Source organism: Eudoraea adriatica DSM 19308, from assembly GCF_000382125.1.
Classification (GTDB): Bacteria; Bacteroidota; Bacteroidia; order Flavobacteriales; family Flavobacteriaceae; genus Eudoraea; species Eudoraea adriatica.
This window is the reverse complement of the sequence record NZ_KB907549.1, coordinates 288358-335718: the sequence shown is the minus strand read 5'-3', so window position 1 is coordinate 335718 and position 47361 is coordinate 288358. Positions and strand designations below refer to the sequence as shown.

45 protein-coding genes and 1 other RNA gene (1 of these 46 only partly in view) are annotated in these 47361 nt (G+C 38.1%); 10 read left to right on the top strand and 36 right to left on the bottom strand.

The genetic code is table 11. The features are described 5' to 3' along the window. Positions 1-426: 426 nt before the first annotated feature. A complete protein-coding gene (locus G504_RS0111010; RefSeq protein WP_026348520.1) occupies positions 427-684 on the top strand; it encodes a hypothetical protein in 258 nt (85 codons plus the stop codon). 174 nt (positions 685-858) lie between these two features. Here the strand turns inward: G504_RS0111010 and G504_RS0111005 are convergent, their stop codons facing one another. The 11 genes from G504_RS0111005 to G504_RS0110955 all read right to left on the bottom strand — a co-directional run bounded on the left by G504_RS0111005 (position 859) and on the right by G504_RS0110955 (position 16376). Next, positions 859-2427, bottom strand: coding sequence for an amidohydrolase family protein (locus G504_RS0111005; RefSeq protein WP_019670234.1), 1569 nt, complete (start codon positions 2425-2427; stop codon positions 859-861). A gap of 1 nt (position 2428) precedes the next feature. Further along, the gene (locus tag G504_RS0111000) at positions 2429-4954 is read right to left on the bottom strand and encodes a M14 family zinc carboxypeptidase (protein WP_019670233.1); all 2526 of its coding nucleotides are present in this window, start codon (positions 4952-4954) and stop codon (positions 2429-2431) included. Positions 4955-5076: 122 nt separating this feature from the next. Then, complete coding sequence (locus G504_RS0110995; protein WP_040444147.1) at positions 5077-6297, bottom strand: sensor histidine kinase; 1221 nt, start codon at positions 6295-6297, stop codon at positions 5077-5079. 161 nt (positions 6298-6458) lie between these two features. Then, a complete protein-coding gene (locus G504_RS0110990; protein ID WP_019670231.1) occupies positions 6459-7853 on the bottom strand; it encodes a Gfo/Idh/MocA family oxidoreductase in 1395 nt (464 codons plus the stop codon). A 99-nt stretch (positions 7854-7952) separates the two neighbouring features. Further along, positions 7953-11315, bottom strand: coding sequence for a preprotein translocase subunit SecA (secA, locus tag G504_RS0110985; protein WP_019670230.1), 3363 nt, complete (start codon positions 11313-11315; stop codon positions 7953-7955). A gap of 212 nt (positions 11316-11527) precedes the next feature. Then, entirely contained in the window at positions 11528-11752 is a 225-nt protein-coding gene (locus tag G504_RS0110980) for a DUF2795 domain-containing protein (RefSeq protein ID WP_013551418.1), read from the bottom strand. Between the two features lie 136 nt (positions 11753-11888). Continuing rightward, entirely contained in the window at positions 11889-12464 is a 576-nt protein-coding gene (locus G504_RS0110975; RefSeq protein ID WP_019670229.1) for a cob(I)yrinic acid a,c-diamide adenosyltransferase, read from the bottom strand. Positions 12465-12563: 99 nt separating this feature from the next. After that, positions 12564-12704 (bottom strand): hypothetical protein, encoded by a 141-nt coding sequence (locus tag G504_RS19790; protein ID WP_019670228.1) that lies wholly within the window; start codon positions 12702-12704, stop codon positions 12564-12566. 33 nt (positions 12705-12737) lie between these two features. Next, entirely contained in the window at positions 12738-13238 is a 501-nt protein-coding gene (locus tag G504_RS19240) for a hypothetical protein (RefSeq protein ID WP_019670227.1), read from the bottom strand. A 55-nt stretch (positions 13239-13293) separates the two neighbouring features. Next, the gene (locus G504_RS0110960; protein WP_019670226.1) at positions 13294-15174 is read right to left on the bottom strand and encodes an ABC-F family ATP-binding cassette domain-containing protein; all 1881 of its coding nucleotides are present in this window, start codon (positions 15172-15174) and stop codon (positions 13294-13296) included. Beyond that, complete coding sequence (locus tag G504_RS0110955; protein ID WP_240473039.1) at positions 15171-16376, bottom strand: Lnb N-terminal periplasmic domain-containing protein; 1206 nt, start codon at positions 16374-16376, stop codon at positions 15171-15173. Before G504_RS0110955 ends, G504_RS0110960 begins: the two co-directional genes overlap by 4 nt. Positions 16377-16470: 94 nt before the next feature. Between G504_RS0110955 and G504_RS0110950 the strand changes: the two genes are divergently transcribed. Further along, entirely contained in the window at positions 16471-17220 is a 750-nt protein-coding gene (locus tag G504_RS0110950) for a CDP-alcohol phosphatidyltransferase family protein (protein WP_019670224.1), read from the top strand. Positions 17221-17284: 64 nt separating this feature from the next. Here the strand turns inward: G504_RS0110950 and G504_RS0110945 are convergent, their stop codons facing one another. From G504_RS0110945 to G504_RS0110925, 5 genes are all read right to left on the bottom strand, one after another. Beyond that, complete coding sequence (locus G504_RS0110945) at positions 17285-17704, bottom strand: hypothetical protein (RefSeq protein ID WP_019670223.1); 420 nt, start codon at positions 17702-17704, stop codon at positions 17285-17287. Positions 17705-17804: 100 nt separating this feature from the next. Further along, on the bottom strand, positions 17805-18545 hold the full coding sequence (lptB, locus tag G504_RS0110940) for an LPS export ABC transporter ATP-binding protein (protein ID WP_019670222.1): 741 nt from the start codon (positions 18543-18545) through the stop codon (positions 17805-17807). 63 nt (positions 18546-18608) lie between these two features. Further along, positions 18609-18959 carry a carboxymuconolactone decarboxylase family protein gene (locus G504_RS0110935; RefSeq protein WP_019670221.1) on the bottom strand — a complete coding sequence of 117 codons (351 nt, stop codon included), beginning with the start codon at positions 18957-18959 and terminating at the stop codon, positions 18609-18611. Further along, positions 18943-19782, bottom strand: a complete 840-nt coding sequence (tatC, locus tag G504_RS0110930; RefSeq protein ID WP_019670220.1) for a twin-arginine translocase subunit TatC — start codon at positions 19780-19782, stop codon at positions 18943-18945. The genes G504_RS0110935 and tatC overlap by 17 nt, the downstream gene beginning before the upstream one ends. Next, entirely contained in the window at positions 19782-20747 is a 966-nt protein-coding gene (locus G504_RS0110925) for a KpsF/GutQ family sugar-phosphate isomerase (RefSeq protein WP_019670219.1), read from the bottom strand. The genes tatC and G504_RS0110925 overlap by 1 nt, the downstream gene beginning before the upstream one ends. A gap of 235 nt (positions 20748-20982) precedes the next feature. Here G504_RS0110925 and recQ point away from each other — a divergent pair, with 235 nt between their 5' ends. Continuing rightward, the gene (gene recQ / locus G504_RS0110920) at positions 20983-23184 is read left to right on the top strand and encodes a DNA helicase RecQ (protein WP_019670218.1); all 2202 of its coding nucleotides are present in this window, start codon (positions 20983-20985) and stop codon (positions 23182-23184) included. 87 nt (positions 23185-23271) lie between these two features. On the opposite strand, the gene G504_RS0110915 is transcribed toward recQ, so the two are convergent. From G504_RS0110915 to G504_RS0110905, 3 genes are read right to left on the bottom strand one after another with little or no spacing between them, the layout of a single operon-like run. Further along, positions 23272-23571 carry a CCC motif membrane protein gene (locus tag G504_RS0110915; protein WP_019670217.1) on the bottom strand — a complete coding sequence of 100 codons (300 nt, stop codon included), beginning with the start codon at positions 23569-23571 and terminating at the stop codon, positions 23272-23274. A 21-nt stretch (positions 23572-23592) separates the two neighbouring features. Further along, positions 23593-23919 (bottom strand): CCC motif membrane protein, encoded by a 327-nt coding sequence (locus G504_RS0110910; RefSeq protein ID WP_019670216.1) that lies wholly within the window; start codon positions 23917-23919, stop codon positions 23593-23595. A gap of 15 nt (positions 23920-23934) precedes the next feature. Continuing rightward, the gene (locus G504_RS0110905; RefSeq protein WP_019670215.1) at positions 23935-24240 is read right to left on the bottom strand and encodes a DUF2752 domain-containing protein; all 306 of its coding nucleotides are present in this window, start codon (positions 24238-24240) and stop codon (positions 23935-23937) included. Between the two features lie 43 nt (positions 24241-24283). On the opposite strand from G504_RS0110905, the gene G504_RS19670 reads away from it, so the two are divergent. Both G504_RS19670 and G504_RS0110895 read left to right on the top strand, forming a co-directional pair. Further along, complete coding sequence (locus tag G504_RS19670; RefSeq protein ID WP_019670214.1) at positions 24284-24451, top strand: hypothetical protein; 168 nt, start codon at positions 24284-24286, stop codon at positions 24449-24451. A 16-nt stretch (positions 24452-24467) separates the two neighbouring features. Then, entirely contained in the window at positions 24468-25016 is a 549-nt protein-coding gene (locus G504_RS0110895) for a Smr/MutS family protein (protein WP_019670213.1), read from the top strand. 4 nt (positions 25017-25020) lie between these two features. On the opposite strand, the gene G504_RS0110890 is transcribed toward G504_RS0110895, so the two are convergent. Continuing rightward, positions 25021-25527: a hypothetical protein gene (locus G504_RS0110890; RefSeq protein ID WP_019670212.1), complete on the bottom strand. Its 507-nt coding sequence runs from the start codon at positions 25525-25527 to the stop codon at positions 25021-25023. Between the two features lie 115 nt (positions 25528-25642). Here G504_RS0110890 and G504_RS0110885 point away from each other — a divergent pair, with 115 nt between their 5' ends. After that, positions 25643-26791: a cysteine desulfurase family protein gene (locus tag G504_RS0110885; protein WP_019670211.1), complete on the top strand. Its 1149-nt coding sequence runs from the start codon at positions 25643-25645 to the stop codon at positions 26789-26791. On the opposite strand, the gene G504_RS0110880 is transcribed toward G504_RS0110885, so the two are convergent. From G504_RS0110880 to G504_RS0110870, 3 genes are read right to left on the bottom strand one after another with little or no spacing between them, the layout of a single operon-like run. Next, positions 26778-27440, bottom strand: coding sequence for a DUF4136 domain-containing protein (locus G504_RS0110880; protein WP_019670210.1), 663 nt, complete (start codon positions 27438-27440; stop codon positions 26778-26780). The genes G504_RS0110885 and G504_RS0110880 overlap by 14 nt on opposite strands. A gap of 10 nt (positions 27441-27450) precedes the next feature. Continuing rightward, positions 27451-29919, bottom strand: coding sequence for a TonB-dependent receptor (locus tag G504_RS0110875; protein WP_019670209.1), 2469 nt, complete (start codon positions 29917-29919; stop codon positions 27451-27453). A 4-nt stretch (positions 29920-29923) separates the two neighbouring features. After that, positions 29924-31630, bottom strand: coding sequence for a M23 family metallopeptidase (locus tag G504_RS0110870; RefSeq protein WP_019670208.1), 1707 nt, complete (start codon positions 31628-31630; stop codon positions 29924-29926). A 195-nt stretch (positions 31631-31825) separates the two neighbouring features. Between G504_RS0110870 and G504_RS0110865 the strand changes: the two genes are divergently transcribed. The 4 genes from G504_RS0110865 (at position 31826) to rny (ending at position 34364) form a co-directional block, all read left to right on the top strand. Beyond that, positions 31826-32116, top strand: coding sequence for a hypothetical protein (locus G504_RS0110865; RefSeq protein WP_019670207.1), 291 nt, complete (start codon positions 31826-31828; stop codon positions 32114-32116). A gap of 14 nt (positions 32117-32130) precedes the next feature. After that, positions 32131-32427: a cell division protein ZapA gene (locus G504_RS0110860; protein ID WP_019670206.1), complete on the top strand. Its 297-nt coding sequence runs from the start codon at positions 32131-32133 to the stop codon at positions 32425-32427. 54 nt (positions 32428-32481) lie between these two features. After that, positions 32482-32589, top strand: a non-coding RNA gene (gene ssrS, locus G504_RS19500) — 6S RNA. A gap of 206 nt (positions 32590-32795) precedes the next feature. Then, entirely contained in the window at positions 32796-34364 is a 1569-nt protein-coding gene (rny, locus tag G504_RS0110850; RefSeq protein WP_019670204.1) for a ribonuclease Y, read from the top strand. A gap of 104 nt (positions 34365-34468) precedes the next feature. Here rny and G504_RS0110845 read toward each other — a convergent pair whose 3' ends face one another. From G504_RS0110845 to G504_RS0110785, 13 genes are all read right to left on the bottom strand, one after another. Further along, positions 34469-35752 carry a DUF3570 domain-containing protein gene (locus tag G504_RS0110845; RefSeq protein ID WP_019670203.1) on the bottom strand — a complete coding sequence of 428 codons (1284 nt, stop codon included), beginning with the start codon at positions 35750-35752 and terminating at the stop codon, positions 34469-34471. An 82-nt stretch (positions 35753-35834) separates the two neighbouring features. After that, on the bottom strand, positions 35835-36047 hold the full coding sequence (locus G504_RS0110840) for a DUF4266 domain-containing protein (RefSeq protein ID WP_019670202.1): 213 nt from the start codon (positions 36045-36047) through the stop codon (positions 35835-35837). After that, a complete protein-coding gene (locus G504_RS0110835; protein ID WP_019670201.1) occupies positions 36044-37027 on the bottom strand; it encodes an FAD:protein FMN transferase in 984 nt (327 codons plus the stop codon). The genes G504_RS0110840 and G504_RS0110835 overlap by 4 nt, the downstream gene beginning before the upstream one ends. Before the next feature lie 3 nt (positions 37028-37030). Further along, entirely contained in the window at positions 37031-37468 is a 438-nt protein-coding gene (locus G504_RS0110830; RefSeq protein ID WP_019670200.1) for a thioredoxin family protein, read from the bottom strand. Between the two features lie 135 nt (positions 37469-37603). Next, positions 37604-38185, bottom strand: a complete 582-nt coding sequence (locus G504_RS0110825; RefSeq protein WP_019670199.1) for a cysteine hydrolase family protein — start codon at positions 38183-38185, stop codon at positions 37604-37606. 26 nt (positions 38186-38211) lie between these two features. Continuing rightward, complete coding sequence (locus tag G504_RS0110820; protein WP_019670198.1) at positions 38212-39087, bottom strand: ABC transporter ATP-binding protein; 876 nt, start codon at positions 39085-39087, stop codon at positions 38212-38214. Then, on the bottom strand, positions 39084-39755 hold the full coding sequence (modB, locus tag G504_RS0110815; RefSeq protein WP_019670197.1) for a molybdate ABC transporter permease subunit: 672 nt from the start codon (positions 39753-39755) through the stop codon (positions 39084-39086). Before modB ends, G504_RS0110820 begins: the two co-directional genes overlap by 4 nt. Then, complete coding sequence (locus tag G504_RS19495) at positions 39755-40156, bottom strand: TOBE domain-containing protein (protein WP_019670196.1); 402 nt, start codon at positions 40154-40156, stop codon at positions 39755-39757. Before G504_RS19495 ends, modB begins: the two co-directional genes overlap by 1 nt. Next, positions 40149-40961: a molybdate ABC transporter substrate-binding protein gene (gene modA, locus G504_RS0110805; protein WP_019670195.1), complete on the bottom strand. Its 813-nt coding sequence runs from the start codon at positions 40959-40961 to the stop codon at positions 40149-40151. The genes G504_RS19495 and modA overlap by 8 nt, the downstream gene beginning before the upstream one ends. Before the next feature lie 29 nt (positions 40962-40990). Next, on the bottom strand, positions 40991-41755 hold the full coding sequence (locus tag G504_RS0110800) for an SOS response-associated peptidase (RefSeq protein ID WP_019670194.1): 765 nt from the start codon (positions 41753-41755) through the stop codon (positions 40991-40993). 97 nt (positions 41756-41852) lie between these two features. Further along, positions 41853-43250: a short-chain fatty acid transporter gene (locus G504_RS0110795; RefSeq protein ID WP_019670193.1), complete on the bottom strand. Its 1398-nt coding sequence runs from the start codon at positions 43248-43250 to the stop codon at positions 41853-41855. 142 nt (positions 43251-43392) lie between these two features. Then, positions 43393-46641 carry a S41 family peptidase gene (locus G504_RS0110790; RefSeq protein WP_240473038.1) on the bottom strand — a complete coding sequence of 1083 codons (3249 nt, stop codon included), beginning with the start codon at positions 46639-46641 and terminating at the stop codon, positions 43393-43395. A gap of 188 nt (positions 46642-46829) precedes the next feature. Then, positions 46830-47361: the 3' portion of an alpha/beta hydrolase family protein gene (locus G504_RS0110785; protein WP_019670191.1), read on the bottom strand. 770 nt of this gene lie beyond the right edge of the window; the window shows 532 of its 1302 coding nt (coding positions 771-1302); the start codon falls outside the window, past its right edge; its stop codon occupies positions 46830-46832.

The window sequence follows — 47361 nt, the reverse complement described above, 5'->3', positions numbered from 1 at the left end:
CATCTGTCATTTCGAACCGATCTGGGTGTATTTCTAATATTTCCAAAAGGTCAGCACCTGTCATTTCGAATCGAACCAAGTGAGTATGAGAAATCTGATTTTTTCAACTACCCAATTGAATTGATTATATATTAATATTATTTACTCTACTATCCCCTAAAAAGAAATAATTTCCTACATGTGGCCAATTCTAATTCTGATCTTATTATCATAATTTACCTAATATCACCCGAATAATCTATTTACAATACCGGTTAAAAACACAATATACCGATGAAGGGATTTTTGTTAGGATTCTTTATATCCGAAATTTCAAACACTTTATCGTTATTTTTTCCAGGTACCGAAAAATATAGTGCTTTCAGCGATTTATACCCTAGGGATATCACTTTCTGTAGTTATTTTATTATACCCAAATCTAATAACATGAAAGCCTTTTTAACCTTAGTACTTATACTTTTATTCGGAGCAGCAGCTCTGGCTCAAAAAACTACACACTATGGTAAAGTTGAAACATTACAAATGGATATTGTTTTGGATAGTAGCCTTCCTGTTTCTCACAATAGTGGGCAAATTAAGGCAACAAAAGAAGACGCTGTTGCGCGCTTATACAAATTCAAGAATACAAGAGTAAAAAGAGCTTTAGCTTTTTCTACGAAAAAAAACAACCCCAAATTAGCCTAATCCCAATCTTATGATACTATTTATTCTATTATTACCCGTTGCACTTTTAATGAGTTATCTTATTGTTTTTCCAAAAACAAAAGGTGTTTTAAGGCCTATTAAAGTGCATACAGGACGAAGATAAGTTCTCCCTTTATTTTTTTGCAATAATTCAGCTGTCAATTAAGACAACGATTATTCCTGAATTCCAGGTTGTTTAATCTGATAATTCAAACGCTTTTTCTCTGCATCGACCATTTGCTTAACTTCCTGAAGCAAGGCTTTTGCATCATAGATTATGCCGTCTTTAATGGTGTATTTTACCCCGCCAACCCGAACTACTTCATTATCTTCTGTAAGTTTAATAGCTCCGGTACCATATAGTACTTTTAAGTTCTGTAAGGGATTTTCGTCAATAACCACGAAGTCTGCAAGTTTACCAACACTAACTGAGCCTATTTGGTTATCCATTCCCAAGGCTTCTGCTCCATTCAGGGTGGCAGAACGAATAATTTCCAGGGGATGAAACCCAGCTTCCCGCAACAGCTCCATTTCCCGGATATATGCAAAACCATAAAGCTGAAAGATAAAGCCCGAATCTGAACCCGTGGTTACCCTACCGCCGCGATTTTTGTATTCATTTATGAAGGTCATCCAGAGTTTGTAATTCTCCTTCCAAGCCACTTCCTGTTCTGTTCCCCAATAATGCCAATAAGAGCCATGGCTGATTTTACTGGGCTGGTAGAAATCCCATAAAGACGGGAGGGTATAATCTTCATGCCATTCTGCGCGCCTTGCTCTTTGTAAGTCCCTGCTGGCCTCGTAAATATTAAAGGTTGGGTCAATTGTAAAGTCCAGGGCAATAAGTTCGTCCATAACTTTATTCCAGTGTTCTGAAAAAGGTTTTGCAGCCTGCTGCCATAGCTTACCTGCCTCTTCAAAGCGGTCCTGTTCGTTGTTATAGTTATAGTCTAAAGGATAATCCTGTACCGTGCGGTCTTCAAAAAGTGCTTCCGGCAAGCCATACCAGTGCTCCATACTTGTTAAACCTGCCCTTGCCGAATGCAGTACATTCCATCTGGCAACATTTAATTGAGCATGGTGACAAGCTGATCGCAAGCCTAATTTTTTGTTTTCATCCAAAGCTGCTGTCATAATTTCGGGTGGTGCCCCAAATAACTTAATGCCATCCGCCCCTTTTTTGGCATTATTTCGCACCCATTCACGTGCCATCTCCGGAGTGCTGATGGCGGTATCACTCCCCTGGCCGAATCCTGTATACGCCAAAATACGGGGTGCCACAATTTCATTTTTGGCACTTTTTCTTTTCAGGTCTAAAGTAAAGTCTACACCACGTCCGCTTGGTTCCCTTACGGTCGTAATTCCATGAGCCATCCAGAGTTTAAAAACATATTCGGGTTCTGCGCCTTGTGCTTTTCCTCCGATATGTCCATGCATATCCACAAAGCCGGGAAGTAAAAACATGCCTTCGCAGTTTAATTCTTTCCCCCCAGGTTTTAGTTGTGGTCTTTCCGAGGCCTTAATCACTACCCCCGGATAACCAACCACTTCAATCTTCTGTATGCGGTTGTTCTCTACTAAAATATCCACTGGCCCCAGTGGAGGGGCACCATTTCCGTTGATTAGGGTGACCCCTCTTATGATGAGCTGAGTAAATGGCCCGTCACCCTTGCTGCTTTGGCCAAGAATTGAAAGATTGGAACATAAGATGAGTATTAAAACGAAATTTATTTTTTTGTTCATATTAGTCTTCTGGTATTGGTATTTCAATTTTATCACCTAAAAACAAGGCATTCAGGAACAATCGGTTTGTACCGTACCACGATCCCCTGAAATTAGGATTATCAGCAAATAAAATTACTCGCCCATCGTCTAAAGGGCTAACAATAAGTGATGCTGAGGCTTTTAAGAATTCTTCGCTGTTCTTTCTGCTGATATAACCATCTATTAGAGCATCTCTGGAATACCTGGCTACCGTGGAATACTCATTTTTGCTTGGAGAGAGCCATACGTTATTATTTTTATAAACCGGGATATCTGTATCTCTGTAACCAAAAGCGAGAGGGTGTGTAATATCCAGATCAACCTTCAATATAATACCTCCAATATTCTCTTTACCGAGGTTTTCACTGGCATCCACATAAGGTGTTCTCAATACAGCTTTTGTAGAATCTATCTCGGATATTATAAGTTTTTCTTTTACTATTTTATTTTCAATGACCCATTCGGAGGCTGTTCCGATTGTTATAAGTGTATTTCCCTTTTTAACCCAGTCTGAAAGTCTTGCCTGCTGCTCTTCTGTAAAGTTATATTCACCCGAAATCATCACCAGTGTATTATACTCCTCGAGCTTTGCCTCATCATAATTCCTGATAGGTATTTTAGTAATTGGCATGTGCACCCTTGTATCCAACAGATGCCAGACTTCACCGGCTTCATAAGAGCGGGTTCCTTCTCCTATAAGCATTGCTGCTGTGGGTTTGGTTATGGGACGAACATTCCTGCTGCCCAGATCAATTCCCGCGCTGTTGTAGCCGGTGGCGATCCCATAAATGGGAACCTGATATTTTTCCTGTGCCTCAAGCACCCATTTATATACTTCATCCGTATTTTTCTTTTGAAGGCTTACCGGAAGAATTAAGGCTCCATAATTAAATGACCTACTGGAATTATCAAGCTTTGTTGTAAACGGTTGAAAAGCGGAAGAAAGCACCAATTCTTTCGATTGAAGAAAATTTAAAACTGCCGGCGCATTGTAATCATCCCAATCAATTATATAGGCATACTCAGATTTTTGAACAGGATCAATATTTATTAGATCAGCAGTTGAGTTTATTTTTTCTCCCAGGCTAACCCTTCTAAGTCCGCTGTAATTGATATTATAGAAATTTGCCACTGACCATGCCGAGGCATCATAAAAAACGCTGTCGCGGTATTTTTTATAAGTTTCAAACATCGTCTGAACCATCCTGTACTGGGGTTGGGACGTAGGCACTACATAAGATTCGTTTCCGTATTTGTAAACGTTTATTTTATGGATTAGCAGTTTGTCAATAAATGCCTTGATCCGATTTTTGTCGTAACGATCCCCAAAACTGTATCCCTGTATTCCTTTTATTGCAGAATTCATCATTGCCGTCTTAAAGAATTCTTTCTGATAGGCTCGCAATAATTCTTTGTTTTCTACGGCGGCTTTAACCGTTGTAATACTTGAGGTGTACTGATTGCGAATGGTAAAAGGGAAGGTAATTTCCCCAAAGGCGGTTTCCTGTTTATGCCCCCTGGAGCTCGCCTGTTCAAACAAGAGCCCTAGTCCACCCTGAATATCCGGATAGGAAGAACCATAGCCGGGATATGTACCGTCAAAAGCTTCCTTTGTAAAGTAAAATGATCCTATGCTATCGAGGGCCTTGGCAAAATAGTTACCAAAAATAGTATTGAGATCCTCATAATTTTTTTTAGGCATTATGGGGTTTAGTGATCCGTTAGGCTTCATTGGTTCGAAGAAATAGGTGCTTTGTGAGCCCATTTCATGAAAATCGGTTACCACATTAGGATACCATTCATGATACCATTTAAGCTTACCCCTACTTTCCGGGTTTATTGCCAGAAGCCAGTCTCTGTTAAGGTCAAACCAGTAATGATTAGTCCTTCCGCCGGGCCAGTATTCGTTGTGCTCGGCATCCTGAGTGTCCGCTACCAATGGATTCCCCTGGTAACTATTGACCCACTGAGTATGCCTGTCCCGACCATCGGGATTGATGGTTGGATCTATGAAAATAACTGCATTGTTAAGGTAATTAAGTATCTCAGGATTATTGGAAGCTACAAAAGTATAGGCACTTAATAGGGCTGCTTCGGAACTGGAAGGTTCATTCCCGTGAACGTTGTAACCCAAATTAATAAAAACAGGAAGTGAGCTATCCGAAGAAGTGGATTTACCTGGATCTGTATATGCAAGGTGCCTTTCCTTTATGGCTTCAAGATCAGTTAAATTATCCGGCGCAGTTATGGTTAAGATTACCAATTTGCGTCCTTCATGTGTTTTGCCATATTCATAAATAGAAGCCCTGTCTGAAAGTTCAGCAAGTTTATATAAATAGGCCACAATCAGATCATGTCTGGTATGGCGTTCTCCAATTCCATAACCTAAAAATTCTTGCGGAGAAGGAATATCGCTGTTGAAAGGATGAAATTTTTGTACAAAATAATCCTGACTATACAGGAGCGTACTAAACAGGAAAAGGCATACTATTAAGGAATTCCTCATGAGGGGCAATTTTTGAATTAGTCGCCTAAATATAGGTATAAATTGCTTTATGAAGAAGTGTTTTCAAATTGGGAATGCCTTGTTCCGGAAACAGGTAAAAGCTGCATTAAACGGGGTATTCCCTAGGCTACGGATTGATGAAAGTCGCTCTGGCCTATTTCTTTAAAATTTATTATATAATTGGTTCCTTTTTTGGAAAAATCCCTGATTATGTTTCCTTTCAGTTGCCGGGCAAGGTTATGAATTAATTTTAAGCCCAGTGAGGGGGTGTTTTTATAATCTACTTCTTCCGGAAAACCAACACCATTATCTCCAATATTGAGTACGTAATCTTTATCGTCGATTTTCTTTAGTTCAATATTTATTTCCCCCTGGTCATCACCTTTTATACCATATTTAAGGGCATTTGTCAGAGCCTCATTGATTAGGAGCCCTAGGGGAATAGCTGTATCTATACCCAGTTCAATTTGAGGTATGTTAATGTTAACCGAAACGTTACTATCAGCCCCCTTTACTGATTTAACGAGGTATTCGCTTAATTCCTCAACATAGGATTTATAATCTATTTTGGCCAAATCATCTCGCATGTAAAGCATTTCATGCACCATTGCCATTGCGATAACCCTATTCTGACTACTTTTTATGAGATTTTTTACTCTTTCATCCTTTATACCCCTTGATTGAAGGCTTAAAAGGCTGGATACGGTCTGAAGATTATTCTTAACTCTATGGTGTACCTCCTTTAGCAATGTGTCCTTTTCATGTATCCGCTCTTCAATTTCCATTTTGGTTTTATAAAGCTTATGATGCGCTTTTAAAAGGTTTTTACCAAGAACTCCTCCCAGAAGGTAAACGGAGAATATGACGCTTAAAAAGCTGAAAAGGTTTTGACTTTCGGCAGGAATGACATTTCGGGTTAAAGAAAAATCTGAAATTTCCTGGACAAAGATTAAAGTAATAATAAGAATGGTGAGATACAGATAAATTTTTCCATAATTGCGTGTTGTTGCATATCCCGCAAATACAACAATGGCAAGTACGAAAATAAACGAACTGTTTATGCCTCCTGTTAACATTGTTATGGCGGTAGCGGAAGCTAAACCAAGTATAGAAAGTATGTTATAGGTAAGGGTTAGATTTTGGTGTGAAGCATAGGCCAGGTTATTAATTATGCTCAATGCACCAAAGGCAATGAATACATGAGGAACTACTTCAAAAATATTCAGGAAAAAAAGACAAATCAATCCAAAGACCAATGAGAAAATAGAGGCGAAATAGCTTACTCTGAGGGTCAGACGTATTTTGTCCTGTATCCGGGGCTTATGTTTGACTGCTTTTTCCATGATTTGAATTATTTCATTAATGTAGATCTGCTGCATGTGGAAAATCGCAACCGTATCTGGGAAGCGAATTCCCTTATTGGTGTAAAGCTATATATGTTTTATTTAATATTCAACAGCTATACGAACAAATAATAATTTTGTTATTTACAGTATATAAAGAGCTAGTTCCGAATTTCCTGAGGCTGTAAATCTGTGAGATCCTTGATTTTGACAGCGCTACCTGATTCAATACTCTTTCTTGCTGCAATGCCTATTAGCACTGACATAGCGCCATCCCTGCTTCCTGCTGTCCTGCCAAAAGGATCAACGGAATCAGTGCTTCTGAACATTTTATCCTGCAAGCGCTTATCACCTCCGCCATGACCACTTTTTTCCATCTTTACCATTACAGTTTCGAAATCCTTCCATAACTTATGCACTATGATAGGTTCATTATGACCAGATTCCGTTTTATTTTGCTCCATTTCCTTGTCGTGCATTTCGGCCTGATCGATATTCATTTCTTTATAATAAGGAATATCCATCCATGCTTCCAGTCTGCCTTCTGTACCGTTAAATGCAACACGCCAACCTTCGAGCGGGGAGTAGGTGGTAAGCGAATAATTTAATTGCACCTTATTTTGATATTTGACTTGTGCTGACATCTTATCGTAAATATTTATTTCATTTCTAAAAAGGCAGTTGTCTCTTATATACCCATCGTATTTCTCATTATTTGTGTAAAGGTCAGTTAAAAACTTATTTTTTGTAATGTCCCAATGGAAATCACATTTGGAATGATGATCACAATTTCTGCAGTTATCCCCTTTAAAAGGTCCATTTTTGCCATAAAATTCAAGGTCTCCGAAAGCAAATACTTCTGATGGTTCTGAATTAATCCACCAATTAAGAAGGTCAAAATGATGTGTCGCTTTATGTACCCATAGAGATCCGCTACTTTCCATCTGTCCGTGCCATCGCCGGAAATAACTGGCACCATGGTAGGTGTTCAGATACCAATGAAAGTCAACAGATGTTAGTTTGCCTATGGTATTTTCAGCCAATAACTGTTTTATTTTAGTGTTGTAAGGGCTCCATCGGTAGTTAAAGCCTACAATCAGGTTTTTTCCTGACTTTTTTTCTATATCCAGAATGGCCTGACATTTAATTTCATCCGTAGTCAATGGTTTTTCCGTAAGAACATCGCAACCCATTTCCATTGCTCTAATAATAAATTCATGGTGAGTTGAATCTTTGGTGGTTACAATGACAAGATCCGGACCGGAGTTCCGGATCATTAAATCAAAATCTGCAAAGGTGGGGCAATTAGCTCCTATATATTCCTTTCCAAATGCCAGGCGTCCGGGATTAATATCGCACAGGCCCACAAATTCAAGAATATCCGAATACTCATCAAGGAGGCGTTTTCCCCAAAAAGTGATACCACGTATACCTGTGCCAACAAGGGCTATTTTTAGTTTTTTATTTATTCCAAAATCAAACTGTGTTATTGGCATTACAGAAGAGGCTGCTAGCATGCTAACGGAGGTCAGGAATTTACGTCTGGAAGATTTCATCTGAAAAATAATATAGGGTTAATACTTAAAGATATGGTATTTTAAATAAAAAAAGGTGTCCTTAAAAGGACACCTTTTTACTGCATGCTATTTAATTTGTTACTCTTCAATCAAAACCCATTCCCCACGGTTTATTAGTGGTTCAGCCTGTTTGTATTTAACGGTTTTGCTTTCACCTGACATTACATTTTTTATAGTGACTTTTTCATTCCTGCCAATTTTTGGTTTTTCACGTACAATGGTTTCTGTTATTGGTGCCCTGCCGCCCTGATTCTGACCTATTGCCCTGTTCCGTGCCGCTAATTCATCATTATTCGGGATTTCCTCTTTGGTAGTCTGAAGTTTTTCTTTCGGTCTGCGCACATTTCTGGCTTCCTGAATCTCACTGGTATCAGCTGATGGCAATTCCCCTTTGAATAAGAAGGAAACTACTTCTTTGTTAACGCTGTCAATCATACTTTTAAAAAGTTCAAAAGCTTCAAATTTATAGATCAATAAAGGGTCTTTCTGCTCGTGAACAGCCAACTGAACAGACTGTTTTAATTCGTCCATTTTCCTGAGATGCGTTTTCCAGGCGTCATCGACTATGGCAAGGGTTATGTTCTTTTCAAAATCTGTAACCAATTGTTTTCCATTCGAATCATACGCTTTTTTAAGATCGGTAACCACATTTAGAGACTTAATACCATCTGTAAAAGGAACTACAATACGCTCAAACTTATTACTGTTGTCCTCATATACCTTTTTAATTACCGGGAAGGCTGTGGCAGCACTTCGCTCCATTTTGCTCTGGTAATATTCATAAGCCGCATTGTAGGTTGTATTTGCGATTTCCTGAAAGCTCTGTTTAGCGAATTCCTCTTCTGTAACAGGGGAGGTTATGGAAAAATATTTGATGAGTTCAAATTCGAAATTTTTGAAATCATTAGCCGCCTTGTTGGTTTCAGCAATTACTTCACATGTATCATAAACCATGTTCGCAATATCTACCTTAAGTCGCTCACCCTGAAGTGCATGCCGTCTTCTTTTATAAACTACTTCACGCTGGGCATTCATTACATCATCATACTCCAGGAGGCGTTTACGAATACCAAAGTTATTCTCTTCTACTTTTTTCTGTGCCCGTTCAATAGATTTGGTCATCATGGAGTGCTGGATCACTTCTCCTTCTTCAAGGCCCATCCTATCCATCATTTTTGCTACCCGATCCGAACCAAAAAGCCGCATTAAGTTATCTTCCAAAGAGACATAAAATTGAGAACTTCCGGGATCTCCCTGTCGCCCTGCACGACCTCTCAATTGCCTGTCCACCCTTCTGGAATCATGTCTTTCTGTTCCTACGATGGCCAAACCTCCGGCTTTTTTAACTTCTTCAGATAATTTAATATCCGTCCCGCGTCCTGCCATGTTGGTTGCAATGGTTACGACTCCGGCATTTCCTGCTTCAGCAACAATATCTGCTTCTTTTTTATGCAGTTTCGCATTCAAAACATTGTGGGGAATTTTTCTTATTGTAAGCATTCGAGACAGAAGTTCAGAAATTTCCACGGAGGTGGTACCAATAAGTACCGGTCTTTTTTGTTCCGAAAGTTTGGTAACTTCGTCAATAATGGCGTTGTATTTTTCTCTTTTTGTTTTATAGATCAGATCATTTCTGTCATCCCTTGCTATAGGTCTGTTAGTTGGGATTTCCATAACGTCCAGTTTATAGATCTCCCAGAATTCACCGGCTTCCGTTACAGCTGTACCGGTCATACCAGCAAGCTTTTTATACATTCTGAAATAATTCTGTAAAGTAACCGTGGCAAAAGTCTGTGTCATTGCTTCGATTTTTACATTCTCTTTCGCCTCAATAGCCTGGTGCAAACCGTCTGAATACCTTCGGCCATCCATGATACGACCTGTCTGTTCATCAACAATCATAACCTTATTGTCAATAACCACATATTCCACATCTTTTTCAAAAAGGGTATAAGCTTTTAACAATTGACTCATGGTATGGATACGTTCGCTCTTAACCGCAAAATCTTTAAACAATTCTTCCTTAGCTGCTGCTTCCTTCTCAATTTCGAGGTTTTGATTTTCAATCTTTGCAATTTCACTACCGATATCGGGCATCACAAAAAAGTCTTTTTGCTGATCCCCGGATATGTATTCGATACCTTTATCTGTAAGCTCAATCTGATTGTTCTTTTCATCTATAACAAATAACAATTCTGCATCTACCTGAGGCATCTCCCTGTTATTGTCCTGCATATAGAAATTCTCTGTCTTCTGAAGCAATTGCTTTATGCCTTCTTCACTTAGAAATTTAATCAGGGCTTTATTTTTAGGCAGGCCCCTGTGAACCCTGAGTAACAGAAAACCACCTTCCTTGGTGTTGCCGGCGGAAATTTCTTTTTTAGCTTCGGCCAGTACTCCGGTAAGGTACTGACGTTGTTTTTGAACGATATCTGAAACCTTGGGCTTCAATTCATTAAATTCATGGCGATCTCCTTCCGGTACAGGTCCGGAGATGATCAAAGGTGTACGGGCATCATCGACAAGTACAGAATCTACCTCATCCACAATGGCATAGTGATGCGGGCGCTGGACCAGGTCACCGGGTGTATGTGCCATATTATCTCTGAGGTAATCGAATCCAAACTCGTTGTTTGTTCCATAGGTAATATCCGCGTTGTAGGCTGCTCTTCTCCCCTCAGAATTAGGCTGATGCTTATCTATGCAATCTACGGACAATCCATGAAATTCAAATATAGGTGCCATCCAGGCGCTATCCCTTTTGGCCAGATAATCATTTACTGTAACCAAATGTGCTCCTTTTCCTGCTAAGGCATTTAGATACATTGGAAGTGTGGCAACGAGGGTTTTACCTTCACCGGTCTGCATTTCTGCAATTTTCCCCTGGTGTAAAGCAATACCGCCGATTAACTGCACATCGTAATGTACCATATCCCATGTAACTTCTTTTCCTGCAGCATCCCATGAGTTTTGCCATACCGCATTATCACCTTCCAGACCCACGTATTCCTTGGATCCTGATAACAATCTGTCAAATTCTGTTGCCTCAACGGTTATGGTTTCATTATTTACAAATCGCTTTGCCGTTTCTTTCACTACAGCAAAGGCTTCAGGAAGAATTTCATTTAAAGTGTCCTCTGTAATCCTATAGGCTTCTTCTTCCAGCTTATCAATTTCTGCATAAATTTCCTCATTTCTGTCAATATCCGGAGAGGCTTTTACTTCTTCTTTAAGGAGGTCTATCTGTTTCTGAAGTTCTTCAGCAGATTTTTTTATAGTTAGTTTGAAGTCTTTAGTTTTTTGCCTAAGTTCATTATGGTTCAGGCTTTCCAATGCGGCCTCAAAGGATTTGATCTCCTTTAAAAGAGGCTGTAGTTCCTTGACATCTTTCTTAGCCTTGTCACCAACAAATGCCTTAATGACTGAATTTAAAATACTCATAAATTATATTTGTTTTGATAGCATGTTGTTCAGAACTTAAAGTGCAATAGAGTAAGCCTTAAAATGAACAAAATGCTATAGAATTGCAATATCCTTTATAAAGCAAAAGGTATTCCAGATTTTATATTTCTTCTTAAACTTCTTTAAGTCTGTCAAAATTACATAAAAAAAAAGCCTCAAATGAGACTTTTAGTAGGTTTTAGATAACTTCATTAATATTCATCCTCATTCCAGAGGTAATCTTCTTCTGTAGGGTAATCCGGCCATATTTCTTCTATTGATTCGTATATTTCGCCACCTTCTTCCTCCATAGATTGCAGATTCTCTACTACTTCTAAAGGAGCACCAGTTCTAATAGCATAATCAATTAATTCATCTTTAGTGGCCGGCCAGGGTGCATCGCTTAAATAAGATGCTAGTTCTAATGTCCAATACATGGCTTACGTATGATTTTAAAATTTTTGCAAAAATAAATTTTAAACCCAAAATGCCAACAAAAATCTGAGTAAAATCAAGTATTTTATTAACAATTTAGGGTTTTGATAAATTCATAACGAATAAATAGTGTAATTATTAGCCTTTATTCTCGGGAATCCACTTTATTTCATTCGCTTTTAAGTCGTTGGACAACTTCCGTGCCAAAACAAATAAATAGTCCGAAAGGCGATTGAGGTAGGTAAGCACCATGAGATCAACAGGCTCATTTTCATGTAGCAGTGATACCATGCGCTCCGCTCTTCTGCAAATAGTACGGGCAATATGACAGTATGACACAATTGTATGTCCTCCCGGTAAGATAAAGTGAGTCATTTGTGGCAAGGTTTCATTCATCATGTCTATTTCATTTTCCAATTGTTCAACATCCGCAATGTTTATTAATGGGATATTAAGTCGCTCCTTTCCACTTTTTAATTGTGCTTTTTCAGGATCAGTGGCTAAAATTGCACCTACTGTAAAGAGTTTGTCCTGGGTAGCAATAAGCTGTTCTCTGGAATGTAAATCCAGTTCCTGATCTCTAAGGAGTCCAAGCCATGAATTTAATTCATCCACAGTGCCATATGCGTTAATTCGGATATGATGTTTAGCAACTCTTGTACCACCAAAAAGTGAAGTAGAACCCTTATCCCCGGTTTTGGTATATATTTTCATAGGCTATTTATAGAACTTTTGAGTTGCAAGTTAGGAAATAGGCTTTATATGGATTTTTCCCTAAGTGATAAAAAATAAGATTCGCTAAAAGATTTGCAATTACTTCCTTTTATCTTTTCGTTCATAACCATCCATAAATTTCCTGGATTTTCTTCTCTTGGAACTCTTTTTGCTAAAAATAGAAATGATTACATAAACCACAGCCACACCGGCTAAAATATAATAAATACTGTTATCCATGGTATATAAATAGACTATCTTAAAGTTAAGGGTTTAAATTCGAATTTTAAAATGTTCTTTGGCCTGCGTTTTATGGAAAAAAAGAAGTCCGCCAAAATATAAATCCACGCTTACGATCACAAAATCTGCCAGAATTAATTTATTCCAAATTTCTTTGGAATCGCTTTTTTTTCTGACATTATCAATAAATATTATCCCTTCGGGATGTTGTTCTGCGTAATCTTCCATAGCCGAAATTTGAGATTCTGTTTCCAGCCCCCCATAATATTTCATATCAAAAGGCCCTTCAAAAGACAGCGATGGAAATTGTTCTTTGACTTTACACCTGATAAGTTCGTTGCCTTTTTCAAAACCCAGACTATTTGGCTTGAAGTAATCAATGCATTTAAAAAATGTATTCAATGAGTTTGATCTGCTGTATTTATGTTTGCTATAAAGACCCTTTGTGACAAAGCGGTAAATAAATGGTGAATGGATTCCGTGCTGGTTAGTTGCCTTAAACCAAAATCTCAGGTAGTCAAATGCATTAGACATTAAAGTAAATTCTAATTATCAATAAACCGGAATATCCATATTTCCTTCATGGATACTAGTCTTCCAACAGCATGGAAAGCTCAAACCATCGCTCTGTTTTATCCTCAAGTTTTTCTATAATATCTTTTAGTCTAATGGATAAAACATCTATCTCTTCTCCCGACAGTGAAGTATCAGCAAATTGATTTTGAAGCTCTTCTTTCTGCTTTTCCAGGCTGTGTATGGATTTTTCCAACTTCTTGTATTCATTTTGCTCTTCAAAAGACAGTTTTTTACTATTGTCATCAGACCGCCAGGAACTTTTTGCTGTCGTATTTTGAATGCCATCCTCTTTTTTAGCCCGCTTTTCGAGGACCGTACTGTTTTCATAATCCCTGTAATCGGAATAATTTCCCGGAAAATCTTCAATTACGCCATCCCCCTTAAAAATAAATAAATGATCTACTATTTTATCCATGAAATAGCGATCGTGGGATACTACAAGCAGGCATCCGGGAAAATCTAATAAAAAACTCTCCAGGATATTTAAGGTAATAATGTCCAGATCATTCGTTGGCTCATCAAGGATCAGGAAATTGGGATTCTGGATGAGGACAGTACATAAGTATAATCTCTTTCGTTCCCCGCCACTTAGCTTTTCCACAAAATCGTACTGTTTTTTTCGGTCAAATAAAAAACGTTCCAGAAGTTGCTGAGCCGAAAGTTGCCTTCCTTTTTTTAAAGGGATGTAATCTCCGAATTCCCGAATGACATCAATCACTTTCTGACCTTCTTTTACTGTAATCCCATTTTGGGTGTAGTATCCAAATTTAATGGTCTCCCCAATTACAATCTTTCCACTATCCGGTTTTTCATGACCTGTTACAATATTCAGGAAAGTAGATTTGCCAGTACCATTTTTTCCAATGATTCCGATTCGTTCTCCTCTTAAAAAGTTGTAATCAAATTTATCCAGCAAGGTAATTCCCGGGTAGGATTTAGAGACTTTGTGGATCTCCAGAATTTTACTTCCCATGCGCTCCATATTTATCTCAAGTTGAATTTCATGGATCTCCCTTCGCCGGTGCGCCTTTTCTTTAATGCTATGAAAATCATCAATTCGTGATTTGGACTTTGTGGTGCGGGCTTTGGGCTGTCTCCGCATCCAGTCCAGTTCTTTTTTATAAAGCAACTTGGATTTATGCAGCTCTGTTGCTTCAAGCTCTAATCTGGCTTCTTTTTTTTCCAGGTAGTAAGCATAATTTCCTTTGTATGAATAAAGTTGACCATTCTCAAGTTCAAGAATTTCATTGCAAACCCTCTCCAAAAAATACCTGTCGTGTGTAACCATAAACAGGGTTATCTTTTTCTGGCTGAAATAATCTTCGAGCCATTCTATCATCTCCAGATCCAAATGATTTGTGGGTTCATCCAGGATTAACAGATCTGGTTCGTTCAGCAGTGCATTTGCCAATGCCAGTCTCTTTTTTTGTCCACCAGACAGACTGCCTACTTTGGTTTTAAGATTGTTCAGTTTTAATTTGGAAAGTATTTGTTGATATTGAGTTTCAAAATCCCAGGCATTATTCCTTTCCATAGACTCGAATGCTTTCTGGTACGCTTTTTCATTTTCGGGATGTTCCAGCGCAGCTTCGTAGGCAGCTATTACCTTTAAAATTTCATTTTCTGATTCCAGAACGGTTTGCTCAACGGTTAATTCCGGATTAAGACTCGGTTCCTGCTCCAGAAAAGATATTCGAATTCCTTTGCGGTAGTTTACTGAGCCGCTATTTGGGGCATCTTTCCCAGCCAGGATATTTAAGATTGAAGTTTTGCCTTCCCCGTTGCGCGCAACCAATGCAATTTTCTGATGCTTATTTATGCCAAAGGAGAGATCTTCGAAGAGGACTAATTCTCCATAGGATTTAGCTATATTTTCTACGGAAACCAAATTCATTTAAGACCTGGATTTATATTTGTGAAATAACGGTATAGTAAGGCATATCTAAATCCCAGAGTGGCGAATACAACAGAAATTAAAGGTGAAAATTGTTGAATCTGAAAAATCCACAGGAGCAGCGTAATGGCCATTAAAACCAGTAGTATAAGAATATATTTACCCATCCATTTTGGGATGCTGTTTTTTCTTAGGAGAAAATAGCAGGCCACAATATTGAATGGAAATGCCCAAAGGATATTAAAATTATTTGCTGTTGCAGAATGATCAGTCATAAACCATAGGAAAAAAATAAGTAACCCGGCTAACCCTGTTGTAAGAAATAAAAAAAAGTCGAGCCATCTGCTGCGGGTACCATTTCTAAGGTCTATATAGGATATTGTAAGGATAAAGAGAAAAAGAAGCAGTAACCAAAAAAGTGGTGATATTCCAAAATTATAACTAAACTTTTTGTTGCTATACTCAAGAACGGAGCGTTCTCTTTGAACCAGTGGATTCGCATCCAGCGAAGTGTTTTGCATTTGCAGCATAACGTACTTTGGCAGGAACATATACTCTTCCGGCGCGGCTTCCCTGTCTATTACAGACCCAAGAGCCAGGTCTATGCCAAAACTGGACCATGAATTAGTTAGCAGATTTTGCTGTATGAGGTCTCTGAAACTAAATTTATTTTTAAGATGTTCCCCATGAAACTGAATATTATTTCCAAGAACTTTTTTAAGTACTTCCGGTAATTTAGTGGCACAATTATCAAACAGGAAGTCGTATTTATAATCCCTGTTTTTAGGCTTTCGATTGTTTTCTAAAAATAGGAATAAGTCGTTTTTTTCTTCCGGACTTAGATTTAATATTTGTTCTTTTACCCATCGGTTTTCCAATTCATATGTAAACAGAAAGTCTGAAAATGTAGAAACGCTTAATGAATAGAGCAATTTCCCTTTGGCAAATTTATAATAGAAGTTGGGGGTATTAAAATCAAAAGTCCCGTAATTATATACCCAATTTATTCCATTAGCGGAATCCTGTACTCTAAAAGCGCTGTGTCCAAAGCTCGAATAAAGATCCCGGCCGGAGTCACAGGTAAGGATACTAATTTGGGCACCTTCTGATAATTGAGCCTGAAGTGAAAAACCCAATAAGGCAATCCATAGTGAGTTAATGAAACAAAGTTTTTTAAACGGAATTCTTAGTGCTCTGATCACTTGCGGAATAACTATTAATGGCAAATATCCGAATAAAATATGTTAAGAAAGAGTTAGAATAAAAATTATATTATTTTTACTGAAACCGCAAACCATGAAGAAACATATTCCACAGTTTATTACCATGCTCAATATTTTATGTGGATGTATTGCAACTGTTTTTGCTGTTTTAAACCAGTTGGAACTTGCTGCTATTTTTGTTTTTCTGGGAATTGTTTTTGATTTCTTTGACGGGCTTGCCGCAAGATTATTTGATGCCCAGAGTGAATTAGGAATCCAACTCGATTCACTGGCCGATGTTATAACCAGCGGTCTTGTTCCCGGCATTGTGATGTTCCAGCTGCTTGCCATGTCTCAAACCGGCGGATGGAATCTCGATTTCTCCGGTGCTTCGAATGCCTTAACCTGGACCGGATTGAAAATTTCATTCCTGCCTTTTTTTGGCTTTTTAATTACCCTGGCTTCCGCCTATAGACTGGCTAAATTCAATATTGACGAAAATCAGGTCACCTCTTTTATTGGGCTTCCCACTCCGGCAAATGCACTATTTATATTATCCCTGCCATTGATATTATTAGACCAGGGCAATGATTATTTAAGCCGGATAATTTTAAATCCATGGTTTCTGATCCTAATTACTATTCTTAGTTCTTATCTGTTAAATTCAAGAATAGAATTATTTACTCTAAAATTTAAGAACTGGAGTTTTAAGGATAATGCCTTGCGCTACATTTTCTTAATCGTAAGTTTGGTCTTGTTACTGACTATGAAATTTTTAGCTGTACCGGCTATTGTATTTTTTTATGTTGTTAGCTCCGTGGTTTATAAAATTGGAGCTAAATAAACTCTAAAAGTTTCGAAACGGGATTTTTCACTGCAGAATTGGGATAAGAAATCTGCCAAATATTCTATTGTTTGGTCAGGGAAAAAGTACCGCTATTTTCGCTGCCAGCGGTCCAGCTCCCTGAAATCCGAGTGCTCGAGGTAGTATTCCCGCGAATATCCACACCCCTGCCATCGCACTCATCTTCACCACTCGCAGTTAACTGGCCATTTGCAACCCACCAGACTCCCTGAAATGGGCATAAAATCTGGGAGTCAGTTTCGGCTAAAATATCCCCATTCATTTGTAATGTAAAGGTTGCATTTGCGGTTCCTGATGATTCTTCAACAGTTCCACTCCAGGTGCCAACAAGTTTGGGATCAATTGTCCTCTCAAATGAACCTTGCGCTACCTCAATAGAATTATCATCCGACGAACAGCTTATATTAATAAGCTGCGCCGCAACAAGCAGGATAATGAGGTAATTAAATGGAGAGCCTTTCATAACAAAGTAGAATTATTCACAAGCCCTCTAAATTAAGCAAACCATTAAAATATTCACCTATATTTTTAAATGACTATCTTAAATTTTATTGAGGCCAACTTTAAAAGTCCAGTTTCTTTTTACGTAGTTCAAAATTTTGTCCTAAATACACTTTACGAACCATTTCGTCTTCTGCAAGGTCTTCAGGGATACCGGATTTTAGAATTCCCCCCTCAAACATCAGGTAAGATCGTTCAGTTATTGCAAGGGTTTCCTGCACATTATGATCTGTGATCAGGATGCCTATGTTCTTGTCTTTTAATTGTGCAACAATTCGCTGAATATCTTCAACTGCAACAGGGTCTACGCCAGCAAACGGTTCATCTAAAAGTATAAATTTAGGGTCGGTGGCCAGGGCTCTTGCTATTTCAGTTCTTCGGCGCTCACCACCCGATAACAAATCGCCTCGATTCTTCCTAATGTGCCCCAATCCGAACTCTTCTATTAGGGACTCCATTTTCATCTGTTGCTCTTTTTTGCTCAGATTGGTAAGTTGCAAAACACTTAAGATATTATCTTCAATACTTAATTTTCGAAATACCGAAGCCTCCTGAGCCAGATAGCCAATTCCGTTTTGGGCCCTTTTATACATAGGGAATTTTGTAATCTCGGTATTATCCAGAAAGATATGTCCTCCATTGGGTTTAATAAGGCCTACAATCATGTAGAAGCACGTAGTCTTTCCGGCTCCATTAGGGCCCAGTAATCCAACTATTTCTCCCTGGTCTACTTCCAGTGAAATACCCTTTACCACCTTGCGCCCCCTGTAGGCTTTCATTATGTTATCTGCTCTTAATTTCATTCAGTAGAATTATCCTTCAAATCTAAGGCATTCTGCCTTCGGCTGCATGTAATTATACTTTTTTTAACCTTCCTGTAGCTCAAGTTGTTCCCAATACTCGTAGGCTCTCCGCAAATGAGGAATAACTATTGTGCCCCCAACTAAAGTAGCAATACTTAAGGTTTCCATTACTTCTTCTTTCGTTGCGCCACAGTTAAAGCAATTTTGCAAGTGGTACTTAACACAATCATCACACCGAAGAACCGAAGAGGCTACAAGCCCCAATAATTCTTTTGTTTTTACATCCAGAACACCTTCGCTATATGCGTTTGTATCAAGATTGAAGATTCTCTTTATTATTTTGTTATTATCGGCTAACAGTTTCCCGTTCATTTTGGAACGGTAGGCGTTAAACTCCTCAACGGGATTTGACATTTTTAGATGTTTTTTTGGCTTCTCTTCTAAGTACAACTTTTGAAATATAGATGCTGATCTGGTAAAGAATAAGAACAGGTACAGCCACTATAATCTGGCTGGCAACATCCGGAGGAGTGATAACAGCAGAGAGTATTAGTACAATAACGAGAGCTATTTTTCGATATTTTTTAAGTATTTCAGGAGTTACCAATCCAACTTTGGTTAGAAAAAATATAATTATTGGAAGTTCAAATATTATACCGCATGCGATAACAGCAGCTCTCACTGTGGAAATATAAGAGCTTAGATCTATCTCCCGGACAATTTCATCACTGACAGAATAACCACCTAAAAAATTAATTGAAAGAGGGGCTACCACGTAATAGCCAAATAATACACCAAGAAAGAAAAGGGAAGAAGCAATGAATATAAAACCGCGGGAATTGTTGCGTTCTTTATCATATAATCCCGGGCTGACAAATTTCCACAGTTCATAAAGAATATATGGAAAGCCAATAATAAACCCGGCCCAGATAGATGTCCAGATATGGGCAGAAAACTGCTCTGCCATTTGCCTGCTTTGTACCGTAAATATAGGCTCCGTTACACAGAAGGCTTCGCTAAAACCAAGGATTCTGGAAAGCTTACAGAAAACACCATAAGTGGGGAAATCTGGTTTTTTTGGGCCGAAAATTACGGTGTCAAAAATAAAGTCTTTCATCAAAAAGGCCACGATACCAATAAGAACGACTGCGATAGTTGATCGGATAAGATGCCACCTCAGTTCTTCCAGATGGTCCAAAAAGGACATTTCATTAGGGTCGCCGGTTGCTTTAGCCATTAAAGTATTCCTTCATTAATTAAATTGTGCAAATGAACAACACCTACATATTCTTCTCCGTCAACAGCGAGCAATTGTGAAACGCTGTTGGCCCGCATTTCTTTTAAAGCTTTTATGGCGAGGACGTCTGCACCAATAGTCTTTGGATTGGTTGTCATTATATCTTTAGCCTTAAGGCCATTTATGTTTTCATATTTGTTTAGCATCCTCCGGATATCACCATCTGTGACAATTCCAACCAGTTTGTTTTTGTTCATAACAGCAGTTACCCCTAACATTTTTTCAGAAATTTCAATTATTACCTGCTTAACATCTGCATCAGCACCAACCATGGGTTTTAAATTATTACCGGTAATATCTGAAACTCTCAGATATAATTTTTTGCCGAGAGTGCCCCCTGGATGATATTTGGCAAAATCCTGACTGCTGAATCCTCTCAATTCCAAAAGACAGATAGCTAATGCATCACCCATTACAAGTTGAGCGGTAGTACTGGTTGTTGGCGCCAGGTTATTTGGACAAGCTTCTTTTTTGACAAAAGTATTCAATGTAAAATCTGCATTTTCAGCCAGAAATGAATCTGGATTCCCGCACATGCCAATTAATTTATTATGACCGATTTTAATTAGTGGTACCAGCATTTTTATTTCAGGTGTATTTCCGCTTTTTGAAATACAAATAACTACATCATCTTTCTGTATTGTGCCGAGATCGCCATGTATGGCATCCGCTGCATGCATGAATATTGCCGGTGTCCCGGTTGAGTTTAAGGTAGCTACTATTTTTGAGGCTATAATAGCACTTTTACCAATACCTGTAATTACCACACGTCCCAATGATTCGTATATGCAGTTTACAGCACTTTCAAATTCCTCGTCTATAAGTGTAGCCAAATGTGCAATTGCTTCACTTTCAGTTGTTATGGTTTTTATGGCTGTTGCCAATATAGCTTTCTGCTTGTTCAATATGGTTTTGAAATTATGTGTTTACGGTTTCAGAAATTAACTTAATTAGTAAACAGATTTTAAAAGAATGTATTATATTTAAGAAAACAAAATTACATAAACTTATTTTATAGAAGATTCTAAACTGCAAACAATATAATTTATCATATTTTACCTACCTAATAACAAGAAGACATATCTTCATTTTGATTACGAAATATTTATATAATACAAGACTCGATATACTAAAATTGCAATGATTTTGAATGAAATTGAACTACATGCTGCGCTAAAGAAGTATTTTGGTTTTTCCAAATTTAAAGGACTACAGGAAGATGTTATAAGAAACGTTATACAAAATAAAAACACCTTTGTAATTATGCCTACAGGAGGTGGAAAATCACTTTGTTATCAACTGCCTGCCCTGATTAAAGATGGGACAGCCATAGTAGTATCGCCATTAATTGCCCTGATGAAAAATCAGGTTGATGCTATCAGAGGTGTTTCAGCACATCCGGGTATTGCCCATGTACTAAACTCGTCATTAACTAAAACCCAGGTAAAGGAGGTAAAACAGGATATCTTGGATGGCACAACTAAATTGCTCTACGTAGCCCCGGAATCACTCACTAAGGCGGAATACGTGGAATTTTTGCAATCCGTACCACTATCATTTGTAGCTGTTGATGAGGCTCATTGTATTTCCGAATGGGGACACGATTTCAGGCCGGAATATAGAAATCTAAGGGCTATAATAAACAGGCTGGGTGATAATATCCCTATAGTAGGTTTAACCGCAACAGCAACTCCCAAAGTACAGGAGGACATTATTAAAAACCTTATGATTACGGATGCAAAGGTTTTTAAAGCCTCTTTTAACAGGCCCAATTTGTTTTATGAAATAAGGCCTAAGACAAAAAATGTGGATGCTGATATTATTCGTTTTGTAAAGAAAAATGTTGGGAAGTCAGGAATAATTTATTGTTTGAGCAGAAAAAGAGTTGAAGAACTGGCACAGGTATTGCAGGTTAATGGTGTTAGTGCGGTACCATATCATGCCGGATTTGATGCTAAGACGCGCTCCAAATATCAGGACATGTTTCTAATGGAAGAAGTAGATGTGGTGATAGCAACTATTGCTTTTGGTATGGGAATAGATAAACCAGATGTACGCTATGTTATTCATCATGACATTCCTAAAAGTATTGAAAGTTATTACCAGGAAACCGGCCGAGCAGGCAGGGATGGGGGAGAAGGTCATTGTCTGGCATTTTATTCGTATAAAGATGTTGAAAAGTTAGAGAAATTCATGTCGGGTAAACCAGTGGCAGAACAGGAAATTGGAAACGCCCTCCTTCAGGAAATTGTTGCCTATGCTGAAACGTCCATGTCACGAAGAAAATTCATTCTTCATTACTTTGGTGAAGAATTTGATGAGGTGAATGGGGAAGGTGCGGATATGGATGATAATGCGCGCAATCCTAAAAAAAAGGAAGAAGCGAAAGAAAATGTCATAAAACTTATAAAGGTAATTCAGGGCACTAAGGAAAAGTTTAGGGCCAAGGAAATTGTATTTGCACTTAAGGGGTCTAAGAATGCGCTTATTTCTTCCCACAAGACGGATGAAAAACCATTTTTTGGGATTGGATCTGACAAAGATAAAAGTTATTGGATGGCCTTGATTAGGCAGGTATTGGTTGCCGGTTTACTGAAAAAGGAAATTGAGCAATACGGAATATTGCATGTTACCAAAGCGGGCGCCGCATTTCTTGAAAATCCTGTTTCCTTTATGATGACAAAGGATCATGTTTACAATGAGGAAAATGATCAGGCAATTATTACAGCAGCCAAAAGTTCCGGAGGTGCTGCAGATGAAAAATTGCTACGTCTGCTCAAAGATCTGAGAAAAAGTGAAGCCAAAAAGTTAGATGTACCTCCTTTTGTGATCTTTCAGGATCCTTCTCTTGATGATATGGCTTTAAAATATCCTGTTTCCATGGATGAATTGGTAAATATCCATGGGGTGGGTGAGGGCAAGGCAAAGAAATATGGAAAGCCCTTCCTGACTCTTATTACAGACTATGTGGAGGAGAATGAAATAATTCGTCCGGATGACCTGGTTGTAAAGAGCACCGGGGCTAATTCTGCACTAAAGTTATATATTATTCAGAATGTAGACAGGAAATTGCCTTTGAATGATATTGCCTCTGCAAAAGGACTTGAATTGCAGGATTTGGTAAAGGAAATGGAACAAATAGTTTTTAGTGGTACCAAGTTGAATATAGGATATTGGATAGACGAAATACTTGATGAGGAACAACAGGATGAAATTCATGATTATTTTTTGGAGGCTGAATCAGACAATATAGAAGTGGCACAGAAAGAATTTGATGGTGAATACGAAGATGAGGAATTGCGTCTATACCGTCTTAAATTTATGAGTGAGATAGCAAATTAGGGCTACAAAAAAACTCTGGAAAATTAAAAAGACCGGCCTTGCGCTGGTCTTTTTAATTTGTATGTCCTAATTCGCTTAAATATTTCCCTAGAAATTTCCACTGGTAATAAAAGCGACTATTACCCCGAAATAAAGAATTCCGAAAATTAGATATATCAATGCCAGGGCCATTCCAACATAAGACAAAATCCGGCCCGTCCTGACACTTTCATATCCCGAATAATTTTCCGGGTTATTCTGATAGAGTTCCTCTGCTTTTTTGGCACTGCTTAAACCTATAATGCTAAATATGATTGCAAAAGGGCCACAGCAGGTAATGGCTCCTACGATAGAAATAATGCCCATTGTTAAAGCATTACTTGCACCCGGTAATGGTTGTTGATTCATTCTAATTTATTTTCAGGGGAATTATTGCTCCCATTGTTCTCTCATTTCATTTACCTGTTCCATATAGGCTTCCCAGCCGCCCATGGCAGAAATTGAATATATAACCCAGATAAGCCATATAACCCCAAGGACTATTGCAATAATCGCTAGAATTTTAGCTGTTTTAAGCTGACTGTAATTGGAATATAGTTCCGGATTTTCCTTATACTTATTTTCATCCTTATAAACCAGAAAATAGGCAATACCTCCTAGAATAGCTGCTGGTAGTCCGCCAAAACAGCAACACAGATAGGAAAGAATTGCCAGCACGATAGCTATAGTTACATTAGGTAGTTTTTGTTGTTCCATGAAGCAATGGTTTGATTAAAAAAATTTTAAAATATAGTTGATCAATATTGTCGCCACACTTGTAATAATCAAGAATATACTGATTTTATTTGCATATTTTATTTTCATAAAATTATCCAATAACAAAAAAGCCGTCAATAATATCAGAGGGTAAATTGCGGGGTACATTTTAAAGGCCTCCAGAAATTCGCCATGAAAAAGAAAAACAGCGGCTCTTTGAATGCCGCATCCGGTGCACTCTACGCCTAAAAGCTGCTTATTAAGGCATGGCAGCAAATAATCTTCATTTATTAAAAGTCCTATAGATGAAGCGATTTTCATTTTGGTCGATTAATCAACTGAAAAATACTATTATTTTTGAGGAATGAAAACAAATCGAATCATTTATTTATTGTTTATTCTGGCAGGTGCAATTATTATGGCTTCGGGAGAACAATTGATCAGGAAGGAGTATGCCATGTGTATAGGAATAATTTTGCTGATGTTTGGAATTTATAAATCTTCGAAAACCTCGACAGGAACAGAGGAGTAATTAATGACCAGTAATAATGAGAGAATTTAAAGAAGGAGAGCGGGTTGAGGTTATTGACGACAATATTGGCGGGATAGTTATAACCTCTACTGTAGATTTAGTAACGATCCGAACTAATGAAGGTTTCGATTTGGAATTTATGGCATCTGAATTAATGCATGCAGACGTTATGAAACCTATAAAAGTCAGCAATTTTGAAGCTGCTCAGGTAAAGGCAAACAAGGAACAGGCACCCAAAAGGAAGACCGCGAAAGTTTCGGCAAAAGAACGAAATGTCGCCAAAATGGAAGTGGATCTCCACATACATCAGCTTGTGCCTTCTTCAAAGGGGATGAGCAATTATGATATGCTTAATATACAACTCGAAACTGCAAAACGACAGCTTGAATTTGCCATCCGAAAAAGAATACAGAAGGTAGTGTTCATTCATGGTATTGGTGCCGGTGTTCTTAAGGAAGAATTGGATTATTTATTCAAACGGTACGAAAATGTAAAATACTATGATGCTGACTATCAAAAATATGGATTAGGTGCTACTGAAGTATATATTTATCAGAATCCATAATTACCTACTCTTCAGTAGTAATTGTGCCGAAATCATTAATTCGCAAATCTGTTATCCTCTGACCAGAAGAATTTACAAAAGAGATACCGCTTAATTCAATTTTGTGCTCAAAAATTGTAGAATCATTTTCACTTTGCACAGTGGTAATTAAAACTTCTCCTCTTTCCGCTTCGAACTCATCACTTACGGTAGGTATGACCGGAGGAACAGCGTCACAAAAATAATTACTTGCTACATTTTCAGAGAAAGTCCGGTATATTAATTGAGATTGCCCGGGGATAGTGCTGACAATAGTTTCAGGAGAAACTTCATTCTTCAGAATGCCGCTTTGCAATTCAAGAACCAAGGCTTCTGTTGTATTGGTTTTAAAGAATAATGTGCTGTTTACCGTAGTGGTGGATTCGCAGAATGAGATACTGATATCGTTAAAATCTATCGTTTCAATTACTAGATCACCGTCATCACATGAGTTGAATATACACAAAATAAAAACTAATAATACTCGATTCATAGCTCAAATGTAAATGAATTTAAGGCTATTATCCTAGTGTATTGTGCTCAATTTATGAAGAGTTTAAGTTTATTTCGATTATTTTTGGACATGATTCATAATGCAAAGCTTTTAGATGCGAAAGATCTATTTTGATAACGCCGCTACTACTCCGGTTAGGGAAGAAGTAATTGAAAAAATGCAGGAAGCTTTGGCCAACTGCTTTGGTAATCCATCTTCTGCCCATGGATTTGGAAGAAGTGCCAAAACAGAAATTGAACAAGCGCGTAAAACAATTGCCAAATATTTAAACGCGCACCCCTCTGAAATAATATTTACATCGGGCGGTACGGAAGCAGACAATATGATTTTAAGAAGTGCAGTCAGGGACCTCGGAGTGGGGACTATTATCACTTCAAAAATAGAGCACCATGCGGTTTTGCATACGGCAGACGCCCTGGTTAAGGAGTTTGGTATACAGATTAAATTTGTGGATCTCGATAGTTATGGCAATATTGACCTTCTTCATTTGGAAAAGCTTTTGACAGCTGATAATTCAAAAAAATTAGTGAGTTTAATGCACGTAAACAATGAGATAGGGAATATTTTGGATATTCAGGCGATAGCAAAATTATGCAAGGCCGGGGAAGCACTTATCCATTCAGATACAGTGCAGTCTATTGGTCATTTCTCATGGGATGTACAAACCATACCAATTGATTTCATGGTAGCTGCTGCACATAAATTTCATGGGCCAAAGGGGGTTGGGTTTGCATTTATAAGGAAAAACACCAATTTGGAACCTCTGATAATTGGTGGTTCACAAGAACGGGGTTATCGGGCCGGCACAGAACCATTTCATAATATTGTTGGTTTACGGGAGGCGTTCGTAGCAGCCTATGAACATCTGGAGGAGGAGAAAAAATATATATCCGGAATTAAAGAATACTTTATTAAAAAAATCAAAGAAGCTATCCCTGAAGTTAAATTTAACGGCTATTCCGGAAATATGGATAGGAGTACATATACTATAGTAAATGTATGTCTTCCTTTTAGCAAAGAGAAATCACAAATGCTCTTATTTCATATGGATATTAAAGGGATTGCCTGTTCTGAAGGAAGTGCCTGTCAATCCGGTGCCAATAGTGGCTCTCACGTACTTGCGGAAATTTTGTCTGAGGATGATCTGCAAAAGCCTTCTGTCCGATTTTCTTTTTCGAAATTTAATACCAAAGAAGAGGTGGATTATGTAATTGAGGTTTTGAAAGATTTTAGTCAGACTTAGGATTTTTTTTCATTTTAAGTCTTTCCTTGTCATAAGGAAACTTCCGTACTAGCTTTTTCATCATTTTATCAATGAGGTCGGCGGTATTTCTTCCCGACTTTTTATTGATTTCATTCTCGTATTTCCACAATAGCTTCCCTGTTTTTCCATCACTTATCTTAATGCCGATTCTTCCATAATTGGCATCACCAAGTATATAATCCATAAAGCTAAACTCTGCGGGTATCCCTTTTGAAAGCAAGATATTAATATCCAAATTCCCACTAATAATGGCATCTACTTCCAGAAGTTCACTAAGTTCTTTAATGGTATAGGTATCTATATTATTATAGGTGATGTTCTTTTGGGCTAGTATGGCATTGGTATTTTTAATATTTTGAAAATCAACGGTGAATTTCTTCTTTTTCTTTCCAAGCCCAAAATAGGTTTCTAAGGCGTCCTGTACGGCATAGCCCTCTTTTTCTTCTAACTTTTTTGATTCCTCTTCAGTAATTTTTTCTTCTAATTCCAGATGCGTAAAAAACGGAATAATAGCCAGCATTTGATGGTCCTCACTTAGGATATCAAATTTATCGCTCTCATATACATTCTTTTGAGCATTGATTAATGAACTAAAGGAAAGAAGGGTTACAATAAGGAATTTTTTCATTCTAAATTTTCTAAAAACGCATACTTAATTTCAGGTTGAACACTCGCGATGTCATATAATTGGGAACCGCAAACTCCATTTTTGTGTCAATATCTCTTACCCAAGTATTGGTAATAGAATTTTGATTGTTAAACAGGTTGTATATTTCAAAACCAGCATTTAATTCTTCAAAACCATGTAACCAATGATTTTTTGGGTATTGTTTATTTAATCCTACAAAAATATAGGAAATACCCAGATCTGCACGCTTATAATCTCTTAATCTATTCTGAAAATTATAAGGATCAGCATAACTTGGAGAACCGCCGGGCACTCCCGTGTTGTAAACCAGGTTTAGGTACATCCTTAAACTGGGTATAGTAGGGATGTAATCCTGCCATAATATGCCTAATTGAAACCTTTGATCTGTTGGCCTGGAAATATACCCCCTGTTGTCAATATTTTCCTCAGTCTTGAGGAACCCCAGGCTAACCCAGGATTCTGTTCCCGGAACAAATGCACCATTTAACCTCATATCAAATCCGTACGCATAAGCCGTTGCATTATTTGCTGCCGCGTAACGAATCCTTACGTCTTCGAGCGTGTATGGGTTTACATTGGTTAAATTCTTATAGTAAACTTCGCTGGACAACTTAAAGGGCCTGTTCCAAAGTTCAAAGCTATATTCATTGCCAAGTACAAGGTGAATAGATTTCTGTGCTTTTACATCGGGTTGAATAGTACCTGTTTGGTCTCTTAGTTCCCGATAAAATGGTGGTTGCTGATATACTCCGGCAGCAATTCTAAATAGCATGTCTGCTTTCCATGAGGGTTTAATTGCAAACTGTCCCCTTGGGCTGAAAATGATCTGAGAATTACTGGGAAAACCTTCCCCGCTAAGGGTCCAGTATTGCGTCCTGAAACCTAAGTTGTAGTAAATGTTATTTGTATTCCAAAGTGTTCTTTTGCTATATTGAAAAAAAGCCGATAAACGATTTGTTTTTACAAAATTCAGAGCAGAAATGGAAGTGTAGGGTATTATCGGGGCGTTAAAAGGTTCCTGAGGTTGATTGTTTACAAACTCATTATCAGGGGGCCTTACAGAATAACCCAAGGAGTCCAGAAATTCCGATTCACGAATTTGATCCCGAAAGTCCTCATGGGTATACTTAACTCCCCATTCTAAAGATGCCTCATCTTTACTCAGCTTGCCTCTGTGCCCTATATTTACTATTAGCGCATCAAGATCATTTCTGGCCCTGTTAAATTGAGTCCCCAAACCTCTTGTTGAAGTTACCGCACCCGGATTGTCACTGCTGAGATCTGTATCAATCTCACCTAATTCATATTGTGCAATGACATCTGAATACTCTTCTTCGGTGGTATGGTAAATCGAGGTAATAAAGCTTAGCGCAACATTGTCATTAAGGTAATAATCTGCCTTAAGCGCCCCAAGACTTGTTTTATAATTATTATCTTCTGCTCCCTGATAATATACTACAAGAGCCTTAGGGTCACTTATTGTTCCAAAATTGGTCTGTCTGGAAAGAGGTTCATTTTTATAATCGTTAACCGAAAGGTTCCCTAAAAAGCTAAGGTTAAATTTTCTGGAGAAATGATAGGTAAGATACGTTTGTAAATCGGCAAAAGCGGGGGTGAAATTCGTATTGGTCTGCTGACTATTTACAAGAAGGCTATTGTCTCTGTAACGTACCCCCGATAGACTGCTAAATTTTTTATTTTTTGAGATTGTTTCAAGCGTGAGGCCCGCACCTAAAAAGCTGGCTTCTATATTTAATCCGAATTCTGTTGGATTTTTATAGGTAATATCCAGGACCGATGAGAGCCTGTCACCATATTGAGCCTGGAAACCACCAGCCGAGAATTCCAGATTTTGGACCATATGGCTGTTTACAAAGCTTAATCCTTCCTGCTGACCTGAACGGACAAGGAATGGCCGATAGACTTCAATACCATTAATATAAACCAGGTTTTCATCATAATTACCCCCTCTAACAAAATATTGTGTACTTAATTCATTGTTTGAAGAAACCCCCGGCAGCAGCTTAAGCACATTTTCAACACCTGCATTGGCACCTGGAATTTTCCGAACCATCTGCGGAGAGATTGTAGTGATACCTTCAGCGCTTTTTTCTCCCGTTGCCGTGACTTCAACACCATCTACCTGAATTACATCGGTTTTCATTACCGGGTTAAATTCAAATGTTTCATTTGTAGTAAGGATTAAGTTCTCCAGAACTACATTTTTATGCCCTAAATGAGTAAAAATTATCGTTATTTCCTTGTCGGCTGTTACTTCGAGCAAATAAAACCCGGTGCCGTCCGTATAAGTGCCATTCGTTTCGGTGGTAATATTTACATTAGATAAGGGCTCATCATTTGCTCCCAGGACTACCCCTGTAATTGAGGCCTTTTGTCCTCTCAACACGGCAAGCGAACCAAAAAGGGAAAGAAGGAATAAGAGTTTAAAACACTTCAAAAGTCTATTTTCTGTAAAAACTACTGGTAAAGGTATTTGAATTACCTACGTTATCTGTAACGATCACTTTGAGTTCACATTGCGTTTGATTCAGAATATTATCATCAAAATTATAGGTAAGTGTTTTTGTTTTGGGCTCGTATTCCATTAAGATCCATTCCCCGTTTAATGTTGCGGAATACGAGTCTATGCCACTTAAATCATCGGATATTATAAGGCTGAGGTAACGATAGTTATTTAACCACTGCCTTGCCTTAAAATTCTTGGGACGTATATTTGGTGGAATTGTATCCAGCGCGAGTGTATAGGCCCCAAGACTCCTTGTTCTTGTCGTAAAAGTTGTTCCTCTTTTAAAAGTCGTCATGTAATTGGCTTTATTTTTATTGTCGAGGCGGGCTATAAACAATTTCTTGCGTTCCTCCGGAGCATAATTAGCTACATCAAAAGTTACGGTAAAATTTTTATGTGCCGGAACCCTGTTGTTGTGAATAACTACTGTGTCCTTCCCTTTTTTCAGATCAATATAAAAATCATTATAAAACGTATTTGCAGGAAAATAAACTTTAGCGGCACCAAGGTCATAATTATTAGGTTGTTTGGCGATAATAAAATGCTCTGTTTTTTCCTCATCCTCAATAACCATTGGCTGTTGTCTTTTGCCTTCTACAGGAACAATTAATTTAACTGTATTATTATGCAGATCCTTTATAAGAATTTCTACATTGTAAGTGAGTCCTTCCCTGACCGGAATTTGTCCATCATTATATATTTGTTTATATATTCCCAGACGATTTCCCGGAGTTAGAAAACAGCGCTGTATGCGCTCCTTATATTTTCCAAAATGATCATAATCTATAAGAGTATTGATATACCGGGTTTCACCAAAAGAGAATGACTCAAAATTAAAATAGGAGTAAATTTTCCCATTAACGGATTGTTGGATGGAATATATACCATTCTTATTGGCCGCAAGATCCTGCCGGTCATAAGTATTTATACCAAAACCGATTGTCCCCGCGGCATATACTTTTTCAGCCAGATAAGTACCATCTTTTTGTTTGTTGAATTTAATTTGAATTTTCTTACTGCTTCTATTTACCTGTGCATCCTCAGACAAAGGATAGGCATATAAATCCAATAGTGTTGGATTGGTGGCATCCCTTACCTCTAAACCATAGAGAAGTGGATTGGTGGGTTTTTCGGATATACTGCTTCTTATTTCAAAATGCAGATGTGGTCCCGAAGATCCTCCCGTATTGCCACTATATGCTACAACCTGATCTTTTGAAATATTGATATCACCATAATCCGGAAATACTTCAACTTCATATGATTTTTTCTCATATTGAATCTTTTTAATAAAGGATTCAATTTCCGGAGCAAATTTTTGGAGATGTCCATAAACTGAAGTATAACCATTAGGATGGGCAATATATATGGCTTTCCCGTAACCCCATAGTCCTATCTTTATTCGCGTTACCGTTCCTTCGGCTATGGCATATACTGGTAATCCCTGTCGTTGTTGCGTTTTTATGTCAATCCCGGAGTGAAAATGATTTGATCGCAACTCGCCAAAAGTGCCCGCAAGAACCAAGGGTATATCCAAAGGAGACCTGAAAGTATTAAGGGGATACTTTTCCTGCCCCGGAACGGAGAGAACGGAAAGAAGAAAGAGGCTTAAAATTGGTATTCTCATATGTGCTAAGTTCATGCGAATTTAATTAATACGAGTCAAACCTGGAAAAAAGGTCTGTTAACAACTTTAATTTTCTTTATTATTTGTTTTGGGTTTTTTGAAAAGGCTAAATCAGATTATTTAAAGGTTTGCTATAGGAATAATTGCAAAAACTATTGCGAAGTCGTTTAAGGTGTGTTAACTTTGTGTAAAACGTATTGTAATTTGCATATGAGCGAATTGGTTGAAATCGTTGATTCCTTAGAGAATAAAATTAGCAAGCTACTGCATAAAATAGAATTGCTGAATCAGTCTAAGATTAAGTTAGAGCAGGAGATTGTTGCACTAAGAAATGAGGATGATACATTGAGGAATACCATTTTGGAATGGGAAGAAAGATATAATTCTCTCAAGCTTGCAAATTCCATACTGGGCAGTGATAATAATAAAACTGAAGCAAAGCTCAAAATAAATACATTGATTAGAGAGTTGGATTATTGTATGGCTCAACTTGCTGAATAATGTTATAAAGAAATATGGGAGAGAAGCTGAAAATAAAGCTCTCTATCGCTGATAGGGTATATCCTTTGACCATTGACCCAAGTCAGGAAGAAGGACTAAGAAAGGCTGCAAAAAACATAGAACAGCTTGCCAAGAAATTTGAGCAAAATTATGCCGTTAGGGACAAACAAGATGTATTGGCCATGTGTGCCTTGCAGTTTGCCTCCAAGATTGAACAGCGCGGTATAGATAATTCGGAGAATACCAAGGAAGTTACGGAACGTTTAAAAGCGTTGGATCAATTGGTAAACTCTAAGCTTAGTATAAAATAAGTTCTTTTACATAATACAAAGTTACTGCCCACATTGGTATTTAATTTTTGACGAACTCAACACTAATTTGTTTGAAAAGGGTGAGTTTAGGTTGTAAAAGCAGGCCTTCTAGTAAAGGATCCTTGATCAACCTGTTAGCCCTAAACCTGTTTATTGGAGTTTGTACAGAACTTCACCAATGTGGGTTTTTTTGTTTAAAATTGGTTTTATCAATCAATTTGAGGCCTGATCTCAATTTGTTTTTACCCTTTCCGGTAGCGACAATAATTGTTTTAAAGTGATAGTACTTCGCAGATGCTAGTTTCATATTTAAGCGCTGCATTCATACTATAAAACGGGCAGGTAAGTATTAATTATTAAAATAGGTTATGGATTATACAACAATAACAATAGCAGCTCTGGTTGGTTTGGTTATAGGATTGCTGGTTGCGAAAGCACTGGAGAAGGGTAAAGCATCAAAGACCATTGCAAATGCAAAAAAAGAAGCAAACTCTATCCTGAAAACCGCCAATCTTGAGGGCGAGAATATTAAAAAAGACAAGATTTTCCAGGCAAAGGAGAAGTTTTTGGAATTAAAAGCGGAACATGAGAAAGTAATCATCAATAAAGACAAAAAGATTGCTGAAGCTGAAAAACGAACACGGGATAAAGAATCGCAGGTTAGCGGGGAACTTTCCAAGAATCGTAAGCTGAATGAACAGCTGGAAATGAAATTAAAGGATTTAGAACACAAATCTGAACTTCACGATAAAAAACAGTCCGAACTCGAAAGACTGCATAAAAGTCAGGTTCAACAGTTGGAAGTTATTTCGGGCTTATCTGCAGAAGATGCAAAAAGCCAGCTCCTCGAGTCTTTAAAGGAAACAGCCAAAACAGATGCTATGGCTTATTTGCAGACCACAATGGAGGATGCTAAACTTACCGCTCAGCAGGAAGCAAAGAAAATAGTAATTAACACCATTCAACGCATTGGCACAGAAGAGGCTGTAGAAAACTGCGTATCTGTTTTCAACCTTGAATCTGATGACGTTAAGGGTCGTATTATTGGCAGGGAAGGACGGAATATCAGGGCACTGGAAGCGGCTACCGGAGTAGAAATTATTGTTGATGATACCCCCGAAGCCATAATACTTTCCTGTTTTGATTCTGTAAGAAGAGAAGTAGCCAGGTTATCATTACATAAATTGGTTACAGATGGCAGGATTCACCCGGCCAGGATAGAGGAGATTGTGCGCAAAACCGAAAAGCAAATTGAACAGGAAATTGTTGAGGTTGGAAAACGTGCTGTTATAGATTTGGGGATTCATGGTTTACACCCGGAATTGATTAAAGCAGTTGGAAGGATGAAATATAGGTCTTCCTATGGCCAGAACTTGTTGCAGCACTCCAGGGAGGTCGCAAAACTTTGTGGTGTAATGTCCGCAGAATTAGGCTTGAATCCGAAAATAGCTAAGCGGGCAGGATTACTACACGACATAGGAAAAGTTCCAAATACCGAGGCGGAGGTGGAAACACCGCATGCCATCTTAGGAATGCAATGGGCAGAAAAATTTGGTGAAAAACCAGACGTTTGCAATGCGATTGGGGCCCACCATGATGAAATAGAAATGAAAACATTAATATCGCCTATTGTGCAGGTATGCGATGCTATAAGTGGAGCCCGTCCGGGAGCAAGAAGACAGGTGCTGGATTCCTATATTCAAAGGTTAAAAGATCTTGAAGATATCGCTTTTGCTTTTGGAGGTGTCCAAAAGGCCTATGCCATTCAGGCTGGAAGGGAATTGAGGGTTATTGTGGAAAGTGAGAAAGTGAGTGATGAAAAAGCGGCACGGCTTTCTTTTGAAATTTCGCAGAAAATTCAGACAGATATGACCTATCCGGGGCAGGTAAAAGTTACCGTTATTCGTGAAACCCGCTCAGTTAATGTAGCAAAATAAAGCGTATTTAAATACAAATCTGAAAACGAGCGTTAAGCTCGTTTTTTTTTTGGAGTATATTTTATTGTCCAGATGAAGTATGCTTGTTTTGTCCTACAATCGCTTTAATCAACAACAAACTTAAAACCGGCGGTAACAATTCCGGCACTTAAACCGTTAGTCCTTTCGTAATAGCTATATTTTAAATCAACGCTCTTCAAACCTAATTTCAATTTATTCTGTCTTAGAATAATGTTTGTATAATTGATTCCGAAACCAAACTGATTTGCATTGTAATCAGACAGGTCATAGTCTGAAGTGTAGAATAAGGAAGTGGAAAGATGTTCGTTATAGGGCGCAAAATAATCTGCTGCCTTTTGGTTGTAGAATCGATAGGAAGGGTACAAAGTGAATTTGTCTGCAATCTTTACAGGTAATTCAACACTTATTGTATTGGAATTTATGCCCCAATCGTCAAAATAGTATCTATAATAAGTACGGACTACCAGATATTCATTTAGAAAAAAATTGAGTCGGCCTCCTAGGGCAACTTTAAATCTGGAATCGGGCAAGCGCTCAATATCATCAGCCAGATGAAAATCGTCAATAAAGGAATCTGCTACATCACTAAAGTAAACCCTTTGAAATGGGGTGGAAAGCAGGCCTTGCTGAAGCACAAAATCGGCCAAAAGCCCCCCCTGTATATTTTTGGAAAGAATTTGTGATAAACCAATACCCAGAGAATAGGAGTTGCGATTTTCATCCGTTAAGACATTAAAAGACGGGTTGTAATCAGGATTTCCTGTTATAGTATTTTCTATAAATAAAAAATCATTCAAACCTCTTCCCCCGGGGGCAAAAGGACGAAGTTCATAAGGATAAATAATCTTCCATTTATCCAGGAATATATTTGCGCTTAATCCCAGTTCGGTATTTTTTTCATTAAATAACCTGGTATAACTCCCTCCAAAGCCGAGGGAGCTATAGTCATACTCCGTGGAATATGAAAGTTTTGCGCTCCATATAGAATTTCTATCATCTGAACTATGGCTGTAAATTCCGGTAAGATTATACCAGGTATCATCTCTGGAAGCACCGGATGCAGCGATAAATGGATCTGCAAAACCTTTGTCAAACGGGTTAATATTACTGGATGATGCAGATGTATATGCCGATATGCCAGTATCGACAGTCAGCACGTCATCATCGTTTATGGGAATTGATATTACCAGAGTTCCGGTAATATCCGTTAATTCTTCAGTACCCCGTCCGCCCGTTACCGCAGCATTATTACCATCCTGTGAATAATAACTGGATAGCAAATCAATTTCAGCAGTTTCCAAAACCCTTTTTTTATAAGCATCATTATTTTGCACGGAATTCTGAGCATGGCAAATACCACAGACCATGAAGAGGCAAATAAAAAACAGGTACTTAGTCGTTGTCATAGTTTTATAAAAGAATGGGGTGTCATAGCGTGTAAACTTCAAATTAATTGCATCCGCAACCCCCACCAGTTTTTCCTCCGTTTGCACCGGCTGCAGCTTCCCGATAGGAATGAAAGACAGTAATGTTCCTGTCGCACAATTTTTCCGATAACTCCATATCAGGATCATTAATATTCACTTTTTCATATCCCTTAACCGCGACACAATTACTTAAAGCTACTGTCATACATGCCAACAATGTTATTTTCCTTATCATATCCTGTCTATTTCAATATTATCGGAAGTAATTACCTTTCCTTTTTCGTCTATAATTATACACTCAATTTTAGGCAATTGATTAATTCTGTTTAATCCTATTTCAATGCCCATAACAAATACAGAAGTAGCAAGGGCATCAGCTAATTCTGCTTTGGGAGCAAAAACAGTTACACTCAAAATGCCGGTAGCAGGGTAACCTGTTCGCGGGTCTATTATATGGGAATATCGCGTACCGTTGAATTGCACAAATTTTTCATAGTTACCAGAAGTTACAACCGCACCATTCGTAATTGGCAAAATGGCGGCTGCTTTGGTTTTATTTAATGGATTCGTAATGGCTACCGTCCATTCTTCACCATTAGGTTGTCTGCCCCATGTATTCATGTCTCCTGAGGCATTTATAATACCTGCCTGTACGTTGTTTTTCTGTAACAGGGCTTTTGCCTGATCCGCTGCATATCCCTTGCCTATGGCTCCAAACCCTATTTTCATTCCCTTTTCTTTAAGAAAAACCGAAGAGTGCTCTGCATCAAGAATGATATTCTGAAATCCTACTTTAGCAACAGATGACTTAATTTCTTCTTTTGAGGGCATTCTCTTCATACTTCCATCAAATCTCCAGATTTTGTCCATTGACGCATAGCTAATATCAAAGGCACCGTCGGTTAAACCGGAAATTTTTTTTGCCCTTTCTATTAAGCTAAATAATTCCTGACTGACTTTAACCGGTTTTATGCCTGCATTTGAGTTGATTTCAGATGTTTCGGAATTGGGATTCCAGGAAGATATGAGTTTTTCAATTCTGGTAATTTCATCAACAGCAAGGTTAATGACTCTGTTTGCTTCTGCTGAGTCTTTAACGACAACAGTTACCTGAAAACCACTCCCCATTAGTTTTAAGCTTCGATGGAAAGATTGCTGGGCCCATATAGTAACAGTGCTTAGCAGAAGAATTAAAATGGCGGCTATTTGTTTCATTATTTATCCGGAAAAAGATTCTAATAAATTGATATATTCTTTTACCGATATATTTTTATATCCCGTTTGGCCCAATACTTTGCCATCCTCATCCAGAACAACCACCAAAGGAAAGTATCCATTGCTATTATAGGTTTCCGCAAGTTGCGCGTTTTTATTTTTTTGTTCTGGCGGGAGCCTATTTTGTTTTTTGCGAGGAAAATCTGCCAGTAACATAACAAAGTGGTCAGCAGCATAATTTTGGAATTCTTCACTGCTCCATATTTTCCTGTCAAGTTTTATGCAAGGGGCGCACCAATCAGATCCCTGAAATACCAGAATTATAGGTTTATTCCCGGCTTTTGATATTTCTTTGGCTTTGGTAAGATCAGTTTGCCAATCCTGGGCAAACAGTAGTCCCGTTCCCAGGAATATTGTAAATAATATAGTTCTTATTTTCATATGTTAGACTAACGTGAATTTTGAAGTTTTCGTATTGCTATTTACAGAGTTTAAAATGCCTTTTGCATTGGTTATCAGGCAAGTTCATTAGCCAGACTGAATCTTACAAACCTAAAACCTTACTTAGGAAAAACTCTAAATCTCGTATTCTTCTGCGATTTGTCTCAATAATTCATCTGTGCCAATGACTAAAGCGAATTCGTTGTGCAAACTAGCCAATTCAATTTCATGGATCATTTCAGCTTTGAATTTGGTTCCATAGGGACCTACTTTATCAAAGGTAGCCGTGGCATCTGAAACCAAAAAGGTATCATATCCCAAATTCCCTGCCATTCTGGTGGTGCTCGATATACAATGATCTGTGGTAAGTCCGATTATTACTAATTTTTTAACTGACAGGCCATCCAATTGTTGTTTTAAGTCTGTGCCTATAAAAGCACTGTTCACTTGTTTTTCAATAATTGATTCATTTGCCAGGGGCTTTACAATATCTTTAAATTCATTCCCCGGTTTACCCTGAACGAGTGGGGAATTTGGATTAGTAGAATTGTGTTTAATATGAAAGATTGGAAACTTGTGATTTCTCCAGAAGTTCAGGATCCTTTTTGCGTTGGCTTCTGCATATATATTATTTCTGTGGCCGCCATAATAGTCAACTTCATCCAGCCCTTTCTGCATATCAATGAGAAGCAATGCCGGTTTACCTGTTGAATTCATAGTAAGGTTTATTCTTATAGATGAAATTATTCAATTTTATATAGAATCGGATTAAAAGCCTTTGAGGCTACCATCACTTTGTCTCCAACATTCAATGATTGTATTTCAGATTTATCGGCAATTACTTTAACCACATTGTTTTGTATTAAAACGGAAACAATTAAGACTACGTCCTGAGGTTCTATCTTTAAAATTTCCCCGATAAATTTAAATTTACCACTGATTTTTTCGTTAGAAAAGATCTCACCTGGAATACCTTGCCTCACAATTTTGCCCTGATCAAGAACTAAAACCCGGCCAGACAGTTTCATGATTTCACCTATATCGTGGCTTATCAATATAGTCGTTAAGGCGTATTCATTATGGATTCTTGTAATATAATCCTGAAGTTTCAACCTGATTTTATAATCCAGGGCAGCGAGGGGTTCATCTAATAAGAGAATATTGGGTTTGCAAACCAGGGCTCTTGCAAGCGCTACCCGCTGTTGCTGGCCGCCGGATAGGGTCTGTGGTTTTCTGTTTTGAAGATCCCCGAGTTCCATCATTTCTATAAGTTCTGCTATTACCTTTTTATTCTGTCCTTTATTTGAGGCAAATTCCAGATTTTCGAGCACGCTCATATTCGGGAACAAGGCATAATCCTGAAAAACATACCCTATATTCCTCTTCTGAGGAGCAATAAAGATTTTGTTTGCAGTATCAACCCAACTTACTTCATTTATTGTTATTTCTCCCTTATCTGGTTTGAGGAGGCCGGCAAGAATTCTCAAAGTTGAGGTTTTTCCTGCACCAGATTCACCGTATAATGTTACTAATTCCCCTTTCTTAATTTTGCATTTAATGCGCAGGTTCATTTCACTGTCGTACGCTTTTAATTTTTTATGAATGTCAATTTTAATCATTTCCAAAAGCGCTTTAGATAACCCCCGTTTATTAAATAGACCATTAGCAGGATACAAAAAGTTATGACAAACAGTACCGCAGCATAGAAATTAGCTGCACCATAATTCATAGCTTCTACTTCGTCATATATGGCAATGGATGCGACTTTGGTTTTTCCCGGAATACTGCCTCCTATCATCAGTACCACCCCAAATTCACCCACAGTATGGGCAAAAGCGAGTACAATTCCCGTCAATAGGGAAGCTTTACAATTAGGGAGAAGTACTTTGAACAAAGTGGTCCATTTGGATTTTCCCATTACCTGAGAAGCTTCCGTCAGAGAATGCGGCAGAATACTCAGGCCGGATTGAATAGGGTGCACCATAAAGGGCAGACTATATATTATGGAGGCAACAACAAGTCCTTCAAACGAAAATACCAGTTTAAGACCAAGCCATTCATTTATCCAATTGCCAAATGCATTACCCGGGCTGAATGCTACAAGGAAATAAAATCCCAGTACCGTAGGGGGTAATACCAGAGGCATGCTGATAAGTGTTTCTATAAAGGGTTTTGACCTGGATTTCGTATTAACCATCCAGTATGCCAGGGGTACCGAAATAACCAGAAGAATTGCGGTGGTAACAACAGCCAGTTTAAAAGTAATTAAGAGTGGGTCCCAATTCATTATTCAGACAACATTATTTCGTTAGTTTTAACCATGGCGCATACTGTTAGTTCTTCTTTTAAACTAAGTTTATCTGCCGCATTGGTGGTGATAATGGAACTTATATCACCTGCAGAAGTATTGATAACTATGTTACTTAATAACAAACCGCGTTCAATGCGACTAATTTTACCTTTAATCTGGTTTTGAAGGCTAATTAAATGGGTTATATCCTTTCCAATAACCACTTCGGTTTCCTTAAATAAAACCTTAACTAAATGACCTGCACTTAGATAGGATGCCGTTTCGGGAGTTTCGATGATGATAGCCTTAAACAATGTTTCATCAGAAAGCGCTACGGTTACCAGTGACAAACTGCCGTTAACCTGAACTTCCTTAATATGACCTTTTAAACTATTCATCTACCGAATATCCGAAATCTTTTAATATAATCTTTGCCTCATTGGAGAAAAGAAAATTATAAAATTTATTGGCCTGCTGTGAATTTCCATCAGATTGTTTTATGACAACTGCGCCTTGTGAAATTGGTTTATAATCAGAGTCATTCACCAAAACCCATTTACCCTTGCCCTTCATTTCCGGCGCCAGAACCACGGATTGCGCTGTAAATCCAATTTCGGCTGATTTGGAATAAACAAATTGGTTGGTTTGGCCAATACTTTCCCCAAAAACCAATTTATTTTTAAGACTGTCCAGGAGTCCATATTTTTCCAATACTTCTATTGCTGCTTGTCCGTAAGGTGCTGTTTTGGGATTTGCCAGTGCAATATGATTAATGGACGAATCATTCAGGTTCCCTGTTGATAACGCCAGCCCGTTAATCATTGTCCATAATACTAATTTTCCGTAGGCGTAGATTTCTGGTGGAGCGGTAGTAAAACCTTTATTATAGAGGTCTGAAGGATATTTCATATCAGCCGATACAAAAATGTCAAATGGAGCTCCTTGCAAAATTTGTGCAGTATGTTTACCCGAGGAACCGATAATTAACTGACAGGTAATACCTGTCTTCTCGGTAAATTTTTCTGTAATAGGTCCCAGTGCATATTGCATATTAGCGGCGGCGGCGATGGTAAGTTCAGATGATTCCTTTGTTGCATTATTACAGGAGAAGAGAAGGGCCAGAAGGAGAAGTGAAATACAGCTTAGTCCCCTGTTTTTTTTTTGTAATTTATCCTGGAATACTATCATATCATTAGCAATCATCAATTATTTATTTTATTAATCGAAGTACTTTAAAATTCCAACTCGGCATAGGCTACCTCTTCGGTTATCTCAGGGATATTACCAGGATATTCTTTTCCTCTGAGCCGCCTTACTGTATGGGCTTTAAGTTCGTCTTCCGGATAGGATTGAATAAGTTCCTGAATATTTTTTTTATCCAATTCGTCCTCCATATGCTCAAGCCATTTATCTGCCAGTTCATCAGGGAGTATTAAGGGCATTCGGGGTCCTGCTGCCTTCGGATTATTATGGATCCTGCTCATCATAGTATTGCCTTCCGTTGTGACAATAGAAAAGGTGTTTATCGGTTCTCCTGTTTCAGGATCTGCCCATTCGCTCCAAAGTCCTGCTAGCGCCAGTGGTTCCCCATCCTTTCTGCTTAGATAAAAAGGATAAGTTTTCCCCCTAAAATGGTGATGCTCATAAAAGCCATCTACATAAATAATACATCTTTTATTTTTGGCGGAATCACGAAAGGATGGTTTTTCAAAAATGGTTTCTCCTCTGGCATTAAGCGTTTTGTTCCAGAGATTTTTTAGTTGCGCTTTATCTTTTACCCAAAATGGTACAAGGCCCCAAATTGCAAGGGTAGGTTTATAGGGGGACCTATCCGGATAGATAAATAATTTTGGGTGTTTAAAACCTGATACATGATAGAGTGGCAGATCAGACAAGGGCACGAGTTTTTCTATGATTTCTTCAATGGCTTTTTCGTTGCCATAGTGTCTTGCCCTCTTTAACTGAGCCTCCAAACTTGCCTTTATATCATAGCACATAATTAAATTTAAGAAATAATGTTTAATAAAGCTGCTGTGTTTCTATTCAAAAGGGAACTGGGTATTGGCCTGTTAAAGGATATATTCAATTGTATGGTTATAGTGGCATATATACAAGCAATACCGATTGAATGATAAAAAACAAAACAAATGGAATAACAAAGAAACCCATAATATCTCTTGCCTGCAATTTGGTTCCGGCTGCCATAACCGGAAAAATAATAAGCAGGTAAAAAGGCTGGAGGGCATTACTCAGGCTTTCGCCATAGGCAATGGCCATTGACGCTCTTGCAATCATAGCGGTAACTTCTAATTCACTCAAGCCTGCTCCCAGGTCTTTAACCACACTAATAATACTCGGACCAATTACCGCAAACTCCCCACCGGCAGAGGGGATGGCAAAATTTACCAATCCACCTGAAACATAGGCTAAAAAAGGATAATTGGTCATTGTCGCAAATGATGACTGGATTTCTCCAATTTTGTCGCCCAGACCTGTTGAAAACATAATTCCCATGATGCCGGCATAAAATGGATATTGAAAGAGTATTCCGGAAATATTACTACTAGATCGTTTCATGGAAATACTATAGCGAAGAGGTGTCCTGTGCAGAAATAGTCCAAGGATCAAAAACATAAATATGATAATGTTAAAATTCAGATCAAATCCATTTAAGTAGAAATAATTTCCAATATAAATAAAGCCAAAAATGGAAATGGTGATCTGCAAAAATGCGCTATTATTCAATATGTCGGAGACAGCTTTAAAAGGCAATTTATAGGAATCCGCTTCTTCCTTTACAGAAGATTCCTTTTGCAGATTATCCAGGATCAAAAGATCAGATAATTCTTTTTGTTTGCTGTTTTTTGGGATTAAAATGAGAAATAGGAATGGACATACGACAATAAATAACAGAATCATAACCAGGTTGAGATTGGATCCCAGGGTATAGGCAGTTGGTATTAATTCTGAAAGAATTCCTGCTTCTATCAAAAAGTTATCTTCGGTATTTAATAAAAGGGCTATAGAACTGGAAGCCCCGGCAACCCAGCTGCCCATGCCAAAATAAACACAGGCAATAAGGAAAGGATAGTTTAACCCTTTCACTCTTATCGCCAATTCTCTGGCCAAAATGGCTACAATGACGATCATTCCGAAACTGATTAAGGAAAACAACGCACTGGAAATCAATACAAATAAATAAACCTGACCCGGAGTTTTTATAAAACGCGCTATCCAATTTATTCCTTTTTCAACAGGATCGGATTGTGCTATGCTGTAGGCTGTTACAATAACAAGGATAATCTGCATTCCAAAGGCTAATAAAGACCAAAAACCATCATACCAGCCACTTAGCACGTTCATAAGCGAGGCATCGGTCCAAATAAGGGCCATAAGACCTGTGAACAATGTGAGGAGTAATGCAAACACATAAGCACTGGGCATGTATCTTATGAAAAGATCCGTAAAAATTTTTCCCAGTGTTGAAATCATTTAAATAGCCAAAAAGTATGTATGGTTAACAAAAGATCTGTTCTACTTATTCATTAAATATAGGGCTAAATACAAAACATTGTATTTGAATTAAAATAAATGTGCCATGCCAACAAGAGTACATCGCACATTAATAGGTCTATCAGTTAGTTTGGCGAACCCGAACAGGGTATTCCGGTCGTTTGGGCATTACCGGAGGATTACTTTTGAGTTGCTCCATTACTGTTTCAATGGCCTTTTCTAATTGGGGGTCCCCCCCTGAAATAACCGCTTTTGGCCATTGTTCAATCTCAATATCCGGCGTAACACCTTCGTTTTCTATCCGGTAGCCATCTTCGTTCCAAAAGGCAACATTTGGTGCGGTAACTGAACCACCATCAATAAATTCTGGAAAGCCTAGTACACCTACAAGACCTCCCCAGGTTGTTTTTCCAATTATTGTTCCCAGTTTAAATTTTCTAAACATCCAGGGTAGATAATCCCCTCCGGAACCGGCAGTTTCATCAATAATCATCACTTTAGGCCCCTGTATTGAACCACTGGGAGCGTTAAGGTCATTGCCATACCTGAAATTCCATGAGGCCTGATAGGGTTTTTTCAAGATATCTATATAATAATCTGCCAATTGCCCACCACCATTATGTCGCTCATCAACTATAATGGCCTTTTTATTCACTTGAGGGAAGAAATAGCGTTTAAAATATTGATGTCCGGCCCCGGCCGTATTGGGTACATATACATAGGCTACCTGGCCATTCGTAGCCTTGTCTACTTTTTTAATATTTCCTTCAACCCAATCCCTGTTTCTAAGTGAGCGTTCACTTTCCACAGGTACTACCTTCACTTTTCGAGAACCAGATCCATCAGCAGAAGCTGAAACCGTTAGCTCAACAATTTTATTTTCCGTATTCTCAAAGAAACTATAAAGATTTTGATCTGCTTTGACTTCTTTACCATTTACAGCTATTAAATATTCTCCTTCCGCAACATTAACACCCGGTTCTGTTAAAGGCGAGCGTAGTTCTGGTGTCCAGTTCAGACCTCCGTATATTTTTGCAAATCTATACCTGTTGTCAACCACTTCATAATCTGCCCCAAGTAGTCCTCCGCCTACCTTATCGGGGTTATTCATGCGGTCACCACGACTGCCAAATCTATGATGTCCCACGGATAACTCACTGCACATCCACTGCATAATTCTGTAGAGATCACTTCTGCATGTAACATCAGGCAGGAAACGTGCATATTTTTCTTTCATGGCATTCCAATCCAAACCGTGCATTCCAGGGTCATAGAAATAGTCCCTGTTTACACGCCAGGTTTCGTTGAAGATATTAGACCATTCCTGTCGGGGATCTATTTTAACTTTAATGCTGCCAGTGTTTAATGTTCCATTTTCCGGTTTTTTACCTACCTCTGTTATTCCCCATGTTTGCTCTTTTTGGAATAACATTTTTTTACCGGAAGCAGCAATAGTATACCAATTGGCTAACATAACTTCTTTATCTTCCCGCTCCTTTAAATCGTACATTCTCAGAGACTGAGGATCACTGAAACTGCTATGTGGCTTACGTGATAAATAGAATAATTTTCCTTCTTCAGAGCAACTTAAACCAGAGTACATACCCGGAGATATGGGGAGGTCAATTATTCTATTGGTAATTCCTTTCCAATCTATCTTCAAAGGAGGTAGTGTTGCTTTTTCCTTCTTTTCATCTTTGTCTGCATCATCTTTTTCAGATTTTTCATCATCTTCGTTATTTTCTTCGTCATTTTCTTTAGCCAAAGGTGACATAAGTTCTTTCTGCAGAGTTACCAAGTAGATAGAATTGGTCATCTCCATATCCTGATTAGACTGATCAAACCAATTCACAACAGGACCGGCATCTGTGGAGGCAAGCATATAGATATATTTGCCACTCGGATCAAAGATGGGTTCCCGAACGTTGGAAAGCCCATCGGAAAGTTCAAAAGATTTATTCTGAGCTACGGAATATACATAGGCCCTTTCAAAATTTGTTTCCGTTATAATAGTGTAGGAGACCCATTTTGAATCATGAGACCAGGATCCAAATAGCTCTCTGAAAGAACCTGGAATATAAAGCATGTCTGTTCCAATTTTAGTAATCTTGCCACTCGACGCATCTGCTACAAATAAATTTCGCCCATTATCTACGAAACATAATTTCTTACTATCCGGTGACCAATGCAGGTAAGCATAAAAACCAGCTCCTGGAATGGGGAGTTTTTTTATTACTCCGGTTTCCAAAGTTTTTAGATGAAGGCTATATTCACCAGAGGCATCAGAAAAATAGGCTATTTGTTTTCCATCTGGCGACCATTGCGGGTATTTTTCATGAACTCCGGGGGTTTGACTAATATTCTCTACATCACCTTTTTCGGCAGGTACCGTAATGACTTCTCCTCTATAATCAAATACTGCTCTTGCACCCGAAGGTGAAATACCTGCACTTCGTATGTAGTTATCCCCGGAAACATAGCGCGGTCTGAGTTCCAAAAGATCCGTGGCGATGGGGATAGTAATTTTAGAACTACTAAGGGAATTGGAATCAAATGAATGCAGATATCCCGCTTGCTCATAAATTAAATCATTGTTATTCGTATTCAGACTTATCACGGGAAAATCCTCATAATTGGTAAGTTGGGTAACAACTTTAGAATCTAATTCATAGGCAAATAAATTAAATTCTCCATTTCGGTCACTTCTGAAAAACACCTTGTTTCCTATCCATTGAGGATTGGTATCATTTCCACCAGACGCTGGTTTGTCTATCTCAACAACATCGTGGGTTTCAGTATCGTAAATCCAAATACGTGATTGTGTGCCTCCCCTGTAATTTTTCCATTGGTTAAATACTTCATATAAAGGCGTGTAAGCAATATATTTTCCATCTTCTGAATAAGACGAGCTAAATGCACTAGGAATGGGTAGTTCCGAAGGCTGACCACCTTCTATTGATACGGTATAAAGCTGGGCATGCCGATTTGTATACGTAGATCTGCGAGAAATGAAAAGGACACTTTTACCATCGGGAGTAAAATCTCTAACCTGATCCCAACCCGGATGCCATGTTAGTCTTTTGGGAAGCCCCCCTTTTGAAGAAACAACAAAAACGTCTATGTTACCGTCATATTCCGCACTAAATGCAATCATGGAACCGTCCGGTGAAAATACTGGGTTAGATTCTACCCCTTCATCAATGGTAAGGCGCCTGGCGTTAGAACCATTTTTATTGGCTATCCAGAGATCCTCTGCGTAAATAAAAGCAATATTATTTTCACTTATTGCAGGACTTTTCATTAACCTGGTATCGCTCGTATTTTGAGCATTAATTTGATAAAACCCTATTACTAGTAAAATGACCAGCATTGGGTAATTTTTAAGGCGCATTGACATATGATTACTTTTATTGATTAGTTAATATTTATATTAGTTTACAGAAAGTGATTTTTTAAAGTTTTCAGTCACTAAATATAAGGGGGATTTTGGTCTTACGAAATTTAGAATTCAATATTCATATAACTTTTTAGACAATGTAAAAGAACCATGTTGAAGGCTTAATTGGTTACCGAAATAGTATTGATCCAATTCTCCAAAGTTGCTACATATTCGGGATGTAATTTAGACCAATACGGAAAATCACTTTGCCCGATATCGTACATAGAGTGGGAAGCACCCTGCAGTAATACAATTTCATAATTTTTGTTTTGGGCTTTCTTAAGAGCTTCGGTAATTACTTCATAACTATCTTCAGGAATTATTTCATCTAAACTCCCCTGAACAATCAATACAGGCTGTTTAGTTTTTTCAAAATATGGAATAGGGGTAAAGTTTAGTTTTTTATCTATTTCAATCTCATGAAGCTTTGGAATCCATACCATATTATACCAATCTTGTGATTTGATTAAATTGATCTCTTTCTCAAGAGTTTCTTTGGAAATATTTCCTGCAATCGTTTCAAAAACTTTACGCTCAAAATTTGTTGCCTGCTCAATATTTATACCCAGGTTTTTAGTATTTCTGTTTTTCCAGTAGTTAAGATCACTCTCCAATAAGGTAGTGCCGGGGCAGCTTACAGCTATTCCATAC

Bases quoted from the DNA above. Each gene is read 5' to 3' on its own strand.
- G504_RS0110910 (WP_019670216.1), bottom strand. From the start codon at position 23,919: ATGGAACAACAAAAACTACCTAATGTAACTATAGCTATCGTGCTGGCA.
- G504_RS0111000 (WP_019670233.1), bottom strand. From the start codon at position 4,954: ATGAGGAATTCCTTAATAGTATGCCTTTTCCTGTTTAGTACGCTCCTG.
- lptB (WP_019670222.1), bottom strand. From the start codon at position 18,545: ATGAAATTAAGAGCAGATAACATAATGAAAGCCTACAGGGGGCGCAAG.
- G504_RS0110895 (WP_019670213.1), top strand. From the start codon at position 24,468: ATGAGAGAATTTAAAGAAGGAGAGCGGGTTGAGGTTATTGACGACAAT.
- secA (WP_019670230.1), bottom strand. From the start codon at position 11,315: ATGAGTATTTTAAATTCAGTCATTAAGGCATTTGTTGGTGACAAGGCT.
- G504_RS0110865 (WP_019670207.1), top strand. From the start codon at position 31,826: ATGAGCGAATTGGTTGAAATCGTTGATTCCTTAGAGAATAAAATTAGC.
- G504_RS0110950 (WP_019670224.1), top strand. From the start codon at position 16,471: ATGAAGAAACATATTCCACAGTTTATTACCATGCTCAATATTTTATGT.
- G504_RS0110795 (WP_019670193.1), bottom strand. From the start codon at position 43,250: ATGATTTCAACACTGGGAAAAATTTTTACGGATCTTTTCATAAGATAC.
- G504_RS19240 (WP_019670227.1), bottom strand. From the start codon at position 13,238: ATGTCTAATGCATTTGACTACCTGAGATTTTGGTTTAAGGCAACTAAC.
- G504_RS0111005 (WP_019670234.1), bottom strand. From the start codon at position 2,427: ATGAACAAAAAAATAAATTTCGTTTTAATACTCATCTTATGTTCCAAT.
- G504_RS0110995 (WP_040444147.1), bottom strand. From the start codon at position 6,297: ATGGAAAAAGCAGTCAAACATAAGCCCCGGATACAGGACAAAATACGT.
- modB (WP_019670197.1), bottom strand. From the start codon at position 39,755: ATGAATTGGGACCCACTCTTAATTACTTTTAAACTGGCTGTTGTTACC.
- G504_RS0110905 (WP_019670215.1), bottom strand. From the start codon at position 24,240: ATGAAAATCGCTTCATCTATAGGACTTTTAATAAATGAAGATTATTTG.
- G504_RS19670 (WP_019670214.1), top strand. From the start codon at position 24,284: ATGAAAACAAATCGAATCATTTATTTATTGTTTATTCTGGCAGGTGCA.
- recQ (WP_019670218.1), top strand. From the start codon at position 20,983: ATGATTTTGAATGAAATTGAACTACATGCTGCGCTAAAGAAGTATTTT.
- G504_RS0110820 (WP_019670198.1), bottom strand. From the start codon at position 39,087: ATGATTAAAATTGACATTCATAAAAAATTAAAAGCGTACGACAGTGAA.
- G504_RS0110790 (WP_240473038.1), bottom strand. From the start codon at position 46,641: ATGCTGGTCATTTTACTAGTAATAGGGTTTTATCAAATTAATGCTCAA.
- G504_RS0110800 (WP_019670194.1), bottom strand. From the start codon at position 41,755: ATGTGCTATGATATAAAGGCAAGTTTGGAGGCTCAGTTAAAGAGGGCA.
- G504_RS19495 (WP_019670196.1), bottom strand. From the start codon at position 40,156: ATGAATAGTTTAAAAGGTCATATTAAGGAAGTTCAGGTTAACGGCAGT.
- G504_RS0110980 (WP_013551418.1), bottom strand. From the start codon at position 11,752: ATGTATTGGACATTAGAACTAGCATCTTATTTAAGCGATGCACCCTGG.
- rny (WP_019670204.1), top strand. From the start codon at position 32,796: ATGGATTATACAACAATAACAATAGCAGCTCTGGTTGGTTTGGTTATA.
- G504_RS0110890 (WP_019670212.1), bottom strand. From the start codon at position 25,527: ATGAATCGAGTATTATTAGTTTTTATTTTGTGTATATTCAACTCATGT.
- G504_RS0110960 (WP_019670226.1), bottom strand. From the start codon at position 15,174: ATGAATTTGGTTTCCGTAGAAAATATAGCTAAATCCTATGGAGAATTA.
- G504_RS0110915 (WP_019670217.1), bottom strand. From the start codon at position 23,571: ATGAATCAACAACCATTACCGGGTGCAAGTAATGCTTTAACAATGGGC.
- G504_RS19790 (WP_019670228.1), bottom strand. From the start codon at position 12,704: ATGGATAACAGTATTTATTATATTTTAGCCGGTGTGGCTGTGGTTTAT.
- G504_RS0110825 (WP_019670199.1), bottom strand. From the start codon at position 38,185: ATGAATTCAACAGGTAAACCGGCATTGCTTCTCATTGATATGCAGAAA.
- G504_RS0110935 (WP_019670221.1), bottom strand. From the start codon at position 18,959: ATGTCAAATCCCGTTGAGGAGTTTAACGCCTACCGTTCCAAAATGAAC.
- G504_RS0110835 (WP_019670201.1), bottom strand. From the start codon at position 37,027: ATGAAACAAATAGCCGCCATTTTAATTCTTCTGCTAAGCACTGTTACT.
- G504_RS0110840 (WP_019670202.1), bottom strand. From the start codon at position 36,047: ATGATAAGGAAAATAACATTGTTGGCATGTATGACAGTAGCTTTAAGT.
- G504_RS0110975 (WP_019670229.1), bottom strand. From the start codon at position 12,464: ATGAAAATATATACCAAAACCGGGGATAAGGGTTCTACTTCACTTTTT.
- G504_RS0110880 (WP_019670210.1), bottom strand. From the start codon at position 27,440: ATGAAAAAATTCCTTATTGTAACCCTTCTTTCCTTTAGTTCATTAATC.
- G504_RS0110830 (WP_019670200.1), bottom strand. From the start codon at position 37,468: ATGAAAATAAGAACTATATTATTTACAATATTCCTGGGAACGGGACTA.
- tatC (WP_019670220.1), bottom strand. From the start codon at position 19,782: ATGGCTAAAGCAACCGGCGACCCTAATGAAATGTCCTTTTTGGACCAT.
- G504_RS0110845 (WP_019670203.1), bottom strand. From the start codon at position 35,752: ATGGTCTGTGGTATTTGCCATGCTCAGAATTCCGTGCAAAATAATGAT.
- G504_RS0110885 (WP_019670211.1), top strand. From the start codon at position 25,643: ATGCGAAAGATCTATTTTGATAACGCCGCTACTACTCCGGTTAGGGAA.
- G504_RS0110990 (WP_019670231.1), bottom strand. From the start codon at position 7,853: ATGAAATCTTCCAGACGTAAATTCCTGACCTCCGTTAGCATGCTAGCA.
- G504_RS0110870 (WP_019670208.1), bottom strand. From the start codon at position 31,630: ATGAACTTAGCACATATGAGAATACCAATTTTAAGCCTCTTTCTTCTT.
- G504_RS0110945 (WP_019670223.1), bottom strand. From the start codon at position 17,704: ATGAAAGGCTCTCCATTTAATTACCTCATTATCCTGCTTGTTGCGGCG.
- G504_RS0110860 (WP_019670206.1), top strand. From the start codon at position 32,131: ATGGGAGAGAAGCTGAAAATAAAGCTCTCTATCGCTGATAGGGTATAT.
- modA (WP_019670195.1), bottom strand. From the start codon at position 40,961: ATGATTGCTAATGATATGATAGTATTCCAGGATAAATTACAAAAAAAA.
- G504_RS0111010 (WP_026348520.1), top strand. From the start codon at position 427: ATGAAAGCCTTTTTAACCTTAGTACTTATACTTTTATTCGGAGCAGCA.